The sequence below is a fragment of the Rhodophyticola sp. CCM32 genome (assembly GCF_004751985.1).
Classification (GTDB): Bacteria; Pseudomonadota; Alphaproteobacteria; order Rhodobacterales; family Rhodobacteraceae; genus Rhodophyticola.
Genome location: NZ_CP038492.1, coordinates 3298843 through 3354888, shown reverse-complemented (window position 1 = coordinate 3354888; position 56046 = coordinate 3298843). Strand labels below are relative to the sequence as shown.

56 protein-coding genes, 2 pseudogenes and 1 riboswitch (2 of these 59 cut by a window edge) are annotated in these 56046 nt (G+C 60.2%); of the genes and pseudogenes, 28 read left to right on the top strand and 30 right to left on the bottom strand.

Annotated features, from left to right (window positions below; genetic code table 11):
• A riboswitch (TPP riboswitch) is annotated at window positions 1-89 on the top strand; it begins 10 nt to the left of the window's first position.
• 40 nt (window positions 90-129) lie between these two features.
• Genes thiB through E2K80_RS16340 form a run of 3 tightly spaced genes read left to right on the top strand, consistent with a single transcriptional unit; the run spans window position 130 to window position 3333 of the window.
• Window positions 130-1116: a thiamine ABC transporter substrate binding subunit gene (thiB, locus tag E2K80_RS16350; protein WP_135375965.1), complete on the top strand. Its 987-nt coding sequence runs from the start codon at window positions 130-132 to the stop codon at window positions 1114-1116.
• Complete coding sequence (locus E2K80_RS16345; RefSeq protein WP_135375964.1) at window positions 1092-2654, top strand: thiamine/thiamine pyrophosphate ABC transporter permease ThiP; 1563 nt, start codon at window positions 1092-1094, stop codon at window positions 2652-2654. Before thiB ends, E2K80_RS16345 begins: the two co-directional genes overlap by 25 nt.
• On the top strand, window positions 2641-3333 hold the full coding sequence (locus E2K80_RS16340) for a thiamine ABC transporter ATP-binding protein (RefSeq protein ID WP_135375963.1): 693 nt from the start codon (window positions 2641-2643) through the stop codon (window positions 3331-3333). Before E2K80_RS16345 ends, E2K80_RS16340 begins: the two co-directional genes overlap by 14 nt.
• An 83-nt stretch (window positions 3334-3416) precedes the next feature.
• On the opposite strand, the gene E2K80_RS19835 is transcribed toward E2K80_RS16340, so the two are convergent.
• From E2K80_RS19835 to E2K80_RS16325, 4 genes are all read right to left on the bottom strand, one after another.
• On the bottom strand, window positions 3417-3551 hold the full coding sequence (locus tag E2K80_RS19835) for a hypothetical protein (RefSeq protein ID WP_274379280.1): 135 nt from the start codon (window positions 3549-3551) through the stop codon (window positions 3417-3419).
• 126 nt (window positions 3552-3677) lie between these two features.
• Window positions 3678-4076 carry a (deoxy)nucleoside triphosphate pyrophosphohydrolase gene (locus tag E2K80_RS16335; protein WP_135375962.1) on the bottom strand — a complete coding sequence of 133 codons (399 nt, stop codon included), beginning with the start codon at window positions 4074-4076 and terminating at the stop codon, window positions 3678-3680.
• The gene (gene argJ, locus E2K80_RS16330) at window positions 4073-5338 is read right to left on the bottom strand and encodes a bifunctional glutamate N-acetyltransferase/amino-acid acetyltransferase ArgJ (protein ID WP_135375961.1); all 1266 of its coding nucleotides are present in this window, start codon (window positions 5336-5338) and stop codon (window positions 4073-4075) included. Before argJ ends, E2K80_RS16335 begins: the two co-directional genes overlap by 4 nt.
• A gap of 9 nt (window positions 5339-5347) precedes the next feature.
• Window positions 5348-6181, bottom strand: coding sequence for a peptidylprolyl isomerase (locus E2K80_RS16325; protein ID WP_135375960.1), 834 nt, complete (start codon window positions 6179-6181; stop codon window positions 5348-5350).
• A 218-nt stretch (window positions 6182-6399) separates the two neighbouring features.
• Here E2K80_RS16325 and secA point away from each other — a divergent pair, with 218 nt between their 5' ends.
• From secA to E2K80_RS16310, 3 genes are all read left to right on the top strand, one after another.
• Window positions 6400-9111, top strand: a complete 2712-nt coding sequence (gene secA / locus E2K80_RS16320) for a preprotein translocase subunit SecA (protein WP_135375959.1) — start codon at window positions 6400-6402, stop codon at window positions 9109-9111.
• 186 nt (window positions 9112-9297) lie between these two features.
• Window positions 9298-10359 (top strand): hypothetical protein, encoded by a 1062-nt coding sequence (locus E2K80_RS16315; protein WP_135375958.1) that lies wholly within the window; start codon window positions 9298-9300, stop codon window positions 10357-10359.
• 100 nt (window positions 10360-10459) lie between these two features.
• Complete coding sequence (locus E2K80_RS16310) at window positions 10460-11944, top strand: phosphate ABC transporter substrate-binding/OmpA family protein (protein ID WP_338014553.1); 1485 nt, start codon at window positions 10460-10462, stop codon at window positions 11942-11944.
• Here E2K80_RS16310 and E2K80_RS16305 read toward each other — a convergent pair.
• On the bottom strand, window positions 11913-13247 hold the full coding sequence (locus E2K80_RS16305) for a PP2C family protein-serine/threonine phosphatase (protein WP_238475565.1): 1335 nt from the start codon (window positions 13245-13247) through the stop codon (window positions 11913-11915). The two genes, E2K80_RS16310 and E2K80_RS16305, sit on opposite strands and share 32 nt — an antisense overlap.
• 180 nt (window positions 13248-13427) lie before the next feature.
• Here E2K80_RS16305 and E2K80_RS16300 point away from each other — a divergent pair, with 180 nt between their 5' ends.
• Window positions 13428-13754 carry an Hpt domain-containing protein gene (locus tag E2K80_RS16300; protein ID WP_135375956.1) on the top strand — a complete coding sequence of 109 codons (327 nt, stop codon included), beginning with the start codon at window positions 13428-13430 and terminating at the stop codon, window positions 13752-13754.
• An 8-nt stretch (window positions 13755-13762) separates the two neighbouring features.
• Here E2K80_RS16300 and ilvA read toward each other — a convergent pair whose 3' ends face one another.
• Both ilvA and E2K80_RS16290 read right to left on the bottom strand, forming a co-directional pair.
• Window positions 13763-15010 carry a threonine ammonia-lyase IlvA gene (gene ilvA, locus E2K80_RS16295; protein WP_135375955.1) on the bottom strand — a complete coding sequence of 416 codons (1248 nt, stop codon included), beginning with the start codon at window positions 15008-15010 and terminating at the stop codon, window positions 13763-13765.
• Between the two features lie 49 nt (window positions 15011-15059).
• Window positions 15060-15812, bottom strand: coding sequence for a hypothetical protein (locus E2K80_RS16290; RefSeq protein WP_135375954.1), 753 nt, complete (start codon window positions 15810-15812; stop codon window positions 15060-15062).
• An 80-nt stretch (window positions 15813-15892) separates the two neighbouring features.
• On the opposite strand from E2K80_RS16290, the pseudogene E2K80_RS16285 reads away from it, so the two are divergent.
• Window positions 15893-17112 (top strand): annotated as a pseudogene (locus E2K80_RS16285) (argininosuccinate synthase).
• A 75-nt stretch (window positions 17113-17187) separates the two neighbouring features.
• The gene (locus E2K80_RS16280; protein WP_135375953.1) at window positions 17188-17472 is read left to right on the top strand and encodes an SCP2 sterol-binding domain-containing protein; all 285 of its coding nucleotides are present in this window, start codon (window positions 17188-17190) and stop codon (window positions 17470-17472) included.
• A 43-nt stretch (window positions 17473-17515) separates the two neighbouring features.
• On the opposite strand, the gene E2K80_RS16275 is transcribed toward E2K80_RS16280, so the two are convergent.
• The 5 genes from E2K80_RS16275 to ilvD form a co-directional block, all read right to left on the bottom strand.
• Window positions 17516-19549: an NADPH-dependent 2,4-dienoyl-CoA reductase gene (locus E2K80_RS16275; protein ID WP_135375952.1), complete on the bottom strand. Its 2034-nt coding sequence runs from the start codon at window positions 19547-19549 to the stop codon at window positions 17516-17518.
• 285 nt (window positions 19550-19834) lie between these two features.
• On the bottom strand, window positions 19835-20200 hold the full coding sequence (locus E2K80_RS16270; RefSeq protein WP_135375951.1) for a hypothetical protein: 366 nt from the start codon (window positions 20198-20200) through the stop codon (window positions 19835-19837).
• A 16-nt stretch (window positions 20201-20216) separates the two neighbouring features.
• On the bottom strand, window positions 20217-20990 hold the full coding sequence (locus E2K80_RS16265; RefSeq protein ID WP_135375950.1) for a DUF6478 family protein: 774 nt from the start codon (window positions 20988-20990) through the stop codon (window positions 20217-20219).
• Between the two features lie 137 nt (window positions 20991-21127).
• On the bottom strand, window positions 21128-21883 hold the full coding sequence (locus E2K80_RS16260) for a hypothetical protein (RefSeq protein ID WP_135375949.1): 756 nt from the start codon (window positions 21881-21883) through the stop codon (window positions 21128-21130).
• A complete protein-coding gene (gene ilvD / locus E2K80_RS16255; RefSeq protein ID WP_135375948.1) occupies window positions 21864-23597 on the bottom strand; it encodes a dihydroxy-acid dehydratase in 1734 nt (577 codons plus the stop codon). The genes E2K80_RS16260 and ilvD overlap by 20 nt, the downstream gene beginning before the upstream one ends.
• Before the next feature lie 135 nt (window positions 23598-23732).
• On the opposite strand from ilvD, the gene E2K80_RS16250 reads away from it, so the two are divergent.
• From E2K80_RS16250 to E2K80_RS16235, 4 genes are all read left to right on the top strand, one after another.
• Window positions 23733-24614 carry a CPBP family intramembrane glutamic endopeptidase gene (locus E2K80_RS16250; protein ID WP_135375947.1) on the top strand — a complete coding sequence of 294 codons (882 nt, stop codon included), beginning with the start codon at window positions 23733-23735 and terminating at the stop codon, window positions 24612-24614.
• A 77-nt stretch (window positions 24615-24691) separates the two neighbouring features.
• On the top strand, window positions 24692-25672 hold the full coding sequence (gene accD / locus E2K80_RS16245) for an acetyl-CoA carboxylase, carboxyltransferase subunit beta (RefSeq protein ID WP_135375946.1): 981 nt from the start codon (window positions 24692-24694) through the stop codon (window positions 25670-25672).
• Between the two features lie 32 nt (window positions 25673-25704).
• The gene (locus tag E2K80_RS16240) at window positions 25705-26943 is read left to right on the top strand and encodes a bifunctional folylpolyglutamate synthase/dihydrofolate synthase (RefSeq protein WP_168193266.1); all 1239 of its coding nucleotides are present in this window, start codon (window positions 25705-25707) and stop codon (window positions 26941-26943) included.
• 3 nt (window positions 26944-26946) lie between these two features.
• A complete protein-coding gene (locus E2K80_RS16235; RefSeq protein ID WP_210405402.1) occupies window positions 26947-27519 on the top strand; it encodes a hypothetical protein in 573 nt (190 codons plus the stop codon).
• Window positions 27520-27530: 11 nt separating this feature from the next.
• Here the strand turns inward: E2K80_RS16235 and zapE are convergent, their stop codons facing one another.
• On the bottom strand, window positions 27531-28604 hold the full coding sequence (gene zapE, locus E2K80_RS16230; protein WP_135375944.1) for a cell division protein ZapE: 1074 nt from the start codon (window positions 28602-28604) through the stop codon (window positions 27531-27533).
• A 156-nt stretch (window positions 28605-28760) separates the two neighbouring features.
• Here zapE and E2K80_RS16225 point away from each other — a divergent pair, with 156 nt between their 5' ends.
• Window positions 28761-30014, top strand: coding sequence for an MFS transporter (locus E2K80_RS16225; RefSeq protein ID WP_135375943.1), 1254 nt, complete (start codon window positions 28761-28763; stop codon window positions 30012-30014).
• A 274-nt stretch (window positions 30015-30288) separates the two neighbouring features.
• Here the strand turns inward: E2K80_RS16225 and E2K80_RS16220 are convergent, their stop codons facing one another.
• The 4 genes from E2K80_RS16220 to E2K80_RS16205 form a co-directional block, all read right to left on the bottom strand.
• Window positions 30289-31206 carry an ornithine cyclodeaminase family protein gene (locus E2K80_RS16220; protein ID WP_135375942.1) on the bottom strand — a complete coding sequence of 306 codons (918 nt, stop codon included), beginning with the start codon at window positions 31204-31206 and terminating at the stop codon, window positions 30289-30291.
• Complete coding sequence (locus tag E2K80_RS16215) at window positions 31203-31826, bottom strand: HAD family hydrolase (protein ID WP_135375941.1); 624 nt, start codon at window positions 31824-31826, stop codon at window positions 31203-31205. Before E2K80_RS16215 ends, E2K80_RS16220 begins: the two co-directional genes overlap by 4 nt.
• Window positions 31823-32662 carry an S-formylglutathione hydrolase gene (fghA, locus tag E2K80_RS16210; protein WP_135375940.1) on the bottom strand — a complete coding sequence of 280 codons (840 nt, stop codon included), beginning with the start codon at window positions 32660-32662 and terminating at the stop codon, window positions 31823-31825. Before fghA ends, E2K80_RS16215 begins: the two co-directional genes overlap by 4 nt.
• A 75-nt stretch (window positions 32663-32737) precedes the next feature.
• The gene (locus tag E2K80_RS16205; RefSeq protein WP_135375939.1) at window positions 32738-33685 is read right to left on the bottom strand and encodes an AEC family transporter; all 948 of its coding nucleotides are present in this window, start codon (window positions 33683-33685) and stop codon (window positions 32738-32740) included.
• Window positions 33686-33764: 79 nt separating this feature from the next.
• Between E2K80_RS16205 and E2K80_RS19205 the strand changes: the two genes are divergently transcribed.
• Both E2K80_RS19205 and E2K80_RS16195 read left to right on the top strand, forming a co-directional pair.
• Window positions 33765-34025 (top strand): hypothetical protein, encoded by a 261-nt coding sequence (locus E2K80_RS19205; protein WP_135375938.1) that lies wholly within the window; start codon window positions 33765-33767, stop codon window positions 34023-34025.
• Window positions 34026-34070: 45 nt separating this feature from the next.
• Complete coding sequence (locus E2K80_RS16195; RefSeq protein WP_135375937.1) at window positions 34071-34688, top strand: TetR/AcrR family transcriptional regulator; 618 nt, start codon at window positions 34071-34073, stop codon at window positions 34686-34688.
• Here E2K80_RS16195 and E2K80_RS16190 read toward each other — a convergent pair whose 3' ends face one another.
• The 3 genes from E2K80_RS16190 to E2K80_RS16180 all read right to left on the bottom strand — a co-directional run bounded on the left by E2K80_RS16190 (window position 34689) and on the right by E2K80_RS16180 (window position 37108).
• On the bottom strand, window positions 34689-35402 hold the full coding sequence (locus tag E2K80_RS16190; protein ID WP_135375936.1) for an NYN domain-containing protein: 714 nt from the start codon (window positions 35400-35402) through the stop codon (window positions 34689-34691).
• A 90-nt stretch (window positions 35403-35492) separates the two neighbouring features.
• Window positions 35493-35999 carry a GNAT family N-acetyltransferase gene (locus E2K80_RS16185; RefSeq protein WP_210405401.1) on the bottom strand — a complete coding sequence of 169 codons (507 nt, stop codon included), beginning with the start codon at window positions 35997-35999 and terminating at the stop codon, window positions 35493-35495.
• The gene (locus tag E2K80_RS16180; protein ID WP_135375935.1) at window positions 35996-37108 is read right to left on the bottom strand and encodes an S-(hydroxymethyl)glutathione dehydrogenase/class III alcohol dehydrogenase; all 1113 of its coding nucleotides are present in this window, start codon (window positions 37106-37108) and stop codon (window positions 35996-35998) included. The genes E2K80_RS16185 and E2K80_RS16180 overlap by 4 nt, the downstream gene beginning before the upstream one ends.
• A 94-nt stretch (window positions 37109-37202) precedes the next feature.
• On the opposite strand from E2K80_RS16180, the gene E2K80_RS16175 reads away from it, so the two are divergent.
• Entirely contained in the window at window positions 37203-37466 is a 264-nt protein-coding gene (locus tag E2K80_RS16175) for an I78 family peptidase inhibitor (RefSeq protein WP_168193223.1), read from the top strand.
• 299 nt (window positions 37467-37765) lie between these two features.
• Here the strand turns inward: E2K80_RS16175 and E2K80_RS19345 are convergent, their stop codons facing one another.
• The 3 genes from E2K80_RS19345 to E2K80_RS16165 all read right to left on the bottom strand — a co-directional run bounded on the left by E2K80_RS19345 (window position 37766) and on the right by E2K80_RS16165 (window position 39136).
• The gene (locus E2K80_RS19345) at window positions 37766-38317 is read right to left on the bottom strand and encodes an IS630 family transposase (RefSeq protein ID WP_238475735.1); all 552 of its coding nucleotides are present in this window, start codon (window positions 38315-38317) and stop codon (window positions 37766-37768) included.
• A gap of 40 nt (window positions 38318-38357) precedes the next feature.
• Window positions 38358-38702, bottom strand: coding sequence for a helix-turn-helix domain-containing protein (locus E2K80_RS19340; protein WP_210405400.1), 345 nt, complete (start codon window positions 38700-38702; stop codon window positions 38358-38360).
• A gap of 86 nt (window positions 38703-38788) precedes the next feature.
• Entirely contained in the window at window positions 38789-39136 is a 348-nt protein-coding gene (locus E2K80_RS16165) for a hypothetical protein (protein WP_145988599.1), read from the bottom strand.
• Between the two features lie 214 nt (window positions 39137-39350).
• On the opposite strand from E2K80_RS16165, the gene rimP reads away from it, so the two are divergent.
• The 4 genes and pseudogenes from rimP to infB all read left to right on the top strand — a co-directional run bounded on the left by rimP (window position 39351) and on the right by infB (window position 44706).
• Entirely contained in the window at window positions 39351-39926 is a 576-nt protein-coding gene (rimP, locus tag E2K80_RS16160) for a ribosome maturation factor RimP (protein WP_135375932.1), read from the top strand.
• 4 nt (window positions 39927-39930) lie between these two features.
• Window positions 39931-41568, top strand: a complete 1638-nt coding sequence (gene nusA, locus E2K80_RS16155; protein WP_135375931.1) for a transcription termination factor NusA — start codon at window positions 39931-39933, stop codon at window positions 41566-41568.
• Between the two features lie 24 nt (window positions 41569-41592).
• Window positions 41593-42223 (top strand): annotated as a pseudogene (locus E2K80_RS16150) (RNA-binding protein).
• Window positions 42220-44706 (top strand): translation initiation factor IF-2, encoded by a 2487-nt coding sequence (gene infB, locus E2K80_RS16145; RefSeq protein WP_135375930.1) that lies wholly within the window; start codon window positions 42220-42222, stop codon window positions 44704-44706. Before E2K80_RS16150 ends, infB begins: the two are co-directional and overlap by 4 nt.
• 492 nt (window positions 44707-45198) lie before the next feature.
• Here the strand turns inward: infB and E2K80_RS16140 are convergent, their stop codons facing one another.
• Window positions 45199-45651, bottom strand: coding sequence for a c-type cytochrome (locus tag E2K80_RS16140; protein WP_135375929.1), 453 nt, complete (start codon window positions 45649-45651; stop codon window positions 45199-45201).
• 317 nt (window positions 45652-45968) lie between these two features.
• Between E2K80_RS16140 and idi the strand changes: the two genes are divergently transcribed.
• The 5 genes from idi to E2K80_RS16115 all read left to right on the top strand — a co-directional run bounded on the left by idi (window position 45969) and on the right by E2K80_RS16115 (window position 50835).
• Window positions 45969-46499, top strand: coding sequence for an isopentenyl-diphosphate Delta-isomerase (gene idi, locus E2K80_RS16135; protein WP_135375928.1), 531 nt, complete (start codon window positions 45969-45971; stop codon window positions 46497-46499).
• A 246-nt stretch (window positions 46500-46745) separates the two neighbouring features.
• The gene (gene hslV, locus E2K80_RS16130) at window positions 46746-47303 is read left to right on the top strand and encodes an ATP-dependent protease subunit HslV (protein ID WP_135375927.1); all 558 of its coding nucleotides are present in this window, start codon (window positions 46746-46748) and stop codon (window positions 47301-47303) included.
• Window positions 47300-48382 (top strand): hypothetical protein, encoded by a 1083-nt coding sequence (locus E2K80_RS16125; RefSeq protein WP_135375926.1) that lies wholly within the window; start codon window positions 47300-47302, stop codon window positions 48380-48382. Before hslV ends, E2K80_RS16125 begins: the two co-directional genes overlap by 4 nt.
• Window positions 48379-49704, top strand: a complete 1326-nt coding sequence (gene hslU, locus E2K80_RS16120; protein WP_135375925.1) for an ATP-dependent protease ATPase subunit HslU — start codon at window positions 48379-48381, stop codon at window positions 49702-49704. Before E2K80_RS16125 ends, hslU begins: the two co-directional genes overlap by 4 nt.
• 36 nt (window positions 49705-49740) lie before the next feature.
• The gene (locus E2K80_RS16115; RefSeq protein ID WP_135375924.1) at window positions 49741-50835 is read left to right on the top strand and encodes an alpha/beta hydrolase; all 1095 of its coding nucleotides are present in this window, start codon (window positions 49741-49743) and stop codon (window positions 50833-50835) included.
• 5 nt (window positions 50836-50840) lie between these two features.
• Here the strand turns inward: E2K80_RS16115 and E2K80_RS16110 are convergent, their stop codons facing one another.
• The 3 genes from E2K80_RS16110 to E2K80_RS16100 are packed head-to-tail and all read right to left on the bottom strand — an operon-like array spanning window position 50841 to window position 53130.
• On the bottom strand, window positions 50841-51440 hold the full coding sequence (locus E2K80_RS16110; RefSeq protein WP_135375923.1) for a Smr/MutS family protein: 600 nt from the start codon (window positions 51438-51440) through the stop codon (window positions 50841-50843).
• 1 nt (window position 51441) lies between these two features.
• A complete protein-coding gene (mltA, locus tag E2K80_RS16105; RefSeq protein WP_135375922.1) occupies window positions 51442-52467 on the bottom strand; it encodes a murein transglycosylase A in 1026 nt (341 codons plus the stop codon).
• A gap of 3 nt (window positions 52468-52470) precedes the next feature.
• Entirely contained in the window at window positions 52471-53130 is a 660-nt protein-coding gene (locus E2K80_RS16100) for a Tim44/TimA family putative adaptor protein (protein WP_135375921.1), read from the bottom strand.
• A 130-nt stretch (window positions 53131-53260) separates the two neighbouring features.
• Here E2K80_RS16100 and E2K80_RS16095 point away from each other — a divergent pair, with 130 nt between their 5' ends.
• Window positions 53261-53734, top strand: coding sequence for an FxsA family protein (locus E2K80_RS16095; RefSeq protein WP_135375920.1), 474 nt, complete (start codon window positions 53261-53263; stop codon window positions 53732-53734).
• A 54-nt stretch (window positions 53735-53788) separates the two neighbouring features.
• Window positions 53789-54292: a protein-export chaperone SecB gene (gene secB, locus E2K80_RS16090; protein WP_135375919.1), complete on the top strand. Its 504-nt coding sequence runs from the start codon at window positions 53789-53791 to the stop codon at window positions 54290-54292.
• Here the strand turns inward: secB and dnaQ are convergent, their stop codons facing one another.
• The 3 genes in view from dnaQ to E2K80_RS16075 are tightly spaced (each overlapping or abutting the next) and all read right to left on the bottom strand, a layout consistent with a single transcriptional unit that may run on beyond the window.
• Entirely contained in the window at window positions 54293-54982 is a 690-nt protein-coding gene (gene dnaQ / locus E2K80_RS16085) for a DNA polymerase III subunit epsilon (RefSeq protein ID WP_135375918.1), read from the bottom strand.
• Window positions 54975-55568 (bottom strand): dephospho-CoA kinase, encoded by a 594-nt coding sequence (gene coaE, locus E2K80_RS16080; protein ID WP_135375917.1) that lies wholly within the window; start codon window positions 55566-55568, stop codon window positions 54975-54977. The genes dnaQ and coaE overlap by 8 nt, the downstream gene beginning before the upstream one ends.
• On the bottom strand, window positions 55565-56046 hold the 3' portion of the coding sequence (locus E2K80_RS16075; protein WP_135375916.1) for a shikimate dehydrogenase. It continues 352 nt past the right edge of the window; the window shows 482 of its 834 coding nt (coding positions 353-834); the start codon falls outside the window, past its right edge; it ends in the stop codon at window positions 55565-55567. The genes coaE and E2K80_RS16075 overlap by 4 nt, the downstream gene beginning before the upstream one ends.

Sequence of the window (56046 nt, the reverse complement as noted above, 5' to 3'; positions counted from 1 at the left end):
CGGGGTGGCCAATGGCCTGAGATGCATGATGCGAACCCGTAGAACCTGAACCGGTTAGGACCGGCGGAGGGAAGGCAAAAGACCACCCGGGTCTCACCCTTACTTCGCCCGTCGCAATGGAGGCGTGAGATGAGACACACCATCATGGCAACGGCGTTTTCCCTGATCGCAGCATCGGCTGCGGCAGAAACACCCGTTTTGTCGATTTACACCTATGACAGCTTTGTCGCCGATTGGGGCCCCGGCCCGCTGATCGAGGCGGCGTTCGAGGAAACCTGCGATTGCGACCTGCAATTCACCGGTGCCGGAGATGGCGCCGCACTTCTGGCACGTATCCGGCTGGAAGGCGCCCATTCTGATGCGGATGTGGTTCTTGGCCTCGACACCAATCTGATGGATGCGGCAGAGCAGACCGGCCTGTTTGCGCCCCACGGCATCACCGTGCCGGAACTTGACCTGCCTGTGGGTTGGGAGGATCAAGTTTTTCTGCCGTTTGACTGGGGGTATTTCGCCTTTGTCTACAACACGGACATGACCGATGTGCCGGGCAGTTTCACAGAGCTTGCGGCAAGTGACGCCCGGATCGTGATACAGGACCCGCGCTCTTCCACCCCCGGTCTTGGCCTGCTGATGTGGGTTTCTGCCGCCTATGGCGATGCCGCTGCCGGGATCTGGGAAGGCTTGGCCGACAATGTCGTGACAGTCACGCCCGGCTGGTCCACCGCCTATGACCTGTTTCTGGAAGGGGAGGCGGATATGGTCCTGTCCTACACCACCTCACCCGCCTATCACCTGATTGCCGAGGAGGATGACAGCAAGGCCGCCGCCGCCTTTGAAGAGGGTCATTATCTGCAGGTTGAAGTGGCCGGACTACTGGCAAACAGCGATCAGCCCGATCTGGCGCGTGATTTTCTGGCCTTCATGCTGACAGAGCCGTTTCAGGCGGTGATTCCCACCACGAACTGGATGTACCCGGCTGCCCTGCCCGCTGATCACCTGCCAGAGGGGTTTGAGACCCTGATGACACCTGACCGGGCCTTGTTGTTCGACCCGGCCACCGCCGCCGCAACCCGGGCTGAGGCATTGGACATATGGCTGACCGCGCTCAGCCAGTAACGCTGTTACACGCGCTCGGCGGGTTTGTCGCCGCCGGGGTCGCCCTGGCGATACTGGGGCCGCTTGTCGCCGTTGCTTTGAGGGCAGAGGCGGGCGCGCAGCTTGGCGCAGCCGACTGGTCCGCGATCCGCTTCACGCTGCTTCAGGCCCTGCTGTCGGCAGTGTTGAGCGTGGGCTTGGCCATCCCCGTTGCCCGCGCTCTGGCCCGGCGGGTGTTTCCGGGGCGACGCCTGCTGGTCACCCTGATGGGCGCGCCTTTCATTCTGCCGGTCATCGTGGCGGTGTTCGGATTGCTGGCGGTGTTCGGGCGCAATGGCTGGATCAGCCAGGCCCTGGGTCTGATCGGCCTGCCCCCGATCGAGATCTACGGCCTGCATGGCCTGGTTCTGGCCCATATCTTCTTCAACCTGCCGCTGGCGGTGCGCCTGTTCCTGCAAGGCTGGCTGGCGATCCCGGCAGAACGGGCCCGGCTGGCCGCATCCCTGGGGTTCACGCCGCGCGATATTGCCCGGCATTTCGAATGGCCGATGCTGCGCGCCACGGCACCGGGTGCGTTTCTGGTGATCTTTCTGATCTGCACCACCAGTTTTGCCGTGGCACTGACGCTTGGCGGCGGGCCGAATGCCACAACGGTGGAACTGGCGATCTATCAGGCATTCCGGTTTGACTTTGACCTGGGCCGGGCCGCGATGCTGGGGCTTGTGCAGGTTGCGATCTGTGCCGTCGCCGGGCTTCTGGTTCTGCGTGTTGCGGTGCCGCGCGTGATCGGCACCGGTCTGGACCGCCCGCCGATGCGGTGGGAGGCTTTTGCAACCCGCGGCCGGGCCAGTGATGCGCTGGCGATCACAGTGGCGGCCCTGTTCCTTCTGCTGCCGCTGGCGGCGCTTGTGGGCAAAGGGTTGATGGCTGTTACCGGGGTGCCCGTATCGGTCTGGGAGGCCGCGTTGCGATCCCTTGGTCTGGCAATATCCTCTGCCGCTTTGGCGGTTGCTTTGGCGTTTCCGATGGCCGCCCTGATGGCGCGGCGCGCCCGTACCGGGCTGGAGATGATCGGCGCCCTGAGCATTGCGGTCTCGCCGCTGGTGATCGGCACCGGCGCGTTTTTGATCCTGCAGCCTGTGGCCAACCCGGTCTCTCTGGCGCTGCCGATCACCGGTCTGGTCAATGCGATGATGAGCCTGCCGTTTCTGCTCCGCGCCCTGATACCAGCCCTGCAAGAGGCCGAAACCTCGCAAGGGCGGCTGGCGGATTCCCTTGGTCTCGGCGGGTTCAACCGGCTGCGCCATGCGATCCTGCCGCGTGTCCGCGGGCCGCTTGGCTTCGGGGCCGGGCTGGCCGCTGCACTGTCGATGGGCGATCTGGGTGTGATTGCGCTGTTTTCCTCCCCCGCGCAGGGGACGCTGCCGCTGGAGATGTACCGGCTGATGGGATCATACCGCACCGATGATGCGCAAGGGGCGGCCCTGCTGCTGCTGTGCCTCAGCTTGGCCCTGTTCTGGGCGTTTGATCGCGGGGGGCGTTTGCGTGCTGCATCTTGAAAAGACAATCACCCGGCTTGGCGGCTTCACGCTTAAGGCCGATCTGTCATTGGCGCGCGGGCGCCGGCTGGCGATCCTCGGGGCTTCGGGCAGCGGGAAATCGACCCTGCTGAATCTGATTGCCGGTTTTGTTCTGCCGGATGCAGGCAACATCATGATCGCCGGGAAAAACCGAAGCCGCGCGCGGGTGGCCGACCGACCGCTGAGCATTCTGTTTCAGGATGGCAATCTGTTCCCGCATCTCAATGTGTTCGACAATGTTGCCTTGGGGCTTGGCAGTGATCTGCGTCTGGATGCGGATCAGAAATCGCGCGTGGGCGAAAGCCTGGCACAGGTCGGGATGGGTGGCATGGAAAGGCGCATGCCTGCCGCGCTTTCAGGGGGGCAGCAATCGCGGGTGGCATTGGCGCGGATGCTGTTGAGAGACAGGCCGCTTGCCCTGATGGATGAACCGTTTTCCGCGCTGGACCCGGGGTTGCGGCGGGACATGCTGGCGCTGGTGGCGATGCTGTGTGACCAGACCGGGCTGACACTGGTGATGGTCACCCATGATCTGCGCGATGTGCAGGGCCTTTGTACGGATCTGTGTCTGATGGAAGGTGGCAAAATCCTGATGCAGGGGCCGACATCCACGCTTCTTTCCGACCCGCCGCCGCCGCTTCAGCCCTGGCTTACCTGATAGAAATCATATGCCGGGTAAATGCCCCATGCCGCACGCAGGCGTGCGACAGGGAATTCTACAGGTATGAAACCCTGAAATGGTCAGGCGGTGACGGGTTGCCCGGTAAACATCCGGTCGCCCACACGCACCACAACCTTGCCGTTTTCAAGCGCCCGAACGAAGGTGCCCTGTACCGAGACACATGTCCCCAATGTGATTGTCTTTAACACAGTCATTTCCCCAATTTGGCTGTTTACAAAAGAAGCTTATGGCAAAATTTTTAAAAAACAGCCCCAAATCGGGGGCGTTCCGGAAAAAACAGCCTAAATTATGTGCATGAAGCGAAAACCTGCCGATGCAGGTCAGAGCCAATCGCGCAATATCGGGATCAGGGGGATGTCTGCGGCGGGCATTGGGTAGTCACGCAACGCGTTCGGGCGGACCCATTTGAGCACCTGCTCCTCCCGCGGGGCCGGAATACCCTGCCATTTCCGGCAAACGAAAAGCGGCATCAGAAGATGAAACGCGTCATAGCTGTGGCTGGCGAAGGTCAGGGGGGCCAGGCAACTGGCCCAGGTGTCGATGCCCAGTTCTTCCTTCAATTCCCGGATCAGCGCGACCTCGGGCGTTTCCCCCGGTTCGACCTTGCCGCCGGGAAATTCCCACAGACCGGCCATGGATTTGCCTTCGGGGCGTTGCGCCAGCAGCACCCGGCCCTCCGGGTCGATCAGCGCAACGGCAGAGACAAGCACGGTCTTCACGACCGGTAATCCGCATTGATGGTGATATAGCCATGGGTCAGATCACAGGTCCAGACCGTGGCATGGCCGCTGCCAAGACCCAGATCAACCGCGATCAGCAATTCCTGGGCTTTCATATAGGCGGCCCCGGCTTGTTCATGATAGCCCGGCGCGACCCATCCGTTCTCAGCCACCGGAATATCCCCGAAGCGGATGCTTAAAAGGTCCCGATCCGCCTCTGCGCCGGATTTCCCGACCGCCATGACCACACGGCCCCAGTTCGGGTCTTCCCCCGCGATTGCGGTCTTGACCAGCGGAGAGTTCGCAATGGCGCGCGCAACCTTTTGCGCATCATCGGTGCTGTCGGCCCCGGTCACCTGCACCTCGACCAGTTTGGTTGCCCCTTCGCCGTCGCGGACGATTTGCAGGGCAAGGTCTTTCATTACCGCCTCAAGCGCGGCTGCAAATGCCCTGGCATCGGCACTGTCAGCGGATGTGATCCGCGCGTGGCCTGCCGCACCGGTTGCGACACACATCACCGTGTCCGAGGTGGAGGTATCGCTATCCACGGTGATCGCGTTGAAGCTGCGCCCGGTCAGATCCTGCAACATCGCCTGAAGCACCGGCTGATCAATTGCCGCATCGGTGAAGATATAGCCCAGCATCGTCGCCATATCCGGCGCGATCATGCCTGACCCTTTGGCAAACCCCGCAAGGCTGACCTGCGTGTCACCGATCTGCGCTGTGGCCGCCGCACCCTTGGCGAATGTGTCGGTGGTCATGATCGCCCGCGCCGCCGCCTCGGCACCGTCTGGCGACAGCGTGTCGTTCAGCGCCGCAATCGCATCGGTGATCTTTTCAGGCGGCAGCGGTTCTCCGATCACCCCGGTCGAGGCGGTGAAGACATGGGCCGGGGGCAGGCCCATGACCCCGGCGAGCCGGGCGCAGACCGTCTGCACCGTGGCCTCGCCCGCAGCCCCGGTAAAGGCGTTGGCATTGCCGGAATTGACCAGAATGGCAAACCCCGCCCCGCTGATGCCAAGGGCGGCCAGTTTCGCCTCGCAATCGCGGACCGGGGCGGACCGTGTGGCCGACCGGGTGAAAACCCCCGCAACCGAGGCGCCCGGCGCAATCTCGGCCAGCATCACATCGGTGCGGGCCTTGTATTTCACACCCGCAGCCACAGCCGCAAACCGCACACCGGCGATCTGGGGCAGGGGCGGAAAGCCATTTTTGGGGGCCAGCGGCGACACCGCTGGCGTTGAGTCTGTATCGCTGCTCATCGAACCTGCTTAATTGGTCAGCAGGTCCATATCGCGGATCAGGCTCATATCAAACCCTTCCAGATCGGACCGGTCGATCTCAGCCTCCGAGGTCAGCTCTGCCACGCGGGCATCAACCCGGGCGCGGCGCAGCTCCTGCGTGAGTTCGGCGCGCACATCGTCCAGCGCGGGCGCATCCTGCAACCGGCTTTCATTGAGCAGAATGACATGCCAGCCGAACTGCGTTTCAACAGGGGCCGAAATCTCCCCTTCTTCCAGCGTAAAAACAGCCTCTTCAAAACTGGGGACCATCATACCGGCGGTGAACCAGCCAAGCAGCCCGCCATTGGGGCCCGACGGACCGGTGGAATGCTGTTGCGCCAGTTCGGCGAAATCGGCACCGCCTTCAAGCTCTTCAACCAGGGCCTGCGCTTCCGCTTCGGTTTCGACCAGAATATGCGACGCGTTATATTCCTGCGCCGGTTCGGCAGACCCGTATACCCGGTCATATTCGGCCTGAAGCTCTTCCTCGCTCAACTCGGCCATGGCGACATCATCCATCATCGCCGCTGCCAGAAACGCGCGTTCCTCATTTTCCAGACCAAGGGTCATGCGCTCGGTCATGATTTCCTGCGCCTGACCTGCCAGAACCTCTTGCTGTACCAATTGTTCCAGCATGCCCTCAAACAGCGTCTGATCGGGCAGTTGGCGATATTGATCGGGCAAAAGCGCCTGCATCGCAATCAGATGGCCAAGGGTAATCTCGGTGCCGTTCACAGTGGCCAGAACAGTGTCTGCATCCTGGGCCTGTGCCGGAACAGCCAGAAGGGCCGCCATTGTGGCACCAGCAAGAAAACGTTTCATAATCAGAAGTCCTTTTTTTCGACCAACACGATAACACGCAGGTCGCGTTGACACATATCCGGCAGCCCCTTATGTCCCTGACGGGTTTGAATTCGGGCCTGCCGGTCTTGCAGCCGTATCTAGGCCGCTGCGATGGGCCAAACAAGTCGCATGCGACACATGAACTGATCAACCGGGGAATACCGCTGATGGCCCCGCAGGAAAAGGCGTTTGAAAGTATGCTCGGGTTTGGAACCATCGCGAAGAAGGTCTTTGGAACGCCAAACGATCGCAAAGTGAAATCGGCGCGGCCTGTGATCGAACAGATCAACGCCCTGGGGCCAGAATTTGAAAAACTGACCGACACGGAAATTGTTGCGAAAACCGCCGAATTGCGCAACCGCGCCCAGAATGGCGAGGCGCTGAACGATCTTCTGCCCGAAGCCTTTGCAAATTGTCGTGAAGCCGCGCACCGGGCCTTGGGCCTGCACGCCTTTGACACGCAGTTGATGGGCGGGCTTTTCCTGCATCAGGGCAATATCGCCGAGATGAAAACCGGCGAGGGAAAAACCCTTGTCGCCACCTTCCCCGCCTATCTGAACGCGCTGACCGGCAAGGGCGTGCATATCGTGACGGTCAATGATTACCTTGCCAAGCGCGACGCGGAATGGATGGGCAAGGTCTATACCGCGCTTGGCCTGTCCACCGGTGTGGTCTATCCGCGCCAGCCCGATGCCGAAAAACGCGACGCCTATGCCGCCGACATCACCTATGCGACCAATAATGAGCTTGGGTTCGACTATCTGCGCGACAACATGCGCGCCAATCTTGCCGATATGGCGCAGCGCGGTCACAATTTCGCGATTGTCGATGAGGTGGATTCGATCCTGATCGACGAGGCGCGCACGCCGCTGATCATCTCGGGCCCGTCCGAAGACCGGTCCGAGCTTTATGTGACAATCAACACCCTGATCCCCGAAATCGCCGATGATCATTATACATTCGACGAAAAGACCCGGGGCGTGACCTTCACCGATGAGGGCAATGATTTTCTGGAAGAACGCCTGCTGGCCGAGGGTATCCTGCCCGAGGGCCAAAGCCTTTATGACCCGGAAAGCACAACCATCGTGCATCATATCACCAATGCCCTGCGCGCCCATAAGGCGTTTCAGAAGGACAAGGATTATATCGTGCGCGGCGGCGAGGTGGTGCTGGTCGATGAATTCACCGGCCGGATGATGCCGGGCCGCCGCCTGTCCGATGGTCTGCATCAGGCGATCGAAGCCAAGGAAGGCGCGAAAATCCAGCCCGAAAACATCACCATGGCCTCGGTCACCTTCCAGAACTATTTCCGCCTTTACGGCACGCTGGCGGGCATGACCGGCACAGCGGCCACCGAGGCCGAGGAATTTGCCTCGATCTATGGGCTGGGTGTGGTTGAAGTGCCCACCAACCGCCCCATTGCCCGCGCAGATGAACATGATCAGGTCTATCGCACAGGCACAGAAAAATACGCCGCCATCGTTGACGAAATCCGCACCGCCCATGACAAGGGCCAGCCCGTGCTGGTCGGCACAACCTCGATCGAGAAATCCGAGATGTTGAGCAACCTGCTGAAAACGGCGGGTTTGCCCCATAACGTGCTGAACGCGCGCCAGCATGAGCAGGAGGCGCAGATCATCGCCGATGCGGGCAAGCTGGGCGCGATCACCATCGCCACCAACATGGCCGGGCGCGGCACCGACATCAAACTGGGCGGCAATGTCGAGTTCAAGGTGATGGAGGCGCTGGCCGCCAACCCGGATGCCAACCCCGATGACGTGCGCACCCGGATCGAGGCGGAACATGCCGCGGATGAAGAGGCGGTGAAAGCCGCGGGCGGCCTCTATGTTCTGGCCACGGAACGCCACGAATCCCGGCGCATCGACAACCAGTTGCGCGGCCGGTCCGGCCGTCAGGGCGACCCGGGGCGGTCCTCCTTCTTTCTCAGCCTCGAAGACGATCTGATGCGCATCTTCGGGTCCGACCGGCTGGACAAGATGCTGTCGACCCTGGGCATGAAAGAGGGGGAGGCGATTGTGCACCCCTGGGTCAACAAATCGCTGGAAAAGGCACAGGCAAAGGTTGAAGGCCGCAATTTTGACATTCGCAAGCAGCTGCTGAAATTCGACGATGTGATGAATGACCAGCGCAAGGCGATCTTTGAACAGCGCATGGAGATTATGGGCGCCGATGACATCAACGAGGTCACCCGCGATATGCGCCATCAGGTGATCGACGATCTGGTCCATATCCATATGCCGCCCAAATCCTATGCCGATCAATGGGATACAGATGGCCTGCAACAGGAGATACGCGAGAAACTGGGCGTCGATGCCGCAGTTGCGGACTGGGCCGCCGAGGAAGGCGTGGATGACGAGGATATCCGCGAACGTCTGGAACGCTCCGCCGATGAGTATATGGCGCAGAAAGCCGTGCAGTTCGGCCCCGATCAGATGCGCAATATCGAGAAACAGGTGCTGTTGCAGACCATTGACGGCAAATGGCGGGAACATCTGCTGACACTGGAACATCTGCGGTCGGTCGTGGGCTTTCGCGGCTATGCCCAGCGCGATCCGCTGAACGAATACAAGACCGAAAGCTTCCAGCTGTTCGAAAGCATGCTTGACAGCCTGCGCTCGGAAGTGACCGAGAAACTCTCGAAAATTCAGCCGCTGACCCCGGAACAGCAGGAACAGTTGATCAAGCAGTTGCAGGCCCAGCAGCAGGCGCAACAGCAGGCCGTGACCAAAGCGGCCGAAGCGGCAACAACCGGCGCCCCGGCAACCACACCGCTGGTGGAAGGGTTTGTCGAGGATGACCCCGGCACCTGGGGCAACCCGGGCCGGAACGACCCCTGCCCCTGCGGATCAGGCAAGAAGTTCAAACATTGCCACGGGCGACTGGCCTGAAACAGCCGGGTGGCCTGACGCCTGTCACCGGCTGCAAATCGGGCATATGGCGCCTGCGTTTATCAGGATACTCCGCGGCAATTGTGCCACAGTGGGCAGGCTGTCCACGGCATCCGGCCGATCTTACCCCAATATTGCCCCAATCCACCCCAAGGCTCCGCCGCTACATATGCGATGGAGAGCAATATGCCGAACCGCCAAATCATTCGACTGGCCGCTATGGGCCTGATGACCGTCGCAGGCGGATTTTTTGCCGTTCAGGCGGGGCTGGTTCCGGTCATCTCCGGCGATGAGCAAGCGACCCCTGCCCGACAGGCCGTTGCGATCTCTCAACCCTCCAGCCCTTCCGGGACATCGGATACCGCACCTGATATGATGCCCTTGCCTGCATCGGTGGCAGACGCGCCTGTCACCCCGACACATATACCGCCCCTGCCCGATACGCCCGACGCCGTGTTGATGCAGCCCGACCTGCCGCAACCCGGCAGCGCCCTGTCGGACCGGATGGCCAGCACATCTGATACCCCCCTGACCGCAACCGATACCCAAAACGTCAGCGCCTTCGGCCTGCCTTGCGGGCTGACCGTCACCGCCAGCGCGGAACCCGCCGCAATGGTCGCGCTTGATATCATGGACCCGTGTCAGCCTGCCGCCCGGATCGTGATCGAACATTCCGGCCTGACCCTGACCGAGGCCACGGATGCCATGGGCCTTCTGACCACCGATATTCCGGTCTTTGAAACCCCCGCTTTCTTCACCATCCGCATGGGCGAGGTGGCACAAACCGCGCGGGTCACCGTGCCGGATCTGGCAGAGTACGACCGTGTCGCTGTCGCCTGGGAAGACGCCCGCGATCTGGAATTGCATGCCCTGGAATTTGGCGCCGATTACGGGGAGCCCGGCCATATCTGGGCCGGAAATACCGGCAGTATCGCCCGCGCCGAAACCGGCACCGGCGGCTTTGTCACCCGGCTTGGAAACGATGGGGTGGAAGCGCCGATGATGGCCGAGATTTATACCTTTCCCCGCGACACGCTGACCCGTGAGGGCAGTGTCCGCATCTTGATCGAGGCGCCGGTTACCCACCGCAATTGCGGCTTGCCCACCATAGCCCGCACCATTGAAACCGACCCCGAAAACCCGGCCACAGTGACCGAACTGACCTTTACCCTGCCCGATTGCGATGCGGTGGGTGATTATCTGGTGTTGCAAAATCTTCTGCAGGACCTGAGACTCGCCGCGAACTGAATCCAACCCGGCACAGGCACCTATGCACATATTGCCAAGGGCGGCTGTCAGAGCTGCCCTTTTCGGTTTTCTGACCCTGTCTCCTGCCGCTGCGCAGGATGTGACCCTGCGGTCGCTTGATGGTGCGATTGAACTTGATGGCGCGCTGATCGGTTTTGACGGGGAGTTTTACCGGGTTGATACGATCTATGGGCCGCTGACCGTCTCGGCGCAGGGTGTGTCTTGTGTCGGGCCGGGATGCCCCGATCTGGAAAGCTTTGTGGCCGAGGCCCGGTTTGCCGGTGCGGCGGTGATCGCCGACCGGCTGATGCCTGCCCTGATCCAGGCTTTTGCCCGTGATCGCGGGATGGATGTTGCCCGCGCGCTGGGGGCGAACGGGCACTCCACCTTCACCCTGACCCGTCGGTCCGACGACACGGTTGCGGCGCGGTTCACCCTCATCCCCGGCACCACCGATCAGGCGTTCGAGGCGCTGCTGAACCGTGACGCAGACCTGGCGCTGGCTTTGCGCCAACCCTCGCCGGTGGAACGCGATGCGGCGGACCTGGCCGATCTGGGCAATCTGGGCCAGCCCCAACGCGCCCGCGTGCTGGGGTTGGACGGGCTGGTGGCGGTGGTCTCGCCCGAAAACCCCATTCGTGGCATCGCACTGCCCGATCTGGCCCGCGTCTTTGCGGGGGAGATTATCAACTGGGCCGATCTGGGCGGCGGTGACGCGCCCATTGCGCTGCATCTGATGCAGGCAGGCTCGGGTCTGGCGCAGGGCTTTGCCAACCGGGTTCTGCTTCCCGCAGGTCTGGACCCTGGTCCCGATATCATACGCCATATGGACCCGCATGATCTGGCCAGCGCTGTTGCCCGCGATCCCTATGCGATCGGCATCACCTCCTTTTCTGCCATCGACAATGCCCGCGCGCTTGCCCTTGGCGGGATCTGCGGGTTCAGCCAGACCGCCACGCCCGCCAGCCTGAAGGCCGAAGATTACCCGCTGACCGCGCCGCTTCTTGTCTACACGCCGGCCCGGCGCCTGCCACAACTGGTGCGCGAATTCCTGTCGTTCTTCGAAAGCCGGGCCGCAGAACGGACGATCCGCCGTGCGGGGTTTGTAACCCAGTCGATCCTGCCGATACCTGCGGCCAGCCAGGGCAATCGGCTGGCCAATGCCATCGCCGTGACAGGCGACGAAATCACCCTGCCCGAGCTGCAACGGCTCGCGGCGCGGATCAGCGACAGCCAGCGCCTGTCACCCAGTTTCCGCTTTGCTGCCGGAACCGCCGATCTGGATACGCAATCGCGCAGCTCCGTCTCGCGGCTTGCCCGTGCGATAGAGCAAGGGCAGTTCGACGGGCGGCAGCTGGTCTTTGTGGGGTTTTCAGATGGCGCAGGTGATGCCGCCACCAATCTGCGTCTGGCCCGTGGCCGTGCCGAAACCGTGCGCAGCGCCATTATCGAGGCCGCCAGCGCCGCCGATCTTAACCGCCTGCAACTGCGCGTTGACGCGTTTGGGGAGGCGATGCCCATGGCCTGTGACGACACCGACTGGGGCCGCGCGGTCAACCGCCGTGTCGAGGTCTGGCTGGAATAGCGGCACCTGTCCCGGACCCGGTATATTCCAGCATCACGGCCGAGATATCATCCGGCAGGTCCGGGCCGTTGGCATGGCCTTTCAACTCACTTACCAGCTTCTCCAAAAACTCTGCTCCGCTCATCCCCTCGCCACGGCTGAGCATCTGCAACAGCCCTTTCTCTTCCAGCATCGTCCCATCGGGGCCGGGGCATTCGGTCACGCCATCCGAATACATCAACAGCCGGTCACCGGGCGTCAGCTGCACCTCGATCGTTTCATATGCCGCATCCGCCAACAGGCCGACCGGCATGCCACCCTGCCCCAGAAAATCAATACGCCCATCGGCATGTTGCAGGGCCGGGTGCGGATGGCCCGCCTGTACCATCGACATCTTGCCGGTCTGCAAATCCAGCATCACCAGGCAAAGCGTGAAATAATGATCCGTCTGCACCTCTTCCAGCATCAGGCGGTTCAACCGCTCTGCCACCAGATGCGGGGCCAGGGGGCAATACCGGCCATCTTCCTGCCAGGCCATGGTGATATTCTGTTCCGCAGAGGCGGCTGTTAACCAGGCGGCCAATCGCGCCGTAATCAGTGCCGAGGTTATACCATGGCCCGCGACATCCAGCGAAAACAGTGCAATCTGATGCTGAGAGACCGGAACATACCCCACCAGATCACCCCCCACATGACCGCTGGACCGCAGAAGAAACGACGCGGTCGCCGTTTCAAACTCCCGCACGGTCTCATTCAGCAGAGAGGCTTGCAGTTTCTTCGCCTCCAGCAGATCGCGATCCAGCGCATCGTACAAGGCGCTGATCTCTGACAGGGTGGCGGTGACGATATCATTCTTGTCCACCAGTTCCCGTTGCATGGCGACGATCCGTTCACCTGCATGAATGCGCGCGCGCAGCTCATGACCGTTCACCGGCTTGGTCAGGAAATCATCTGCACCAGCCTCCAGACCGGTGGCAATCGCGGTCTTGTCACGCCTGGAGGTGAGCAGCAGGATATAGGCATAGCTTTCGCGTGCCATGGCCCGGACCCGGCGACAAAATTCCGGGCCATCCATATCCGGCATCACCCAATCGCTGACCACCATCGCAATTGTCGGGTCGGACAACAGATCAAGCGCGGTGTTCGGGTCTTCGCAGGGCAGAACCTCATGGCCCCACCGCGTCAGCAGATCACATAACAACCGTCGCTGCGCGCGGCTGTCATCCAGCACAATGACGCGTTCCCGGTTTCGCGCCGGTTTCACATCGCAGGGCGACAGGACGGTTCTGGCCCGGGTATCGGGGGGAATATATCTGTCTGACACTTCAGGTCTGATCCTCGTTTCCACGGTCCTTGCACGAAGGGTTTAACGAGGGGTGAAAGGAAAAATCCGAGCAATTCGGGCACGGGCGCAGACACCTGCGGTTAACCTCGGGCCTTTACCCTTGATCCATGGCCATCCCTGACCCTGGCCAGACATTTCGGCGCATGGCAGAGGATTATCATGATCGACTTGAACAGGCTGGCCGATCTCCGTTCAGAAATCGGCGAGGAAGGCTTTACTGAGGTGGCAGACCTGTTTGTTGAAGAGATGCGCGGCGCGATGGATCATCTGATCCGCAACCCCTTGGCGGTTACTCAGGATGATCTGCATTTCCTGCGCGGCAGCGCGGCAAATCTTGGTCTGACCGGGTTCGTCACCTGTTGCGCCACAGCCGAACAGAGGATTTGTGCGAGCAAACCGGTCGATATTCCCGCGCTGGTCAAAACATATGAGGCCTCTCTGGCGGCGATTGCCAGTATTCTGTCCGACAGGCCCGAAACCATCTGAACATCCGGTCAGATCAGGAAGCCGGCCAGAATTTCATCATTGGTGACATCCCGGAAATCGAAACCGCGCGCCAGAACCCGTTCAAACAGACCCTCGAATGTGTCCGCATGGGTGGTTTCAATACCGATCAGGACCGACCCGAAATTGCGGGAGCTTTTTTTCAGATACTCAAACCGGGTGATGTTGTCCTCGGGGCCCAGAAGATCCAGAAAATCTTTCAGCGCGCCGGGCCGTTGCGGCAGACGCAGGATGAAATATTTCTTCAATCCCTGCCAGTTCATCGCCCGTTCCTTGACCTCGGGCAGACGTTCAAAATCGAAATTGCCGCCCGAGGTGACGCAGACCACGGTTTTACCGCGCAACACATCACTTAAGCTTTCCAGCACATCTATCGCCAGGGCACCGGCAGGTTCCAGCACGATCCCCTCGACATTCAGCATCTCGCCGATGGTCACGCAAATCCGGTTTTCCGGGGCCAGCAACACATGCGCAGGGTCGGTATGGCGCAACACGTCAAAGGGCTGCTCTCCGATCCGGGCCACCGCCGCGCCATCCACGAAAGTATCGGTGATAGGAACACTTGTCGGTTCTCCCGCCGCCAGCGCGGCGGTCAGGCTGGGGCCGCCCTCTGGCTCAACCAGTGTCAGGGCTGTGCCTGCCCCGACCGCATCAAAATAGCGGATCACGCCAGAGGACAATCCGCCGCCGCCCACCGGCAGGATCATGTGATCAGGGGCGCTGCCCATTTCATCAAGAACCTCCAGCGCGACCGAGGCCTGACCCTCGATCACATGGGCATCGTCAAAAGGCGACAGGAAATGCGCGCCATGTTCAAGGCAATAGGTCTGGGCGGCGGCCAGTGTTTCATCAAAGAAGTCCCCAACCAGCGTAATCGTAACAGCCCCGCCCCCAAAAGCGCGGGTCTTGTCGATCTTCTGTTTCGGTGTGGTCACCGGCATGAACACCACGCCCTCAACCCCGAAATGCTGGCACACAAAGGCCACGCCCTGGGCATGGTTGCCAGCGCTGGCACAGACGAACCGCCGCTGATCAGGCATCGCCGCCAGGGCCTTGCCCATGGCGTTGAACGCCCCCCTGATCTTGTAGGATCTGACCGGTGTCAGGTCCTCGCGTTTCAGCCAGATATCGGCGCCGAACCGGTCGGACAGATGTACATTGCGCTGCAAGGGCGTAGGGGGAAACAGGGCGCGCATGGCCTTTGCGGCGCTGCGGGCGTTCTTGGCAAAATCAGTCATGCCTTCGCCCTGCCCCGAAACGCCGCGACTGTCCAGCGCCGAAGCCCGGTCAGTTCAGCGCGCGGCCCTCAATCAGGTTGCCGTAAAGTGTTGTCATCAGCGCAAGGTTCACCAGAAGTTGCAGCCAGGACACCAGCGTTCCGATCAGCGCGGGCACAAACCCCACGCCCAGAAGCAGCACAATCAGTTGCGACACGATCGCCCCGACAATCGCCACCACAATGATGGGCAGCAATATCTGCCCCGAAACCGGCCTTGTGGCAGCCCAGCTTTCACGGATACGCAGTTTCGCACCAACCGCCGCAGCCGGCAGGATCAACCCGACCCGTGTCGAGATCCACATCAAGGCGGTGATCATCCCGATCCCCATGAACACAAGCAGCCCGCGGATCGGAAGCAAACTGCCGATAATGCCGATCCCAAAGCCAAGAACAACACCCGCCGCAATGACCACCAGCGACACAACAAGCGCGCTGACAAAATAGGCCCAGATCTGCGACCCCCGCCATTGGGGAACAATCCCGCCGCCATATTCCTCAAGCAGGACAAACCGGTGCCATCCGACGGCCGCCCAACACCAGGCGACAACACTGCCGATCAGCCCCAGAAACGCGAAGGACCAGTTTATTTCCAGGGCGTTGTTCTGCATGGATATTGCACCCTGGATAAACAGAGCTTCATTTGTCAGAAGCAGAAATATCGCCGGCACCAGAACCAGAAACAAAGTCAGTCGTGCCGCCTGCCCCAGATTTCCAAACACCTGTTGCACCACATGACGCAGTAATTGATATCCGTAATCCATAACTTGCCTCCGCTTGGCTTGCCCCATCTCTGAAAACCCGTTATCCGCCCAGCGGTCAACACAAACCTGACGGAGCCACCATGTCCGCCCCCAAGAAAGTCGTCCTTGCCTATTCCGGCGGCCTCGATACCTCGATCATTCTGAAATGGCTGCAAACCGAATATGGCTGCGAGGTAGTGACCTTCACCGCCGATCTGGGTCAGGGGAAGAATTGGAACCAGCCCGCAAAAAGGCCGAGATGATGGGCGCATCGGCAATCTATATCGAGGATCTGCGCGAGGAATTCACCCGCGATTTCGTCTTTCCCATGTTCCGCGCCAATGCGCTTTATGAGGGGTTGTACCTGCTTGGCACCTCCATCGCGCGGCCCCTGATCTCAAAACGTCTGGTCGAGATTGCAGCCGTCGAAGGCGCCGATGCTGTCGCCCATGGCGCAACCGGCAAGGGCAATGATCAGGTGCGGTTCGAACTGGCCGCCTATGCGCTGAACCCCGATGTCAAGGTGATCGCCCCCTGGCGCGAATGGGATCTGTCCAGCCGCACGAAGCTCATCGACTTTGCCGAGAAAAACCAGATTCCCATCGCCAGGGACAAACGCGGCGAGGCGCCGTTCAGCGTGGATGCGAACCTTCTGCACACCTCCTCCGAAGGCAAGGTTCTGGAAGACCCGGCCAGTGAGGCCCCCGATTATGTCTATCAGCGCACAACCCATCCCGAAGACGCCCCCGACACACCCGAATACATCGAAATCGGCTTTGAAAAGGGCGATGCGGTCTCGATCAATGGCGAGGCGATGTCGCCCGCCACCATCCTCACCCGGCTGAACGAGACGGGTGGCAAACATGGTATTGGCCGTCTTGATCTGGTGGAGGGCCGCTTTGTCGGCATGAAATCCCGCGGCATCTATGAAACCCCCGGCGGCACCATCCTGCTTGAGGCCCATCGCGGCATCGAATCCATCACGCTGGACCGGGGGGCTGCGCATCTGAAGGATGAGTTGATGCCGCGCTATGCAGAGCTGATCTATAACGGGTTCTGGTTCTCGCCCGAACGCGAGATGCTGCAGGCGGCAATCGATCATTCCCAGGCCCATGTCACCGGCACCGTGCGGCTGAAACTTTACAAGGGTCTGGCCCGCACCATTGGCCGCTGGTCTGATCACAGCCTCTATTCCGAGGCCCATGTGACCTTCGAGGATGATGCCGGCGCCTATGACCAGAAAGACGCCGCTGGTTTCATCCAGCTGAACGCCCTGCGCCTGAAACTGATCGCAGCGCGGGATCAGCGCCTAAAGGGCTAGTTTCACTTTGAAAAAGTTGCCATAGTTTAATCGATAACCTGACCCACAGACCAATTTTCATTTAAGGGAACGCACATGGCGCTGGAACAGATGGCTGCAGAGATTCAGACAAGCCTTGAGGGCAAAAGCTTTGACGGGTCGTTGAAGTTCGATTGCGGCACCGACGGGGTGATTGTTCTGAGCGACGGTCAGGTCACGACCGAGGATCAGGACACCGACTGCACCATCGCGATCTCAACGGAAAACCTGACAAAACTGCTGGATGGCTCGCTTAACCCGGCAACCGGCGCGATGATGGGCAAGCTGAAAATCTCAGGCGATATGGGCGTGGCGATGAAGATGGGCCAGCTTCTGGGGTAAGCATTTTGCGAAACCCGGCAGGCAAGGGCCAGGCACCTGCCCGTTAAAGCACTGCCGCCAGACGCGCACCCTGATCAATCGCGCGTTTGGCATCCAGCTCTGCGGCCACATCCGCGCCACCGATCACATGCACCGCCACGCCCCGGGCCTCCAGCAGATCGGCCAGCGACCTTTCAGGCACCTGCCCCGCGCACAACACCACCGTATCCGCTTCAATCAGGGCCGGAGCTTCGCGCGCCTCGCCAAAGCTTACATGCAGCCCAGCCGCATCAATGCGCTCATAATTCACGCCGGTCACCATCTCGACATTCTTCATCTTCAACGCAGCGCGATGAATCCAGCCGGTGGTCTTGCCCAATCGCTTGCCCGGCTTCTCCGCCTTGCGCTGTAACAAGGTGACCGCGCGCGCAGCAGGTTCCGGTTGCGGACCCCCGGGCGCCAGACCGCCCCGGTCTGTTTCCGGGTCGCTGACCCCCCATTCCTTCCGCCAAAGCGCAGGCATCTCCGTCGGGCTTTCCCCGTCATGCACCAGAAATTCCGCCACATCGAACCCGATGCCGCCCGCGCCGATAATCGCAACGCGGGGACCGACATCTGCCTTGCCCGCCAGCACATCCACATAGCTCAACACATTGGGCCCGTCCTGCCCCGGAATACCCGGGTCGCGCGGCAGGACACCGGTGGCCACCACCACCTCATCAAAACCCGACAGATCCTCAACCGAAACTGTCTGCCCCAGCCGCAGATCGACATCACGCTTTGCAATAGCAGTCTCGAACCAGCGGGTCAGACCCTTGAATTCTTCTTTCCCGGGAATTTCTTTGGCCATGTTCAGCTGCCCGCCGACCCGATCCGCCTTATCGAACAAAATCACCTGATGGCCCCGCTCCGCAGCGACCATCGCAGTTGACAGCCCGGCGGCCCCGGCGCCGACCACCGCGATCCGCTTGGTCGCCTTCACCGGTTCATAGCGCAGCACCGTTTCATGGCAGGCACGCGGGTTCACCAGACAAGTGGTCAGCTTGCCGCTGAACGTGTGATCAAGACAGGCCTGATTGCAGGCGATGCAGGGGGCAATCTCATCCGCCCGGCCCGCTGCGGCCTTGGCCACGAAATCCGCATCCGCCAGAAAAGGCCGCGCCATCGAGATCATATCGGCGCAACCCCCGGCCAGCACATCCTCGGCCACATCGGGCATGTTGATCCGGTTCGAGGTGATAAGCGGAATGCCGACCCTGCCCATCAGCTTCCGGGTCACCCAGGCAAACCCCCGACGCGGCACCGAGGTTGCAATTGTCGGTATCCGCGCTTCATGCCAGCCGATCCCGGTATTGAGTATCGTCGCACCCGCCGCCTCCACCGCCTGCGCCAGTTGCACCACCTCGTCGAAACTTGAGCCTTCGGGGATCAGGTCGATCATGCTCAACCGGTAGATCAGGATAAACTCCGGCCCCACGGCCGCCCGCACCCGGCGCACCACCTCCACCGGCAGGCGCATCCGGTTCTCATAAGAACCGCCCCAGCGGTCATCGCGCTTATTGGTATGGGTCACCAGAAACTGGTTCAGGAAATATCCTTCCGACCCCATGATCTCGACACCATCATACCCGGCCGCCTGCGCCCGGGCGGCGGCGGTCACGATATCGGCGATCTGCTTTTCGATGCCCGCCTCATCCAGCGCTTTCGGCGGAAAGGGCGAGATCGGGGATTTCACCGCTGACGGCGCCACACAATCCGGGCTGTAGGCATAACGCCCCGCATGCAGGATCTGCATCGCGATCCGGCCACCGGCCTGATGCACCGCATCGGTCACCACCCGGTGATTGGCAATATCCTGATCCGAATACAGCCCCGCCGCGCCGGGAAACACACCGCCCTCAGGGTTCGGGGCCATCCCGCCGGTGACAATCAGCGCCACGCCACCGCGCGCCCGCTCGGCATAAAACTCCGCCACCCGCGGCCAGTCCTTCGTCTCTTCCAGACCGGTATGCATCGAGCCCATAAGCACCCGGTTCTTCAGGGTACAAAACCCCAGATCCAGCGGGGCCAGCAAATGCGGATATCGCGCCTGTGCCATCAGAAAATCCTCCCGGACACCAGCTAACGGACAGGCCCGGCCCCTGTCACGCCCAACGCGGCGTCACATAAAGCGTTTTGCGGTTTCATTGACACAGCATGTATCGGAATTCACGTTTGAAATCAGCTCTTTGCTGACCCCGAGGCCGCGCATTCTGACACAATGTCACCGGAAAACGCCATATCCTTCTTCTTGTCAAAAATACGCCCGCCGGAGGCATCGCGACGCCGAAGGCGGCGCAATCAAAAACACAGGCGCCGCAGGCGCTCGATATGGGTGAGGGGGTCAATCCTCGCCGGTTTCGGTGCAATGGCGACGAAAGGCGCGCTTCAGCAGGTCAAGCTCATCCCGCAGCAGCGCAATCTCGGCCCGTATATCCTCGTCCAGCACAGATCCGGCCAGAACCGTGATCCGGTCCAGAACCTCCCCATCCGCCGCGCTGCGCAGGCTGATCACCTGTACCCCATCGCTCAACACCCATCCGGGCAGGTCAAACCCGACCTGAAACCGATTTTTCCCGTCCCCGGCGCCCAGTTCAACGGTGCCGATCACATGATCCAGATGGACCACCTCGATCACCGGCGGCATATCGGTCGCGGTCAGTATCCCCTCATAACGCCCGCCATGCAGCCGGGTTCGTGTCAATGTCACCATCTGCCCCGACCTTTCACAACTCTGCCCTGGGCGCACGGCTGACCGTCATGTCCCGTATCGTCACCTGATTCATCTGTGGTCCCTCGAAAATCAGATCCAGCCACATCTTTTCCAGCCGGTTTTCATTGATCTTGGTATAGGCCAGATCAAACTCTGCCACGGCACTATCACCTTTGACATCGAATTGCCGCACCACCTGTTCACAATTGGGCCCGTGCTGAATGTTCAGCCGGGCATAAATCTCCAGCGGGCTTTCCACCGCCATCTGCAAACTGACTTTCAGGAAATGCCCTCGGGTAAGACCGTTGACCGCCTCTGCGGGCAGGTCCTGAACCACCGACAGGAAAGAACCGTCAAAACGGTACACATCCAGAACAATCCCGAACGGCGCTGAAACCCCGGGCCGGGCATTGCGGATCTGGCGATAGGACAGTTCTGATTTTTCCGCGTCATGAAACAGCTTCACACCGCCACCCAGATCCGCGGGCGACGGCACCGAAACCGCGCCCGAAGGCACAATCGGTGTCACCCAGGGCCCGGGCCGGTAGGCCCAGTCACATTGATGCGGCCGGTCAATTCCGTCCGCGCCCGTGCCAGACGCCAGCAGGGCCGCAGTTGTGGCCTGCCGCGCGCGATCAAGCTGATGGCGCATCACGGCCAACTGGCTTTGGGCCGCCTTCAGCTCTGCCGCCGGCATGGTTTTCGCGTGATCCGAAACCTCGGTCCAGCGCCGCAGAGCCCTTGCCAGGCTGCGCCGTTCCAGAAAACCGAACCCTTGTCCCAGCATGCTGTTGCCCCCTCACCCGGCCCGATCCGATTTTTTATCACCGGATCGCCGATCCTACCTATCGCAGTTTACGTTTGTTTTGCATCGAAAGACTTCGGTTTTCGATGCATTCCGAATTCATACAAATAGAAAATACATCAGCCAAGTATCCGCCGAAACAGCCCCACATTCCAGAGCGCGCCGGAAGGTTGCGGTCGGGGTGTTGTGACCGGCATCGGCGGCGGCAGCGGGGCTATGGGGTCCGCAACAAATGTACCGTCACCGCTATTGGCTGCCGTAATCGCACTGGCAAAATTGCGCAGGGTTGTCAGGCTTGCCTCTTCGCTCATCTCCTGACCATCGGGGGCCAGAACGCTTAAGGTTGCGATCCGCGCATCCACATCCATATAGGCCCGCCAGTAATCCGCGCCGACACCTTCAACAGAGCCTTCACTGCTGTCACGCGCATGCAGAAAATAGATGTCACCCTGATGAAAACTGTCCAGAATCGTCACCGTGGCCGGATCCTGGCTTCGGCTCAGCAACCCCAGCCCTTCGTCCGAGCGGAAGAACGCATCCAGTTCCGGGATCGAGTCGCGCAGGCTGCCACCGTCGGATGGCTCTGAAATCGAGGCGGTCAGCACCGCGGGCATAATCGGCTGCGGTGCACGGCGCGAATTGGAAATCGCCGCGCAATTGCCCATCAGAACAAATGCCGTGACCCCGCTGTCACGGGTGGCGGTCGGATCGACACAAAACCCGTCCGGCCCGGTGACCACCACCCTATCACTGGTCACCGCCACCTGGCCGGGGGCCGGGCTGGTCGTTTCCCCGATATAGGGCCCCAGACCGCCACAGCCCGATAGCGCCAAAGCTCCGGCCAGCAGATAGGGTTTAGATGTCCATATAGACATGTTTCTCCTCATTGCCGCCGGGATGGGTGACCGCGCCGAACCGGGCAGAGCCGACCAGTTGCGCGTATTTCCACAGCGCACCGGTGGCATAAATCGTCTCGCGCGGGCCGGTCCATTCAGCCTTCCGCGCGGCAAGCTCCTCCTCGCTCAGCGCCACGCTGATCTCCCCCTTGATCGCGTCAATGGTGATGATGTCCCCGTCTTTCAGCATGCCGATCGGGCCGCCATGGGCCGCTTCGGGGCCCACATGCCCCACGCAGAACCCGCGCGTCGCACCGGAAAACCGGCCATCGGTGATCAGGGCCACTTTCTTGCCCATGCCCTGGCCCGAGATTGCGCTGGTCGTGGCCAGCATCTCGCGCATGCCGGGCCCGCCTGCCGGACCTTCATTGCGGATCACCAGAACCTCGCCTTCTTTGTAATCGCGCTTCTGCACCGCTTCAAACGCGTCTTCCTCGCATTCGAACACCCGCGCCGGGCCTTCGAAAATCTGCAATTGCGACGGGATGCCCGCCACTTTCACAATCGCCCCATCGGGCGCCAGATTGCCCTTGAGGCCCACAACACCGCCGGTGGCGGTCAGCGGCGCATCAACCGGGTAGATCACCTTGCCATCCGCCTCCCGGGTGATCAGGTCAAGCTCCTCGCCCATGGTTTTGCCGGTCGCGGTCATGCAATTCTCGTGGATCAGACCGGCCTTGCGCAATTCCTTCATCACCACCGGCACGCCGCCCACCTCATAAAGGTCTTTGGCCACATATTGCCCGCCGGGTTTCAGATCGACGAAATAGGGCGTGTCCTTGAAGATGTCGCAGACATCGAACAGATCGAACTCAAGCCCCGCCTCATGGGCGATCGCGGGCAGATGCAGCCCCGCATTGGTCGACCCCCCGGTGCAGGCCACAACCCGCGCTGCGTTCTCAAGGCTTTTCAGGGTCACGATATCCCGGGCGCGGATGTTCTGTTCGACCAGTTTCATCACCGCCTGGCCCGAGGCGACGCCATATTGATCCCGGCTTTCATACGGGGCGGGCGCGCCGGAACTGTTCGGCAGGGCCAGACCGATAGCCTCGCTGACGCAGGCCATGGTGTTCGCGGTGAACTGCCCGCCACAGGCCCCTGCCGAGGGGCAGGCGACCCGCTCCAACGTGCGCAGGGCATCATCGCTGAGATTGCCTGCCTGATGCTGACCCACAGCCTCGAACACATCCTGCACGGTCACATCCTTGCCATCCAGCCGACCGGGCAGAATGGACCCGCCATAGATGAAAACCGATGGCGTGTTCAGCCGCACCATGGCCATCATCATGCCGGGCAGGGATTTGTCGCAGCCCGCCAGACCCACAAGCGCATCATAACAATGCCCGCGCATAGTCAGCTCGACCGTGTCGGCAATCGCATCCCGCGACGCCAGCGAAGAGCGCATGCCCTCATGGCCCATGGCAATCCCGTCGGTCACCGTGATCGTGGTGAACTCCCGCGGGGTGCCATTGCCGTGTTTCACACCCAGCTTCACCGCCTGCGCCTGCCGGTTCAGCGCGATATTGCAGGGTGCGGCCTCGTTCCAGCAGGTGGCAACCCCCACAAACGGTTGATGAATTTCCTCATCACTCAACCCCATCGCATAGAAATACGACCGGTGCGGTGCCCGCGCGGGCCCTTCGGTCACATGGCGGCTTGGCAGCTTCGATTTATCCGTCTTGCCTTTCAGCATGGGTGAGGCCTCCCTTCGATCAATGCGTGGCTTGCCCTCGGAATAGACGCGCAGACAGGGCCGCACAAGCGTGATTGCCCCATAGGGCCCGACCGGGTTATGATTGCATAAAACAAACCGAGGCAGAGTAACACGATGCAGTATCCGGAAATGGATGGCTTTGTTGCGCCCGCCCGCGCATTTCCCCAGCTATGGCGACTGCTGGTCGGGCTGGTTGTGGCGGCTGCGGTCTATATCATCTGGTTTCTTCTGGTTCTGGCGACCCTGGCGCTGACCAGCGGGCTGGACGGGGCGCAGGCCTGGTTGGTGCGCATGGGGCAGGCGACAAGCCCCACCGGTGCGCTTCTGGTTCTGGCCACTTTCCCCGGCATGGCGCTTGGCCCAATCGTGGCGGCCTGGTTTCTTCACCATCGCCCGTTTGGCAGCCTTCTTGGCCCGTATTCCAAGCTTCTCAGGCAATTCCTGATCGCAGCGATGATCGCCATCGTGGTTTTTGGCCTGTCCACTCTGATCCCGACCGATATCGAGATCGAGGCCAACCTGATGCCAACGCTGTGGCTGTCATTTCTGCCTCTGGCCCTTGTCGGTGTCCTGATCCAGACCGGGGCCGAGGAGGTTTTGTTCCGTGGCTATCTGCAACAGCAACTGGCCGCGCGTTTCACCTCCCCGCTGATCTGGATGCTGCTGCCCTCCGCCCTTTTTGCCATCGCCCATTTCGACCCTGTTACACTGGGCGATAATGCCTGGCTGGTTGTGGCGGCCACGGGCCTTTTCGGGCTGTTCGCGGCGGATCTGACCGCCAGAACCGGCAGTATCGGCGCCGCCTGGGGGTTTCATTTCGCCAATAATCTTTTTGCCATGCTGCTGGTGGCGCTTGATGGCCCGCTTTCGGGGCTGGCGCTTTACACCACCACCATCGGCCCGGAGGCGGCGGAAATCCTGCGCCCGCTGATCCTGCGCGACATGGGTCTCACCGCCATCACATGGCTGATGATCCGCTTTGTGCTGACCCGCTGAGCGACGCCACCAATGTTTGCAATTCCCGTCCGCCCGGCATATCTGGGCCAGAGCAATCGGCAAGAACCGGACCGCCCATGAACTGGATCACCAATTACGTCCGCCCCCGGATCAACTCGATCTTCTCCCGTCGCGAGATGCCCGAGAATCTGTGGACCAAATGCGATGCATGCGGGACGATGCTGTTCCATCGGGAACTGGCCGAAAACCTGAATGTCTGCACCACTTGCAATCACCATATGGCGATCACGCCGCGTGACCGGTTTCTGGCCCTGTTCGACAATGGTGTTTTCACCGAGATTTCGGTGAAGGAACCGCTGTCTGACCCGCTCCAGTTCCGGGATCAGAAACGCTATACCGACCGGATGAAGGCCTCTCAGAAATCGACCGGAGAGGCCGAGGCGATGCTGGTGGCCGAAGGCGAGGTCGGGCGCACCAGACTTGTCGCAGCGGCGCAGGATTTCTCGTTCATGGGCGGGTCGATGGGCATGTATGTGGGCAATGCGATCATTGCCGCCGCTGATCGTGCCGTGAAACGCAAATTGCCGCTTGTCCTGTTTTCCGCCGCAGGCGGCGCGCGGATGCAGGAGGGTATTCTCAGCCTGATGCAGATGCCCCGCACCACCGTTGCGGTTGAGATGCTGCGCGAGGCCGGGTTGCCCTATATCGTGGTCCTGACGCATCCGACCACCGGCGGGGTCACGGCCTCTTACGCGATGCTTGGGGATGTTCATATCGCCGAGCCAAATGCGTTGATCTGTTTTGCGGGCCCGCGTGTCATCGAACAGACGATTCGTGAAACCCTGCCCGAAGGGTTCCAGAGATCGGAATATCTGCTGGATCACGGCATGCTTGACCGGGTGACCCATCGCAAACAGATGCGCGATGAACTGATCACCATCATCCGGATGCTGACCGGTCAAGGCCCGGCCGTGCGCGGTGACCTGCCCGCCCCTGATACGGTGGCCACCAAAGCCGCACCACCGCCGCCGCCCAAACCCGCGCCCGCGCCCGCGCCGGAAAACCCGGTGGCGGAAGAGGCCCCGAAAACATCGTGAGCGGCGGAAATTCCGACATCCTGCTTAAGCGGATGATGTCGCTTCATCCCAAGATCATCGACCTGACCCTTGACCGGATGCAGCACATCCTGGCCGCGCTTGACCATCCCGAACGTCGCCTGCCGCCGGTGATCCATATTGCCGGCACGAATGGCAAAGGCTCCACCCAGGCGATGATCCGCGCCGGGCTGGAAGGGGCCGGGCTAAGCGTTCATGCCTATACCTCGCCCCATCTGACCCGGTTCCATGAACGCGTTCGCGTGGCGGGTGATCTGATCGGTGAACAGAGCCTGTCACGCATATTAGACATATGTCTGAAGGCCAATGGCGCGGACACGATCACCTATTTCGAGATCACCACCGCCGCCGCCCTCTACGCCTTTGCCGAAACGCCCGCGGATTATACATTGCTTGAGGTCGGCCTTGGCGGCCGGTTTGACGCAACCAATGTGGTCGATACGCCCGCGCTGACGGTGATCACCCCGGTTGCGCTGGATCATCAGCATTTCCTTGGCGATACGCTGCCCGAGATTGCCATGGAAAAAGCGGGGATTCTGAAACGCGGCGTGCCCTGCATTGTCGGCCCGCAGGAAGACGCAGCCCTTGAGGTGATTGAGGCACGGGCCGCCAGGCTTGGGGCACCTCTGTTTGCCTGTGGCCAGCACTGGCATGTGTGGGAAGAACACGGGCGCATGGTGTATCAGGATGAAACCGGCCTTCTTGATCTGCCCCTGCCGCGCCTGATCGGGGCGCATCAGGTTCGCAATGCCGGGGCGGCGCTGGCCGCTTTGCGCCATCTTGGGCATGGCGAAGCCGCCTGTGAGGCCGCAGTTGAAAACGTCCAATGGCCCGCACGGATGCAGCGCCTGCGTCACGGCCCGCTGATCGACATGGCGCCGGGGGCCGAGCTTTGGCTGGATGGCGGGCACAACCCCCATGCGGCGCATGCCATTGCGGAAACCCTGTCACATCTGCCCGCCCGGCCCACCCATCTGATCTGCGGGATGATGAACACCAAGGATGTGGCGGGTTTCTTGGCGCTTCTGGCGGACCATGCGCAAAGCCTGCATGGTGTCACCATCGCGGGCCAGACCGCCACATTGCCCGCCGCAGATACGGTTGCGGCCGCACAATCCGTCGGCCTTCCGGCGGAAGAGGCCCACGATGTCGCCGGGGCATTGACCACGATCCTTGCCAAAGACCCCCATGCGCGGGTTCTGATCTGCGGCTCGCTTTATCTGGCCGGCCTGGTCCTTCAGGAAAACGGCTAACCCATGTCCCATATGCTGATCTCAACCCTTGTTGTTCTGGCACTCGCCACACCCGTACAGGCCGCCAAGTTTCAATTCTGCTGGATCGGTGGCGCGGGCTATACCATGCGCGGCACGATCAGGTTTCCCGATGCGCTGCTGAATACCGGCCTGATCACCGAACGCGATGTCACCTATTTTGCGATCTATGGCTTCCATGACGGGATACCCATCGGGTCATGGAGCCTTGCCGACCGTCTGCCGGCCACCACATGGACCCTGTCATTCGACACCGATACGCTTGCCTTCCCCATGGGTGGTATCCGGTCAGAAAACAGCTATCAGGCGTGGAATGCCAATGGGCGTGCGAATGATTGCGGGGCGGGCGGATTTGGCTTCAATGGCGGTGATTATGCGCAGGATGTCTGCATCGACAACACCTATATCAACATGTCATCCATCGACCCCAACACGCCCCTTCAGGCCCATCCTGAAGGATTGGATATACCTTGTGAGGCCACCATGTCTTTGAGTTGGGGCAGAGGCGGCTCAGATACTGTTTCGGCAGTCCCGCCGGGCGGGGTTTCCAGAATGTGAGGTCAATCGCCTCAATCCCCCCAGTCCACGCCCTGCATTTCGCGCAACCGGCTGGCCGTCCGCTCAAACTCGAAACTGCCTGACCCGTCGAGATAAAGCTGTTCCGGCTCTGCATCCGCAGAGATGATCAGCCGCACATGCCCCTCATAAAGCGCGTCGATCAGGGTGACGAAACGCTTCGCCTCGTTGAATTTCGAGCTGTCCAGCTTGGGGACATCCTCAAGTATCAGCAGTTTGACCGCACCCACCAGCGCCAGATAATCCGCCGGGCCCAGGGGTTTTCCGCACAGGTCCCAAAACCCGACCCGGGCCATGCCCGACCAATAGCCGGGCAGATGCACCTTGCGGCCCTTCACCTCTAGCACCAGTTCTTCCTGTTTGCCCTGGGTCAGATCCTGCCAAAGCAGATCAATGGCCTTCCGCGCCCTGGCGTTTGCAGGGGTGAAATAGGTCTTCTCCCCCGCCAGACGATCCTGCCGGTAATCGGTCATCGCATCCAGTTCATCCACCTCAAGATTTTTCTCCAGCAGGTCGATGAATGGCAGGAATAACGGACGGTTCAGCCCATCCTTGTAAAGATCCGATGGCGGCCGGTTCGAGGTTGTGATCACGACAACACCGGCCTCGAACAGCTTTTCAAACAACCGCCCGACAATCATCGCATCGGCAATATCGGTGATCTGCATCTCGTCAAAGCACAGCAGGCGCAGATCGTTTGAGATTGCCTCGGCCACCGGTTTGATCGCATCATCCACCCCGGTTTTCCGCACCTCATGCAATGCGCTTTGAATCTCCTGCATGAAGGCATGGAAATGCACCCGGCGCTTTTCGGCAATCGCCACATGGGCGAAAAACATGTCCATCAACATGGATTTGCCGCGCCCGACCCCGCCCCAGAGATACAGACCCATGGGCCCCTGATCCGCCGGTTTGCGGAACCGGCTGAACAAAGAGGCCTTTTTCGGCGCTTCCAGCCGCTCGCGCAATGGCTCCATCCTGTGCAGCACTTCGCGCTGCTTCGGATCAGGGCGCAACAGCCCTTCGGCAATCCGCGTGTCATATATGGCCGTCAGGTGCTGCCCCATAGGGCAGGGCTTAGCCCGAACCGGCCCGGCGCGACCAGTGAAAACAAGAGGATGCGCAGATTCGTCACAGATACTGAACGCCTGCATCAGGACACCTGATTTGACCTGTTCACGCCTATCCGCAATCCTCGGCAAACCTGATAGGGAGCATTTCAGATGCACAGCCGTGCCCCTTTGTTCACACCGGTCCTGATCGGTGGCTGCGCGATCATTCTGATCTGCTTTGCCATCCGGTCCACATTTGGCGTGTTCCAGATTCCGATCGCGGGGGAGTTCGGCTGGCTCAGGGCCGAGTTTTCCCTTGCCATCGCCATCCAGAATCTGGCCTGGGGTGTCGGACAGCCGGTTTTCGGCGCGATTGCCGAGAAATTCGGAGACCGCAAAGCCATCATTCTGGGCGCGGTTCTTTACGCCGCCGGGCTGGTGTTTTCGGCTTATGCGACCACGCCGGGGCAGCATCAGCTTCTTGAAATCCTTGTGGGGTTCGGCATTGCGGGCACCGGGTTCGGGGTGATCCTGGCGCTTGTGGGGCGCGCGGCGTCAGATGAACACCGCTCCATGGCTTTGGGCATTGTCACCGCCGCCGGTTCCGCCGGACAGATCGTCGGCCCGCCCCTGGCCGAAGGGCTGATGGCGTTTATGCCCTGGCAAACCGTGTTTCTGGTTTTCGCGGGCATGATCCTTGCCGCGCTTTTCGCCTTGCCGATGCTGCGCGCCCCGAAACCCGCCAGAAAGACGGAGCTTGAGGAAAGCATGGGCGAGATTCTGGGCAACACGTTTCGCGACCCGTCTTTCACACTGATCTTTGTGGGCTTCTTTTCCTGCGGGTATCAGCTTGGCTTTATCACCGCCCATTTCCCCGCCTTCGTGACCGAGTTGTGCGGGCCAATCACGCCCGGGTCGATGCTGCATACTATCGGCATCACAAGCACATCGGCGCTTGGCGCTGTCTCGATCTCGCTGATCGGTGTGGCGAATATCGCCGGTACGATCTATGCCGGATATCTGGGCAAACGCTTTCCGAAGAAATATCTGCTGGCCGGGATCTATGTGGGCAGAACACTGGCCGCTGCGGTGTTTATCCTGGTCCCGATAACGCCGCTCAGCGTCATTGTCTTTTCGGTTGTCATGGGCTCTCTCTGGCTGGCGACCGTCCCGCTGACCTCAGGGCTGGTCGGCTATATCTACGGGTTGCGCTATATGGGCACCGTGTACGGGATCGTGTTTTTCAGCCATCAGCTTGGCAGTTTTCTGGGCGTATGGCTGGGCGGCTGGCTATACGATATCTATGGCGATTACACCGCTGTCTGGTGGGTCGGCGTGGCCGTGGGCGCGTTGTCTGCGGCGGTACATCTGCCGGTGAAAGAAAGCCCGCTGAAAGATCGCATGACATGTGAAATCACCGTTTAGAGTATCGTACTACAGCATGCTGCCTTAAACCTGAGACATCGCGCATCACAAATGTCCCGGGAACGCGAAGCGTGGCAGGGTATTTGTGATTCAAGTTTCAGGCAGGGTGCTTTAAATTTCTGCAACTTATATGCATAGCGCGGAGGACAGCGCCCGCCCCATGGGGTCGGCTCAGACGCTGCCCGGCGGTGCCGCCGGGCGGGAAGATGCTGCGGGTTGGTTCAGGATTTCATACCGAAGCTATAATACAGGTTGCGGTTTGGCGCCTGCCAGATCACGCGCCGCCAGCCTGTTGCAGAATATAGGCACTGGTCATCAGGTCCAGATGCGCACCGCCGCCATTTTTGAACAGCGTGATTTCATCCTCGCTTTGGCGGGCAAATGCACCACTGCCAAGATCGTAGAAATCCGCGATCACGTCACTGGGGGAGATTACACCGCGCGCAATCGGGTCTTTCAACTCCCCGATATGGGCGATGGTGGTCTCGCGGCTGTCGACAAACAGGCGCGCGCGGGTCAGGGCCGTATCATCCGCTTCGCGCATATCCGGGCGATAGGCGCCAATCAGGTCCAGATGCTGGCCGGGGCGCAGCCAGTCACCCCTGATAATCGGCTCAGGCGTCATCGTCGCCGTGGTGATGATATCGGTTCCGGCCACCGCATCGGCCAGATCGGGAGCGATTTCGGTGCCGGGGCAATCCGTGGCGAAGCGGGCCGCGCCCTCGGGGCTGCGGTTCCATATGGTAAAGGCGGCATCCGGGAAATAGGCGCTGTAGGCCGCATGCAGCGACCGGCCAACCGTACCCGCGCCCACAATCAGAATCCGCCGGCTGTCAGGCCGGGCCAGCAGGCTGGCGGCAAAGGCACTGTCGCCTGCGGTTTTCCATTTGGTGACCAGATGAAAATCAAGAATCGCGGCCAGAGTGCCATGGTCATCGTCAAACAAAGACACACTGCCGCCGATCACGGGCCGCCCCTCTGCCGTATTGCCGGGAAAGATCGTGGCGGTTTTCACCAGCAGGCCCAGCCCGTCAATCCAGGCCGCGCGGGACAGAACCGTATCTTCCCCGCGATAGAGGAAACTGTCGGTAATCTCCGCCCGGGGCAGGTGATGGCCGTCGGCAATCGCCCGGCCCAGCCCGCGCCAGTCAAGGGCACGATCCGCATCAGCACCGATGAATTGCGGGGTCATGCGGCAGCCTCCTCCGGGGTTAGCAGATCATGACCTATCAGCGTATCGGCCAAACCCTGCGGTACTGTGAACAGATGGATTTGCCACCCCCTTGCCCCGGCGGCAGCGATGTTATCGGCGCGGTCATCGGCAAACAGCAGGTGCCCGGGCGCGATCCCTGACTGATCCTCGACCATCTGATAGACTTGCGCATTGGGTTTGATCATCCGCATCCGGCCCGAGACATATTCCTGATCGAATTCATTGAGGAAATCGAACTGGGTCTGCGCATAGGCATAGCTTTCAGCCCCGAAATTCGTCAGGGTGAAAACCGGAATACCCCGGGCCCGCAACGCGCGCAGCAGCTTCACCGAATGCGGGATCACCGGCTGTGCCAGATCGATCCAGCGGTCATGCCACATGCGGATTTCGGCGCGGAACTGCGGGTAGGCATCGGCGGTTTCATAAATCACGTCGCGAAAGCCCTCCCCCAGGTCAAGCCGTTCATTCATGCCATACAGATCCACCGCATCGAACAGGGCGCGGCGGCGGGTCTCGCCAATCTCGGCATCATAAAACCGCTCTGGCTGCCATTCGAGCAGCACATTGCCGATGTCGAAAATCACCGCTTCGATCGTCATTCCACAACCCCGTACATGGCCTCTGCATGGAAGGCGACGTGATCTTCCATGAAGCTGGAGATGAAGAAATAGCTGTGGTCATATCCGGGCTGCAATCTCACCGTGGCGGGCTGACGCCGGGTGGCGATAGCGGCGGCCAGCGCCTCGGTTTTCAGCAAATCGCCAAACGGGTCTGCCGTGCCCGTGTCAATCAGAACGGGGCCGGCAAACCCTTGTTCCCGCATCAGAAAGCTTGCATCATGTGGTTCCCACAGGGCGGTGTTATCTCCAAGATAGGCTTTGAATTGCTTTTGGCCCCAATCGCTTTCCATCGGGTTGCAGATCGGCGCAAAAGCCGAGACCGAGGCAAAGCGGCCCGGAAAGCGCATCGCGATGGTCAACGCGCCATGACCCCCCATGGAATGGCCGGTGATGCCCTGCCGCGCCTCATCAAGCGCGAAACGTTTGAACAGGGCGCGGGGCAGTTCATCGCTGATATAATCCCACATCTGAAAATGTTCGGCCCAGGGGTCTTGCGTGGCGTTGACATAGAACCCCGCCCCCTGCCCCAGATCGAAAGCATCCTCATCGGCCACAGCAGCGCCCCGGGGCGAGGTATCGGGAAAGACCAGCGCAATACCCTGATCAGCCGCCCAGGCCTGTGCACCCGCCTTTGTCATTGCATTTTCGTGGGTGCAGGTCAGGCCAGACAGGAACCACAACAACGGAACCGGCCCATCCGCAGCCTCGGCCGGCAGAAACAGGCCAAATGTCATTTCCGTCCCCGTGGCGCGCGACGTATGGGTATAGACGCCCTGCGTCCCCCCGAAACAGCGGTTTTCCGAAACAGTGTCCATAGGCGCCTTTCTCCGTTTTCACGGCTCTGAAGTCTGACCCTAGGGGTAGCGTGACCACGCGATAGCGTCCAGCGGTTAGCCCGCTGAAATCCCCGCCAATCCGGTCAGCCATGCAATCACCACAGACACGGTGACAATGCTGATCGCGGTGGAAATCAGGATCGAGGCCGAAACCCGGTGCGGTGCGACCCCGTAATGCTGCGCCAGGATATAGACATTGCCCGCCACCGGCAGCGATGCCGCCGCAATCATCACCGCCGCATCGAAAAGCGCCACGGGGAACAGCACCAGCGCGGCAAATGCCACAGCCGCAGGGTGCAGAACCAGCTTGCAGAAGGTCAGCCAGCTGGCGATGGTCATCCGTTCGGCGGATTTTCCGGCCAGTGAGGCACCGATCGCGAACAGCGCACCGGGCGTTGCTGCCGCGCCAAGTATCGCCAGAAATTCATTCACCGGGCCCGGCACCGCCCATCCTGTGGCGGACCACAGCAGGCCAAGCGTCATCGAGACGATCATCGGGTTTTTCAAAAGGCCCAGACCCACGGTTTTCAAGATGCCAAGCGACATCCGGCCATCCCTGCTGCCGGTGATCAGAATTACGATCAGGCTGGAAAACACCACAAGATCAAGGGCCAGAACCAGCAGGATCGGCCCCGCCGCGCCCGGCCCCAGCAGCACCACCAGCATCGGCACGCCCAGAAACCCGGTATTTCCGATCACGGCGCATTGTGCCTCGACCGCCGCTTCCTCAATCCCGCGCCTTCGGAACAAGGCGACGGCAGTGGCAATCAGATAGACGGTAAAACAGCCCCACAGATAGGCCGCCACAAACCACCAATCGAAAATCTCGGCCAGGGACAGGTTGGCCGCAAACCGGAACAACATCGCGGACAAGGCAAAGTAAAACACGAATTTGGTCAGGTAAGCCGTGGCCTCGGGCGTGAAAAACCCGGTGCGACCGGCCTGGAAACCCAGCCCGATCAGCGCAAAGAATGGCAAGGTTTTCAGAAAGATTTCGACCATATCAGCGGGCTAGTCGATTGGCTTACATCTGTCCAGCATCCGTCTTTCACAAGAATATGTGAGCTTTACGTGTGGCGCCTTGAAAACCGGACTGAACGGTTTAGTTCCTGTATTGAGCAGCAACAATATGCCGATGTTCTCCCAGACGAAACGGCTCAAACCTGCTGTTCAGTGCCAGTTTCTTTCGGTGTTCCCGGCGAATGAAACACCCGCTCAGGCTTCACTCGCCGGGGCGGAGGCGCAAGTGATCGTGCGTGTTGCCGGTCAGGGGCGAAGGTGTCTGAACGGGTGCCTTCGCCCTTTTTCCATTGGCCTGGCGACAACAGGCCCCCTTGATTGAGTTAAACAGAACAGTCTACACTTCCTTCTGGTGGACGGAGCTAACATGAACGCAGAAACCCAGATAAAGAAGGGTCGCAAATACGATCAGGTGATTGAAGGCGCACGCGCGGTCTTCATGCGGGAAGGCTTTGAAGGGGCCAGCGTGGATGTGATCGCCCGCGATGCCGGTGTCTCCAAAGCCACGCTTTACAGCTATTTCCCCGACAAGCAGCAGCTGTTCCTCGCCGTGTTGCAGGTTCAGTGCGACACCCAGAAACAGTCTTCGATGGATATCGAGACCCGGCAGCTTCCCGTGGCCGAAGCCCTGCATCATATCGCGACCAGCATGCTGTCTTTCATCCTGTCAGAGGATGGTCTGGCAATCTTTCGGGTCTGCGTGGGCGAGGCCAAGCGGTTCCCGGAACTGGGCCGCGCCTTTTACGAAACCGGCCCCTGCGCCGCGATGGCGCAAATGTCCGACTTTATGCAAAGCGACAAGGCGCGTGAGATGCTGGATATCGACGATCCGGCCCAGGCCGCAGATACGTTCATGCAGCTTTGCAGGACCGATCTGTTGTTGCAGCGCCTGATGGGTGTCTGCCCAGAGCCGACCGCCGCGCAGATCAACGAGGTTGCAATCGAGGCCGTGAAGACATTCATGGCCCGCTATGCGCGGCCCTGATCAATCCAGTCGGCGGACCAGCAATTGATTGCCATTGCCGCGTTTGACCTCCAGGATTTTCAGGCTTTCAACAAGATTGCTCAACTTGCGTTTGCCATAGGTGCGGGTGTCGAAATCGGGGTTTGCGGCGGTGATGTATTGACCGATCACACCAAGTGAATACCAGTCATCTTCCTGGTCGATGCTCTCCATCGCTTGCAAAATCAGATCGCGGGCTTCGCTCATCGCTTTGCTTTTGGGCTGCCCGGTATCGGGCGTTGCCGTTTTCTCCGGTTCACCCAGCAGGTTCTCGACAAAGATGAACCGCTTGCAGGCCTTGCGGAACGCATCGGGCGTTTTCTGTGCACCGATCCCGTAAACATCCAGACCCTGTTCGCGAATGCGGCTGGCGAGCCGGGTAAAATCGCTGTCAGAACTGACCAGCACAAAACCATCAAACCGGGCTGAATGCATCAGGTCCATCGCGTCGATCACCAGCGCAATGTCGCTTGCGTTTTTGCCAACGGTGTTGGCGGGCTGGTGATGCGGTACAATCCCGAATTCCGCCTGCACGGCTGACCAGCCCTTCATATGACTGGAGGAGAAATCTCCGTAGATGCGCCGCACGCTGGCCTCTCCAAACCCGGCGATCTCGTCGAAAATCGCCTTTGTATGTTTGTAAGACGTGTTGTCGGCGTCAATCAGAACGGCAAGCAGGGGGGTATCAGTGGCCATGGGCGTATATCTCGGGGTTATCTCAGGCCTTCTTGTGCGCCGATGCGCGCGCAGGCACAAGGCAAAGGCGTATAGCGCGGCTGCAAGACCTCATATCGACGACCCTGCACCAAGCGTTTTGAACATGACAAGCGCATCCACATAACCCCGGGCCGGGTGGTGGAAGGCCCCGGGCAGGCGCCCGATTATGTCAAACCCGGCCTGCTCCCAGATCGCGATGGCGCGGGTATTGGTCGACACCACGAAATTATACTGCATCGCGCGATAGCCAAGCCGCGGCGCCAGATCAAGGGAATGGGCCAGCATGGCGCGGGCAATGCCCTTGCCACGGGACTGCGTCGCCGTGACATAGCCGCAATTGCACACATGCGCCCCGCCGCCACCCTGATTGGGGCAGATGAAATAAGTGCCCAGCGGGCCGGTTTCATCCTCGGCAATGAAGGTCTGATGGGTCGGGCCGCACCAATAGGCAATCGCATCGGTTTCTGACACATCAGGGTCGATCGTATAGGTATCGCCCGCCCTGAAAACAGGCTCTAATATGCGCCATAGAGCCTGTTTATCTGTGTCCTTGCAGGGCCGGATGATCAGCGTCAATAGACCACCACGGATCGGATCGATTCACCTGCATGCATCAGGTCGAAGCCCTTGTTGATCTCATCCAGTGTCAATCTGTGGGTGATCATCGGGTCAATCTCGATCTTGCCATCCATATACCAATCGACAATGCCGGGCACATCCGTCCGCCCGCGCGCGCCACCGAAAGCCGTGCCGCGCCAGCTGCGCCCGGTGACCAGCTGGAAGGGCCGGGTGCTGATCTCGGCCCCGGCGGGCGCCACGCCGATGATGATCGATTCGCCCCATCCCTTATGGCAGGCTTCCAGCGCTGTCCGCATGACCTGCACATTGCCGGTTGCATCGAATGTGTAATCGGCGCCACCGCCGGTCAGTTCCACCAGATGGCCAACCAGATCCCCGCTCACCTCGGCCGGGTTCACAAAATCGGTCATGCCGAATTTGGTGGCCATCGGCACTTTCGACGCATTGATATCAACGCCCACAATCTGATCCGCACCTGCAAGACGCAGCCCCTGGATCACGTTCAGGCCGATCCCGCCCAGCCCGAACACAATCGCGCGGCTGCCGATCTCGACCTTGGCGGTGTAGATCACCGCGCCGATCCCCGTGGTCACGCCACAACCGATATAGCAGATCTTGTCGAACGGCGCGTCCTTGCGGACCCTGGCCAGCGAGACCTCGGGCAGAACCGTGTGGTTCGAGAAGGTGGAACAGCCCATGTAATGCAGGATCGGCGTGCCATCCAGCATGCTGAACCGCGATGTGCCATCGGGCATCACGCCCTGGCCTTGTGTCGCACGCACCGACTGGCAGAGATTGGTTTTCGGATGCAGGCAATATTCGCATTCCCGGCATTCGGCGGTGTAAAGCGGGATGACATGATCGCCGGGTTCAAGCGATGTGACACCGGCGCCGACCTCCAACACCACGCCTGCGCCTTCATGGCCCAGAATCGCAGGGAACAGACCTTCAGGATCCGCACCCGAGAGGGTAAATTCATCCGTATGGCAAATACCCGTGGCCTTGATCTCGACCAGAACCTCACCCGCTTTCGGGCCATCAAGGTTCACCTCCATAATCTCCAGCGGTTTTCCAGCCTCGATCGCGACAGCGGCACGGGTGCGCATGCGTATTCCTCCCCTTGGGTCTTGCATTGCGCGGAGCCTCTGCCAATCTGTGATACAATTCAATGGAGTTATGCAGATGCGAGCTACTCTTTTCATGATCCCCCTGATCGCGCTTGCCGCCTGTCAGGACGATGGTGGCGATGGGGACAGCCCCGATCTGGCCACGAATGACGCCTGTGGCGCATCCGGCTGGCACAGCCTGATCGGAGAACACCTTGATATCCTGGCCGTCACGATCTTCCGGGCCCCAATGCGGGTGATCGGGCCGAATGATGCGGTGACGATGGATTACAACCCGCAGCGGCTGAACGTGATTTATGGGGATGACGACATCATCACCCGGGTTGAGTGCGGGTGAGCAGTTAGCGCTGCTGACTTTTGCGAGTCCTTTCAATAAGTTACATAAGCCTTTGGATTCCTTTACTTAATAACATATACATGCTATATATACTTTACCCAAGGGATACGGTGAAATATCTGCTGACCGTGACACCGAAGCAATTCGGGCGTTGATTGGGGGTGCTTAGCAGGCCCCTCCTTGGGCTGGCCTCCCACCTGTTGGGGGGCCTTACCATTTAAGGGGCAAATCTGGTGCCCTTTGCTTTAGCCTCCTCACCGTCCGAGGACGCAGCCAATGAGCGCTAGAGCGTTTTGCGTTTAATCGGTTTCATATCCTGCGGCTTTGAAGAAGTTGAAGCATTCCTCTTCGGTGAAGAGATTGCAGACGTGTCCGACAGCGCTCCAAAGGTCTTCGTAGGTACGGGCGACAGCCTTTCGGATCAGCGTCTTGAGCTTTGACAATGCCATCTCAATCGGGTTCAGGTCCGGCGAGTATGGCGGCAAGAACAAGAACCACGCGCCGACATCACGCATCATCTCAGCGGCCCGTGCGCTTTTATGACTGGACAGGTTGTCCAGGATGATCACGTCCCCTTTGCTCAGGGTCGGAGCGAGTTGGGTTTCGACATAGGTCTCGAAAGTGACGCGGTTCATGGTGCCATCAATGACCCAAGGCGCGTCCAGCCGGTTATGGCGCAATGCCGCGACAAATGTTTGGGTGCGCCAGTGACCGAATGGAGCATGATCGACCAGCCTCTGACCGCGCGGAGCCCAGCCCGTCGTCTTGGCCATGTTGGTTTTCAACCATGTCTCATCCAAAAAGCCAATGCGCTCAACCATATGCGCCATGAAGGGCTGGCGATGCGTGATCCAGATATGCCTCTGGCGGGCAACTTTGGCCCGTTTCTGTTCAAACGCTTGGATGTCTTTTTTTCTGTGTCAGGCCAAGCCGATGGAAAAGCCGCCAGACCGAGCTGGGATCGACGGACACGCCACGCTCTGCCAGCAAACGCGCCGCCATCTCATCAAGCGTGATCTCGCCCTTGGTTGCCACTTGCGCGCGCACCCAATCTTCGTGCGGTGTCAGTTTGCCGATGCCCGGATTGCCCTGACGTTTCGGCGCAAGCGATCCAGCCTCGCGCTTCAGTTTTACCATGTCATTGACGAACTTAACCGAAACGTCGAACCGCGCCGCCGCCGAATGATATGTGTTGCCTGCTTCAACATGCGCAACAACGCGCTGTCGAAGTTCCATTGGATGAGGTTTGCCCATAGCCACCGCCTTTGTTTGTTTCCAAACAAAGAATCACGCTTCAGGCAAAATGGGAATCCCGAATCCGATCAGGCGCAAAACGCTCTAATTAGGAACAGCCGTTCGGAGTTTCGGGCATTTTTGATCGTCAGCTTTAAAGACGATGGTTTGTCTCGATGAAGGTCGGCAATCAGATGCAACCTGTTCGGGCGTGTATCTCTAATGATGTTCGTTGTGGCCAGGGCCCATTCGAGATTTTCGTAATCAGTGAGTTTGATCTCGGGGTGTTTGACAAGCTGCTTAACCAGTGTTTCCTTGCTGAGCCAAACCCAATCTGACCGAGCCTCAAGAGTATTTCTGACAACACTGCTCACTCTTCCGACACGAAGTGGACTGGGTACTTCGTCCAGAAGCATTCGCACGATTTCAGGATTCATGGTCTGCTCTTATTGTTCGTTGCCAACACTTTACTTCGTAAGAAATGATCCGATCAACTGTGATCGCTGCGCCCTCATGTTCCAAGGGGATTGCACCCCCCTCCGATTCCCCCTATATCCGCTTCAACAGCGGCGTGTCGGCCTCCACCCCCGATGCTCCACCGGAGAGAAATCACACGGGCCGCGCGCCCGTTTTTTTGTGCCTGGACGCACCATGTCTGACCTTGTCGCCAAAACATCCATCGACCGCCGGATGGCGGAAATTCTGACCCCTGTCATCGAAGACATGGGGTTTGAACTGGTGCGCATCCGGCTGATGGGCGGCAAAACCAACACGTTGCAGATTATGGCCGAACGTCCCGAAGGCGGGATCGAGGTGGATGACTGCGCCCGGATCTCCACCGCGATCAGCGCCACGCTGGATGTGGAAGACCCGCTGGAGGATGCCTATACGCTGGAAGTGTCCAGCCCCGGCATCGACCGGCCCCTGACCCGGTTGAAGGATTTCGACACCTGGGAAGGCTATGACGCCAAGATCGAGACAACCGAGATGATTGACGGCCGCCGCCGCTTCAAGGGTGTGCTGGCAGGCATTGAAGGCGATGAGGTGCTGATCAATCTGGATGAGGGCACCATTGGTCTCAATTTCGACTGGCTGAGCGATGCAAAGCTGGTTCTGACCGATGAGCTGATCACCGAGATGCTGCGCCAGCGCAAGGCGGCGGGCATCATCGACGAAACCAAATTTGACGAGATAGAAACCGAAGAAGCCCAAAAGGCGGAGGACTAGACCGATGGCAATTACATCAGCAAACCAGCTGGAGCTTCTGCAAACCGCCGAGGCCGTGGCGCGCGAAAAGATGATCGACCCGGAACTGGTGGTCGAAGCGATGGAAGAAAGCCTCGCCCGGGCCGCCAAAAGCCGCTACGGGTCCGAGCTTGATATTCGCGTGTCGATCGACCGGAAAACCGGCAAGGCGACCTTCACCCGGGTCCGCACGGTTGTGGCCGATGACGAGATCGAGAATGAAAAGGCCGAGCTGACCGTCGAACAGGCGAAACCCTATAAGGAAGATGCCGAGATCGGCGATATGCTGATTGATGAGGTGCCGCCGGTGGAAATGGGCCGGATTGCCGCGCAATCGGCCAAGCAGGTGATCCTGCAGAAAGTGCGTGAGGCCGAACGCGACCGCCAGTTCGAGGAGTTTCAGGACCGCGCGGGCACCATCATCAACGGTGTGGTCAAACGCGAGGAATACGGCAATGTCATCGTCGATATCGGCCGGGGCGAAGGCGTGTTGCGCCGGAACGAGAAAATCGGCCGCGAAAGCTATCGCCCGAATGACCGGATTCGCTGCTATATCAAGGATGTGCGCCGCGAGACCCGGGGGCCGCAGATATTCCTCAGCCGCACCGCGCCGGAATTCATGGCCGAGCTGTTCAAGATGGAAGTGCCCGAGATTTACGACAATATCATCGAGATCAAGGCCGTCGCCCGCGACCCGGGCAGCCGTGCAAAAATTGCGGTGATTTCCTATGACAATTCGATTGATCCCGTGGGCGCCTGCGTGGGGATGCGGGGCTCTCGTGTGCAGGCGGTGGTCAATGAGCTTCAGGGCGAGAAAATCGACATCATCCCGTGGAACGAGGATGCGCCGACCTTCCTGGTGAACGCGCTTCAGCCCGCCGAGGTCACCAAGGTGGTTCTGGACGAAGATGCCGAACGGATCGAGGTGGTGGTGCCCGACGAACAACTGTCGCTGGCGATTGGCCGCCGGGGTCAGAATGTGCGCCTGGCCAGTCAGCTGACCGGTCTGGATATCGACATTCTGACCGAGGAAGAGGAAAGCGCCCGCCGTCAGGCCGAGTTTACCGAGCGCACCAAAGTGTTCATGGACACGCTTGATCTGGACGAGTTCTTTGCCCAGCTTCTGGTTTCCGAAGGTTTCACCTCGCTGGAAGAGGTCGCCTATGTGGAACAGGATGAACTGCTGGTCATCGACGGCGTGGATGAAGCCACCGCAGGTGAGCTTCAGGCCCGCGCCCGCGATTATCTGGACGAACAGAACAAGAAGGCGCTGGAAGCGGCGAAAGAGATGGGTGTTGAACAAAGCCTCATTGATTTTGAGGGGCTGACACCCCAGATGCTGGTGGCCCTTGGCGAAGATGGTGTGAAAACGCTTGACGATTTCGCCACCTGCGCCGATTGGGAGCTTGCGGGCGGCTGGACCACCGTTGACGGGGAACGTGTCAAGGATGATGGCGTTCTGGAAAGCTTCGATGTCAGCCTTGAGGAAGCACAGAACATGGTTATGACCGCGCGCCTGCAACTGGGCTGGGTAACGATTGAGGAACTGGAAGAACGTGCCGCCGCCGAAGCCGAGGCCGCGCGCGCCGAAGCCGAAGGCGAAACCGAGGAGGCCGGGGCCTGATCGCAGGCCTCGGAGAGACGCGGAATGACCCGCGGCGGCCGGACCAAAACCCGCGATGAAGCCGAAAGGCGCTGCATCGCCACCGGAGAGACCCAGCCGAAAACCGGGTTGATCCGCTTTGTTGTCGGCCCCGAGGGGCAGGTTGTGCCGGATATTCTGGAACGCCTGCCGGGGCGGGGTATCTGGGTCAGTGCTGATCGGGACGCGCTGAACCTGGCGATCAAGAAGACGCTTTTTTTCGCGCGGGGCGAAAATGCAGGTGACGGTGCCGGAGGATCTGCTGGCGCAGATAGACACGGTTTTATGTCGTCGCCTGACCGATCTGGTCGCGCTGAGCCGCAAGGGCGGATATGCGATTGCCGGGTTCGAAAAAGTGAAAAGCTGGCTGGCCGAAGGGCGCGCCAAGGTTCTGCTTCAGGCCTCTGACGGCTCGGAGCGGGGGAAATCGAAACTTTGGACGCCCGAAGGGGGCCGGTTTTTCGGCTGTCTGACCGCCCGGGAATTGGGTTTGGCATTCGGACGCCAAAGTGTGATACATGGCGCGCTTGCCGCTGGTGGACTCACTGAACGTGTTGTAGAGGAGGCCGCAAAGCTGCAAGGCCTGCGTAAGGCAGACGGTGGGACACCCGCCAAAAAGGATAGACGAGACGCATGAGCGATCAGGACGGAAAGAAACCCCTTGGCTTGTCGGGCGGCGCCCGAAGCGGACGTGTGAATCAAAGCTTTTCACGCGGACGGACCAAAAGTGTTGTTGTGGAAACCAAGCGCAAGCGGGTGATGGTTCCCAAGGCGGGCACGGCTGCTGCGGCCCAGGCCGAAGGCAACACGCGCCCCACAGGCGTGTCTGACAGCGAGATGGAGCGCCGTCTGAAAGCGTTGCAGGCCGCAAAGGTCCGCGAAGTTGAAGATGCCGAACGCCGGGAGCTGGAAGAAAAGTCCCGCGAGGAAGAACGGGCGCGCAAACGGGCCGAGATCGACGCCAGGGAGCGCGAAGAGAAAGAGCGCGAGGAAGCGCTGAAAGCCAAGGCCGAAGAAGACAACCGTCGCAAAGAGGAAGAGGCCGCGCGCCGCAACGCGCCTGCGGCCAGCGAAGCGGCAGCGGCTGTTGCGCCGTCTGAACCCACGGCTGCAGCCCCGCGTGGGGCAGGCAAACCGTCTTCGGCGCCGGCGCGACGCGACAATGACCGCGACGACAAACGTGACCGCAATGCCAAAGGTGACCGTGGCAATGATGGCCGCAGGGCCGGCAAGCTGACCGTCAACCAGGCGTTGACAGGTGGCGAAGGCGGGCGTCATCGTTCGATGGCGGCGATGAAGCGGAAACAGGAACGCCAGCGCCAGAAGGCTATGGGCGCAAATGTCGAGCGTGAAAAGGTCATGCGCGATGTGCAGGTTCCGGAAACCATTATCGTCTCCGAACTGGCCAACCGCATGTCTGAACGGGTTGCCGATGTGGTCAAGGCGTTGATGCAGAACGGTTTGATGGTCACCCAGAATCAGCCGATTGATGCGGATACCGCGGAACTGATCGTTGAGGAATTCGGCCATAAGGTTGTGCGCGTTTCCGATGCGGATGTGGAAGACGTCATTGACCAGGTCGAGGACAAGGCGGAAGACCTTGAACCCCGCGCACCCGTGATCACCATCATGGGTCATGTGGATCACGGCAAAACCTCGCTTCTGGATGCGATCCGCAATGCCAAGGTTGTGTCCGGCGAAGCCGGTGGCATCACCCAGCATATCGGCGCCTATCAGGTGAAAACCGAAAGCGGGCAACTGCTCAGCTTCCTTGATACGCCGGGCCACGCGGCCTTTACCTCGATGCGGGCCCGCGGCGCGCAGGTGACCGATATCGTCGTGCTTGTTGTTGCCGCCGATGATGCGGTGATGCCGCAGACGATTGAGGCGATCAACCACGCCAAGGCGGCCGAAGTGCCGATGATCGTGGCGATCAACAAGATCGACAAACCCGAAGCGGATGCCAACAAGGTGCGCACCGATCTGCTGCAACATGAGGTGATCGTGGAGCAGATGTCGGGTGAGGTGCAGGATGTGGAAGTGTCCGCCATTTCCGGTCAGGGCCTGGATGAGCTGCTGGAGGCCATCGCCCTGCAATCGGAATTGCTGGAACTGAAGGCCAACCCTGCCCGTGCGGCCTCGGGCGCCGTGATCGAGGCACAGCTGGATGTGGGCCGTGGCCCCGTTGCAACCGTTCTGGTGCAGAACGGCACCCTGAAACAGGGCGATATCTTTGTCGTGGGTGAACAATGGGGCAAGGTTCGCGCCCTGATCAACGACAATGGCGACCGGGTTTCAGAGGCCGGGCCGTCCGTGCCGGTTGAGGTTCTGGGCCTGAACGGCACGCCCGAGGCGGGCGATGTTCTGAACGTGGTCGATACCGAGGCACAGGCCCGCGAGATTGCGGAATACCGTGAAAACGCCGCCAAGGAAAAACGCGCTGCCGCCGGGGCCGCCACCACGCTTGATCAGCTTCTGGCGAAGGCCAAGGAAGATGAAAACGTGGCGGAACTGCCGATTCTGGTGAAGGCCGATGTGCAGGGCTCTGCCGAGGCGATCATCCAGGCGATGGAGAAGATCGGCAATGACGAGGTGCGTGTGCGCGTGCTGCATTCAGGCGTCGGCGCAATCACCGAATCCGATGTGGGCCTGGCCGAAGCCTCGGGCGCGCCGGTCATCGGCTTCAATGTGCGTGCCAATGCGCCCGCCCGCAACAGCGCCAACCAGAAGGGCGTGGAAATCCGCTATTACTCGGTGATCTACGATCTTGTGGATGATGTGAAATCTGCCGCCTCCGGCCTGCTTTCTGCCGAGGTTCGGGAGAATTTCATCGGTTATGCGCAGATCAAAGAGGTGTTCCGCGTCACCGGCGTGGGCAATGTGGCCGGGTGTCTGGTGACCGAAGGCGTCGCCCGCCGGTCTGCCGGTGTGCGCCTGCTGCGGGATAATGTGGTGATCCATGAAGGCACGTTGAAAACCCTGAAACGCTTCAAGGACGAGGTGAAGGAAGTCACCTCGGGCCAGGAATGCGGCATGGCGTTCGAGAATTACGACGACATCCGCGCCGATGATGTGATCGAGATTTTCGAGCGGGAAGAGGTGGAGCGGTCGCTGGCCTGACCACCGGAAGTTTGGAAACAGATGCGAAAAGGGCGCCCGTTGCGGCGCCCTTTTTCATGTTATACAGCATGCTGCCTTAAACCTGAGACATCGCGCATCACAAATGTCCCGGGAACGCGAAGCGTGGCAGGGTATTTGTGATTCAAGTTTAAGGCAGGGTGCTTTAGCGTTTCGACTTTACATTGAAGCAGTACAATGGCTTTCGCGTTTGAGCCAAAGGCGAAAGGCGTTTTATTCTGCACCACCGCTCATCAAAATTCACGTTCGAGATCAGTAGCTTGCTGACCCGGAGGCAGGGAATTTTGATTCAGATCAAAATCCTGAAACCCATCCACATAGAGCGTAGGGCAGCGCCCGAACCGAGGGGCGGGAAGCGGAGCGCCCGCCCCGTGGGGGCGGTTCGGGCGCTGCCCGGCGATGCCGCCGGGCGGGAGAATGATATGGAGAAATTCCTAATTTCAGTCCGAGGCTATAACCCGAGCAATTGCAGGTTTATTCCGCCGCCTCGGGCCCGAGCGACATAATATAGGCATAAAGATTGGCCGCATCCTCGGGTGATCGGACGCGGAAACTCATCGAACCGCGGGCGCCGCTATCGTCAAGATATTCCCGCAGAAACCCGGTCGGGTCCTGCACATAGGTGACAAAGCCTTCCTCATCCCAGACAAGCCCGGCCTCGCCCGCCGCAGTCATCGACGCGGAATAGCGGAATTCCTCATATGTGCCTGCGGTGCGACCGGCAATTCCGAAAAGATTGGGGCCGGTGCGGGCATTGCGTCCGGCAAGGGTTTCGCCCGCGTCATTCACGACCACATGGCATGCGATGCATTGACGAAACGCGGCCTCGCCCGCAGCGGCATCGCCTGTGGGGGTGGCCATATCTGCGCAAGCCATGGGCGCGGCCAGAAATGCTGTTGCTGCTGCAAGACTTGTCATACGGCTCATAGGTATACTCCTTTCAAGAAATCATTCCTGCCTGTGCCGAACCCGAACCGAAACAGAGACATGTGTTTTTTCATGCCTCATACGAATCGGTAGATTTGGCAATTGTCGCCACGATATCGGGTGCTTATCGCAAGAATCACTCGGACAAATCAGCGCTGTTTTTTTACAACCGTAAGGGGTAGCGCCCGGCGGTTTCAGACTGCTCCATATTCATGATTTCCCCTAAACAGTCCGGCCAGGCCGCAGGCGCTTGCACATATCGGACGCAGCCCTAGACTTCTGGCCCATCCAGCAGAGGTAATTGCGGCAGTATCGGCATGACAGACATGATTCCCACCTGGGTTGAAAATGTTCTGACCCCTGTGGAAAAACTGGAGGCGCATCAACGCGGTCTGCGCCATCGCGCGGTTTCGGTGTTTCTGATGCGCGGGAATAAAACCCTGTTGCAGCGCCGGGCGCTTGGAAAATACCACACCCCGGGGCTTTGGGCGAACACCTGCTGCACCCATCCTTTCTGGGGGGAAAGTGCTTTGAACTGCGCGCAGCGCCGCCTGGGGGATGAGCTTGGGCTTCCGCCCGTTCCGCTGACATATCGCGATCAGGTGGAATATCGCGCCGATGTGGGGGGTGGGCTGATCGAGCATGAGGTTGTGGATATCTTTGTGGGTGCTCTCCCGGAAGATGTGTCGCCCAACCCGAATCCGGCGGAAGTGATGGATACGATCTGGCAGAGTCTGGAGGATCTGACGCAGGAGGTGGCAACTGCACCCGCCAGTTTCACACCCTGGCTGCAAATCTATCTGCGCGATCACGGGGCCAGTATTTTTGGCGATCTGCGCTCGGTCTGAATTTACGGCGCTGGTGCTGATATCGTGAAACATCGCGCAAAACCGCTCTGCAATATATCTGGATGAAAGCCGAGGGCAGAGCCCGAACCGAGGGGAGGGCGAGAAGCGCCCGCCCCGTGGGGGCGGTTCGGGCGCCGCCCGGCGGTGCCCCCGGGCGGTAGGGATCATAAGGAGTTTCAGTTCAGCACCCTGGCGCTTGTTCTGGCCTCTCTGCCCATCCATATAGGGCGGAACGAAGGAGACAGCATGAGCAATTCGGATTTCCCCGGCTGGCACGGGACAACAATCATCGGTGTGCGCAAAGGCGATGAGGTTGTGGTGGCAGGCGACGGGCAGGTCAGCCTGGGCCAGACCGTCATCAAAGGCTCGGCCCGCAAGGTGCGGCGGCTCAGCCCCGGCGGCTATGATGTGGTCTGTGGCTTTGCCGGATCGACAGCAGATGCCTTCACCCTGCTGGAACGGCTGGAAAGCAAGCTGGAGGCGACACCGGGGCAGTTGCAGCGCGCCAGCGTGGAACTGGCCAAGGACTGGCGCACCGATAAATATCTGCAAAAACTTGAGGCGATGCTGATCGTCACCGACGGGGCCGAGCTTTACATCATCACCGGCGCCGGGGACGTGCTGGAACCCGAACACGGGATCGCGGCCATCGGGTCAGGCGGGAACTATGCCCTGGCCGCCGCGCGCGGATTGTCGGCAACCGATCTGGGCGCCGAGGATATCGCGCGCCAGGCCATGGCGATTGCGGCGGATATCTGTGTCTATACCAACGGCAACCTGACTGTAGAAAGCATCAAAGCATGAGTGATATCAACCGTGATGACATCCGCGCCGCTGTCGGCGCGGGGATGATTACCGAAGCGCAGGCCGCTTCACTGATCGCCCTGGGCGATGCCCGGCGCGGCACCCGGGAGCATATGTCAGGTCTGGATGAACCGTTCGAGCTGTTCCGCGGTTTCAATGAAATCTTCATCGTGGTCGGGCTTGGCATTCTCTTTTCCGGCTGGGCGGGTCTGACGGGTGTCAGCTATTTCAGCGCGCAGAACGGTTATGTTCTGTCGATCATCTATGCGTTGATCGGCATGGGGGCGGTGGCCCTGCTGGCCCGCTATTTCACCCTGACCCGGCGTATGGTGGCGCCCTCGATCGCGCTGGCGATCTTCTTTGCCATGAGTGCGGGGCAACTGGGCATCTCGCTTGGCTGGATGCTCAAGACTGATTTCCCGCAAAGCCTGGCCCTGTCGGCGGGCCTGTCCACCCTGTTGCTGGTTGGCTATTACATCATGTTCCGGGTTCCGTTCACGATGGCGCTGATCGCGCTTGGCGTGTTTGGCACCGCGTTCGGGCTGGTCAGTCTGGGGGGCAATGTGCCGACCAATCCCAGTGATATATTTCTGCTGACCGCCCAGGGACCCTTCGCGATTCTGACCATCCTTCTGGGGCTGCTTGGCCTGATTGTCGCCTTGCGCTTTGATATGAGCGACCCGCACCGGATCAGCCGGCGCGCGGCCAGCGGGTTCTGGCTCCATGTCATTGTAGCACCTACGATTGTGAACACCGTCGCCCTGTCGCTTTTCGATGTGGGCACGGTCACGGCACAGCTTTTGCTGGTGCTGTTTGTGGCGTGCATGGCGATTTTCGCCGTGGTGATCGACCGCCGGTCCTTTCTGGTCTCGGGCGTTGGCTATATCGTCGCATTGTCGATCACGGTGATGGAGGGCAATGCCTTTCTGGTGATCCTGCTTCTGGGTCTTGGCCTTGTCCTGCTTGGTGCGAAATGGGAGGTCTTGCGCCGAAACCTGATGGATGCTTTCCCCGATTTCCCCGGCAAGACCCGCTTGCCCCCCTGGACCCTGCTGACCGCTGAGGAGCCCCAATCTTGACCGACCTGACCCCGCGCGAGATCGTCTCGGAGCTTGACCGTTTCATCATCGGCCAGAAAGACGCCAAGCGCGCCGTGGCCGTGGCACTCCGCAATCGCTGGCGGCGCAAACAACTGCGGGATGACCTGCGCGATGAGGTGTATCCGAAGAATATCCTGATGATCGGCCCCACCGGCGTCGGCAAGACCGAGATCAGCCGTCGGCTGGCAAAACTGGCCCGCGCCCCGTTCATCAAGGTGGAAGCGACGAAATTCACCGAGGTCGGATATGTCGGCCGCGATGTGGAACAGATCATCCGCGATCTGGTGGATGCGGCACAGGTGATGATCCGTGAGACGATGCGCGACGAGGTGAAGGCCAAGGCCCATGATGCGGCAGAGGACCGGGTGATCGAGGCTTTGGCCGGAACCGATGCGCGCGAACAGACCCGGGAGATGTTCCGCAAGAAGCTGCGCAGTGGCGAGCTGGACAATACGGTGATCGAGCTGGAAGTCTCTGACACCTCGAACCCGATGCAGATGTTTGAAATTCCCGGGCAGCCGGGCAGCATGGGCAGCATGGGCAGCATGCCGGGGGGCATGAATCTGGGGGATCTGTTCGGCAAGGCCCTTGGCGGGCGCAAGACCCGCAAAAAGCTGAGCGTGGCGGCAAGCTATGATCTGCTGATTGAGGAAGAGGCCGATAAACTGCTGGATCAGGAGGTGATCACCCGCGAGGCCCTGACAGCGGTTGAACAGAACGGCATTGTCTTCATCGACGAGATCGACAAGGTCTCGGCCCGGTCCGATGCGCGCGGCGCGGATGTGTCCCGGGAAGGTGTGCAGCGTGACCTGCTGCCCCTGATCGAGGGCACCACCGTATCCACGAAACATGGGCCGGTAAAAACCGACCATATCCTGTTTATTGCTTCGGGCGCATTTCATATCGCCAAACCGTCGGATCTGTTGCCGGAACTTCAGGGCCGCTTGCCGATCCGGGTCGAGCTGCGCGCCCTGACCGAGGAAGATTTCGTGCGCATTCTGACGGAAACCGACAATGCGCTGACCCTGCAATATACCGCGCTGATGGCCACCGAAGAGGTCACTGTCAGCTTCACCGAAGACGGGATCGCCGCCCTTGCGCGGATCGCCGCCGAGGTCAATCAGGATGTGGAAAACATCGGCGCACGGCGGCTTTACACCGTTATCGAGCGGGTATTTGAGGAATTGAGCTTTACCGCGCCCGACCGATCCGGCGAGGCGATTGTGGTCGATGCGGGCTTTGTCGAGAAAAACCTTGGCGAATTGATGAAATCCGCTGATCTCAGCCGCTACGTGTTGTAGAAACAGCGGCAGAATTCATTTGCCCGGTGCGATTTTATGGCACGTCTTTTTATCTTCCTGGCGGTTCTGAGCCTTGGGGCCTGCGCCCCGCGCGCGCAGCTTGTGCTGGTGCCCGACCCATCGCGGGATGCCGTGATCGAAACCGTTCTGGTGGCCACCACCCGCGCCTTTGCAGAGGGGCAGTTCACCAGCGAGAGGTCGGAAGGTCTGCATTATGCCCGGTTTGACGTCGCCATCCCGCCAGAGCGGGAAAGTGGAGAGGTTTCCTGGCCCCGTCACGGCACCGATCTGCAAGCCGATTTTGTGGTCAGCCAGGCCGATACGCTGACATCTCCCGGGGATTTCCGCGCAGCCCTGCGCCGGGAAATCGCGGCGCGCCCGCGCGGAGAACGGGAAGTCATGGTGTTCATTCACGGGTTCAACAGCACCTTCGCCGATGGGCTCTACCGCACGGCGCAAATTCGCCATGACCTCGATATTCCGGTGATCCCGGTGCATTATTCCTGGCCCAGTGCCGGGCATCCTCTGGGTTATATCTATGATCGCGACAGTGCGCTGCTGGCCCGGGACGGTCTGGAAGAGCTGTTAAACGAAATCATCGCCGCAGGGGCGGAAGATGTGGGTCTGATGGCCCATTCCCTGGGTGCCGAGGTCGTGATGGAAAGCCTGCGGCAATTGCGCATCGGCGGCCAGCAACGGGTCTTTGACCGGTTGAGCGGCGTGTTGCTTCTGTCCCCGGATATCGACGTACAGATTTTCCGCAGTCAGGCCGCCCGGATCGGTGAATTGCCGCAACCGTTCTTTATTTTCACCTCGCAACGCGATGCCGCGTTGCGATTGTCGGCGCGGGTCCGGGGGCAGCAGAACCGCTTGGGCAATATCGAATCCATTGAAGATGTTGCAGATCTGGATGTCACGATCATTGATGTCAGTGAATTTTCCGGCGGGCGCGGGGATGGTTTGAACCATGCAACACCGGTCAGCTCACCGGCGATGATACAGATCCTGACATCGGCACAACGGATCAGCGCCTCGCTCAGCGAAAGCGATGCGGTGCGCGCCGGGCTGCTGCCGGGGGTTGTTCTGACGGTGCGCAATGCCACACAGATTATTCTGACGCCTGATATCTGAAAGCTTCAGCGGGCGCGTTTGAGATAGACGTAATAGGCGCCTTCGCCGCCATGGCGCAGATGGGCCGGGCGGATATCCAGAACCAGCGCACCAAGCGGCGGGGCGGCCAGCCATGCGGGCACCTGATGGCGCAAAACCCCCCGCCGGATCGGGATCGGCCCCGGTTCTTCCCGGTCCTTGCCTTTCCCGGTGATGATCAGCACCAGCCGTTTGCGATTGGCGAATGCGGTCTGGATAAACTGAACAAGGCGCGGATGCGCCTCGGCCAGGGTCAGACCGTGCAGGTCGATCCGTGCCTCGGGTTTCAGCTTGCCCCGTATCATCTGGCGGTGGGTGCCATGATCCATCCGGATCGGCGCCTGTGTCAGCCGTTCGGTCAGGGCCGGGCTAAGCTGTGGTGAAGGGCTGTGCCCATTCACCCGCTCCCCGATCTGGAAATCTTTCACAGCCGCGCGGGGAGCCTGCTTTTTCGGCGGCTCCGCCTCGGCATCGCCGTCTGGCACAGGTTTGGTTTTGGGCGGGCGCAGGGGTTTGACCGTTTGCGCCACACGCGACCAGACTGAGCGGTCATCAGCGCTGAGCCCTTTGCCCTTGCGACCGGTCATCTCAGGCGTCCGGCACCAGACGATGGGCAATTTCGATCGGCAGCAACACAATCATCCGGCCCGGATCGCGGATGCGCCCGGCCTGTTGCCCGGCCGCATCGCCTGAGCCATAGAAAATATCGGCACGCTGCGCCCCCCGGATGGCGCTGCCGGTGTCCTGGGCAATCATCAGCCGCTGGATCGGCTGTTCCCCGCCCTTTTCAATCCAGACCGGCGCACCAAGGGGGGTAAATTCAGGGTCAACCGCGATGGTCCGGTGTGATGTGATGGATCGGTTCATCGCCCCCAGCGGCCCGTCATTCGGGTCCCTGATCTGAACCTCCCGGAAAAAGACATATGACGGGTTGTGGCGCAGCAGTTCTTCACCCGCAATCGGGTTTCGGGCAACCCAGGCGCGGATCACCTGTGCCGACACCTGATGGGGCTGATAAATGCCACGGCGGACCATTTCCTGCCCGACAGAACGATACTCATGCCCGTTCCGGCCACCATAGCCGACCCTCAGATATCCGCCTTCGGCCAGGTGAATCCGGCCAGATCCCTGAATTTGCAGAAAGAAAACATCAACCGGGTCATCAACCCAGGCGATTTCAAGGCCGCGCCCTTCCAGCAGACCTTGTGTTTCGATCTCGGCACGGCTGTGCCAGAGCCCATCAACCTCGGGCGGCAAACGGTAAAGCGGATAGCGGAACCGCGCGCTGCGATAGCGGGAGCCATCAAGCTCGGGTTCGAAATATCCGGTGAACAGGGCCGGGCGATCCCCGCCGATCAGCACGGGGCGAAAAAACAGCTCAAAAAAAGCCCGGCCATCGGTTTGCGATTGTGCCAGGGCACAAAGGGATTGCCATTCGCTGTCGCCCATATCGGGGCAGGTGTTCACGAACACCTCAAGCGCGGCATCATGATTATCTTCACCCCAGCCGCGCAGGTCCGAGAAATCCAGAATCCGCACAGGTTGATCAGCCATGGCAGGAGAGGCAAAGGCCAGGGTCGCTGCCAGAAACCGGGCTGTCAGACCACCGCCCATGGTTCATCCGCCGGTGGCCACCAGAACCCAGTTCGGGTTGGAACTGCCCATATCGCGGCCAAAGGTCCAGATATCCCGCTGGCGTTTGATCTCGGTCGGGTCGCCTTCAACAACCTCTCCGTCGGAGTTGCGCACAACAGATGTCAGTTCAGCCACAAAGCGCACGCTGATCTCTGCGGTGCTGGTGCCGCGGTCAAAACTCGCGCCCTGCAATGTCAATTCACGGATACCGACGAAACTGGCATCAATCGACAATCCCTGCTCCTCACGCTGAGCGATCACGGTTTCGAAGGTTTCAAGCACGTCTTCGGCCAGAAACGGGCGCAGCTGTTCCACATCGCCTTTTTCAAACGCCATCAGAATCATCTCATATGCGCCGCGCGCGCCACCCAGAAACTCGCTTACGGAAAAGCCGTGTTCTGCAAGTTTCATCGCCGCCAGCGCCTTGGCCGCATCGCTGCCATCTTCCACGTGATCGGTGATATCGCGATCCGGGCCGCCCTCGATCACCTCGAAATCACGGCGCGTATCGGCCCGGCGTTCCGGCTGGATCACCGGTGGTTTTTCAAACCCGTCACGGGTGCCCAGCACATTGCGCAAACGCAGGATCAGAAAAATCGCTATCCCGGCAAGAACAAGCAATGAGATAAAGGGCGAATTCATCAAGGTATCCTCAATTGGAACTGTCGGGCCTTTTTTGGCGGCTCTGTGGGTCATATGTAGGTGAGGGGGGCGCCCAAGTCCATTGCGGCAAAGGCGACACTCCCCATTGTGAGCATGAATAGGAAAGAACATGTGGCTCTTTGTGCTGTTTCTGATGGTTCCGCTGATCGAAATCGCGCTGTTCATTCAGATCGGCGGGCTGATCGGGCTGTGGCCAACGCTTGGGGTGGTGATAGCCACCGCGTTTCTGGGCACCTGGCTGGTGCGGTCACAAGGCCGGCTTGCGCTGGAAAACCTGCGCCAGAGTTTTGGCGCGCTGAAAGACCCGACTGAACCGCTGGCCCATGGGGCGATGATCCTGTTTTCCGGTGCGCTGCTGCTGACCCCGGGGTTCTTTACCGATGCCATCGGATTTGCGCTGATGGTGCCGGGCATCCGCAGTCTGGTTTTTCACCAGTTGCAGAAACGCGTGACACTTGCGTCGGTTGTATCAGGGCAGGCGCAGTGGTCAGGGCATGACGGGCCGCAGGAAACCGTGATTGAAGGTGAGTTTGAAGTTGATGAAACCCCGCGCGACGGGCCATCGGCCTGGCGGCGGGATTGAGGCTTCTGTTTCGGGCTGATACAGCACCGCAAGGTAGTTTAATCGGAGAGTCCAATGGCCGAAGAAAACGGCGCAGCCGCCCCAACCCCGAACGGGCAGGCCGTGCCCCCACGTATGCAGATTCTGGGCCAGTTCATTCGTGACCTGTCTTTTGAAAACATTGCCGCACAGAAATCAGTTCAGACCCAGACACAGCCGGATATTCAGGTTCAGGTTGCGCTGGATGCCCGCAAGCGCGAGCAGGACAATCAATTTGATGTGATTGTGAAACTGAAGATCGATTCCAAAACCAAGGATGACGATCCGCAGCCGATTTTTCTGATCGAGCTCGATTATGTCGGAATCTTTCAGGTTGAAAACGTCCCGCAGGAACAGTTGCATCCGTTTTTGATGATTGAATGCCCCCGGATGCTGTTCCCGTTCCTGCGGCGGATCGTGTCTGACATCACCCGCGATGGCGGCTTTCCGCCGCTCAATCTGGAAAACATGGATTTCCTGTCGATCTATCGCAATGAGCTGTCCCGCCGGGCAGAGGCCAAGAAAACCGCCGACGCCTGATCAGCGGAACCGCGACCAGATTGCGGTTTCGCCCAGTTCTTCAACAAACTCCGCATGTGCCGCCGCCTCTTCTTCTGAAAGGCGGCTGGCAAGCGGTGTTGGCCGGGCATAGCTACGCCAGGATTTATCGGATGCGCTGCTGGATTGTGCCGGTTGCGTACCAAGCGCGAAATCCGGCTGACGGCCGCCGATCAGTTCCAGATAAACCTCGGCCAGAATTTCGGAATCAAGCAATGCTCCGTGTTTTTCACGGGCGCTGTTATCCACACCGAACCTGCGGCAAAGCGCATCCAGCGAGGCGGGTGAGCCGGGAAATTTGCGCCGGGCAATGGCCAGCGTATCAAGCGCCTGCGCATCGGGAAGGGTGGGTTTTTTCGCCCAAGAAAGCTCTGCATTCAGGAATTTCATGTCGAAAGATGCATTATGGATGACCAGCGTGCCATCGGCCACGAAATCAAGAAAATCCTGGGCAATCGCCGCGAAAAGCGGCTTGTCGCGCAGGAAATCATCCCCCAGCCCATGCACTTCAAACGCCTCTTGCGGCATGGCGCGTTCAGGGTTGATATATTGGTGATAGGTGCGGCCCGTGGGCATGTGTTGCCACAGTTCAACCGCCCCGATTTCCACAATCCGGTGACCTTCTGACGGCTCAAACCCGGTCGTTTCCGTGTCGAGGACGATTTCACGCATCTTGGGCTCCTGTGATTTGCCTGATCAGAGTTTCAACCTCCTGCCGGGTTTGTTCAAGGCTTCTGGTCTCGATAACACAATCCGCGCGGGCCCGTTTTTCCGCATCGGGCATCTGGCGTGACAGGATCAATTGAAAGGTTTCCTCATCCATACCGGGGCGTGCGAAAACCCGGGCGCGTTGATCTTCGGCTGTGGTGGTGACCACCAGAACACCGTCCAACCATTTATCTGCCCCGGTTTCATACAGAAGCGGAATATCCATCAGGATCAGGGGTTTATCCCTGTGCCGTTTCAAAAATTCCTGACGATCCGCCGCCACAAGCGGATGAATAACCGCCTCGATCCGGCCAAGCGCCTTCGGATCTTTGCTGATCCATGTTTTCAGCGCCGCACGATCAACAGCGCCATCGGACACAGCTTTGGGACAGAGCGCCTCTATCGGAGCCACCGCAGCGCCACCCATAGCATAAAGCCTGTGTACCGTTTCATCCGCATCCCAGACCGGCACATCCGCATCGCGGAAAAACCCGGCAGTGGTGGATTTGCCCATCCCGATGGAGCCGGTCAGACCCAATAAATAGGTCATGCAGACAAGACCGCCTGCCGCAGATCACCGTCAACATCCGGCTTGCGGCCAAACCAGCGTTCAAATCCCGGCGCGGCCTGATGCAGCAACATGCCCAACCCGTCTACCGTGGGGCAGCCAAGTTCTGCTGCCTGCTGCAACAGGCCTGTCTGCAAAGGTGTGTAGACGATATCGGTGACCAATGTTGTCGGCCTCAGATCCGACAGGTCAATCTGAAGCGGCTGGCCCCCTTCCATCCCCAAAGATGTGGTATTCACCAGACAGGAGATATCGGGCAACAGATCGGGGATATGCGCCCAGTCCATCACTTTCACCCGGGCGCCGAGTTTTTCCCGCAGGGTTTCGCCACGGACACGGGTGCGGTTCACAAGAAAAACCTGTGGCGCGCCATCCCCCAGAAGGGCAGAAACCACTGCGCGCGACGCACCGCCGGCCCCCAATACAAGGGCCGGGCCAGCATCTGCGCGCCAATCCGGGG

What these genes read in the sequence shown, in the direction of transcription:
- thiB (WP_135375965.1), top strand. Translation starts at nt 130, where the DNA reads ATGAGACACACCATCATGGCAACGGCGTTTTCCCTGATCGCAGCATCG.
- E2K80_RS16345 (WP_135375964.1), top strand. Translation starts at nt 1,092, where the DNA reads ATGGCTGACCGCGCTCAGCCAGTAACGCTGTTACACGCGCTCGGCGGG.
- E2K80_RS19835 (WP_274379280.1), bottom strand. Translation starts at nt 3,551, where the DNA reads ATGACTGTGTTAAAGACAATCACATTGGGGACATGTGTCTCGGTACAG.
- argJ (WP_135375961.1), bottom strand. Translation starts at nt 5,338, where the DNA reads ATGAGCAGCGATACAGACTCAACGCCAGCGGTGTCGCCGCTGGCCCCC.
- E2K80_RS16325 (WP_135375960.1), bottom strand. Translation starts at nt 6,181, where the DNA reads ATGAAACGTTTTCTTGCTGGTGCCACAATGGCGGCCCTTCTGGCTGTT.
- secA (WP_135375959.1), top strand. Translation starts at nt 6,400, where the DNA reads ATGCTCGGGTTTGGAACCATCGCGAAGAAGGTCTTTGGAACGCCAAAC.
- E2K80_RS16315 (WP_135375958.1), top strand. Translation starts at nt 9,298, where the DNA reads ATGCCGAACCGCCAAATCATTCGACTGGCCGCTATGGGCCTGATGACC.
- E2K80_RS16300 (WP_135375956.1), top strand. Translation starts at nt 13,428, where the DNA reads ATGATCGACTTGAACAGGCTGGCCGATCTCCGTTCAGAAATCGGCGAG.
- ilvA (WP_135375955.1), bottom strand. Translation starts at nt 15,010, where the DNA reads ATGACTGATTTTGCCAAGAACGCCCGCAGCGCCGCAAAGGCCATGCGC.
- E2K80_RS16290 (WP_135375954.1), bottom strand. Translation starts at nt 15,812, where the DNA reads ATGGATTACGGATATCAATTACTGCGTCATGTGGTGCAACAGGTGTTT.
- E2K80_RS16280 (WP_135375953.1), top strand. Translation starts at nt 17,188, where the DNA reads ATGGCGCTGGAACAGATGGCTGCAGAGATTCAGACAAGCCTTGAGGGC.
- E2K80_RS16275 (WP_135375952.1), bottom strand. Translation starts at nt 19,549, where the DNA reads ATGGCACAGGCGCGATATCCGCATTTGCTGGCCCCGCTGGATCTGGGG.
- E2K80_RS16265 (WP_135375950.1), bottom strand. Translation starts at nt 20,990, where the DNA reads ATGCTGGGACAAGGGTTCGGTTTTCTGGAACGGCGCAGCCTGGCAAGG.
- E2K80_RS16260 (WP_135375949.1), bottom strand. Translation starts at nt 21,883, where the DNA reads ATGTCTATATGGACATCTAAACCCTATCTGCTGGCCGGAGCTTTGGCG.
- ilvD (WP_135375948.1), bottom strand. Translation starts at nt 23,597, where the DNA reads ATGCTGAAAGGCAAGACGGATAAATCGAAGCTGCCAAGCCGCCATGTG.
- E2K80_RS16250 (WP_135375947.1), top strand. Translation starts at nt 23,733, where the DNA reads ATGCAGTATCCGGAAATGGATGGCTTTGTTGCGCCCGCCCGCGCATTT.
- accD (WP_135375946.1), top strand. Translation starts at nt 24,692, where the DNA reads ATGAACTGGATCACCAATTACGTCCGCCCCCGGATCAACTCGATCTTC.
- E2K80_RS16240 (WP_168193266.1), top strand. Translation starts at nt 25,705, where the DNA reads ATGATGTCGCTTCATCCCAAGATCATCGACCTGACCCTTGACCGGATG.
- E2K80_RS16235 (WP_210405402.1), top strand. Translation starts at nt 26,947, where the DNA reads ATGTCCCATATGCTGATCTCAACCCTTGTTGTTCTGGCACTCGCCACA.
- zapE (WP_135375944.1), bottom strand. Translation starts at nt 28,604, where the DNA reads ATGGGGCAGCACCTGACGGCCATATATGACACGCGGATTGCCGAAGGG.
- E2K80_RS16225 (WP_135375943.1), top strand. Translation starts at nt 28,761, where the DNA reads ATGCACAGCCGTGCCCCTTTGTTCACACCGGTCCTGATCGGTGGCTGC.
- E2K80_RS16220 (WP_135375942.1), bottom strand. Translation starts at nt 31,206, where the DNA reads ATGACCCCGCAATTCATCGGTGCTGATGCGGATCGTGCCCTTGACTGG.
- E2K80_RS16215 (WP_135375941.1), bottom strand. Translation starts at nt 31,826, where the DNA reads ATGACGATCGAAGCGGTGATTTTCGACATCGGCAATGTGCTGCTCGAA.
- fghA (WP_135375940.1), bottom strand. Translation starts at nt 32,662, where the DNA reads ATGGACACTGTTTCGGAAAACCGCTGTTTCGGGGGGACGCAGGGCGTC.
- E2K80_RS16205 (WP_135375939.1), bottom strand. Translation starts at nt 33,685, where the DNA reads ATGGTCGAAATCTTTCTGAAAACCTTGCCATTCTTTGCGCTGATCGGG.
- E2K80_RS16195 (WP_135375937.1), top strand. Translation starts at nt 34,071, where the DNA reads ATGAACGCAGAAACCCAGATAAAGAAGGGTCGCAAATACGATCAGGTG.
- E2K80_RS16190 (WP_135375936.1), bottom strand. Translation starts at nt 35,402, where the DNA reads ATGGCCACTGATACCCCCCTGCTTGCCGTTCTGATTGACGCCGACAAC.
- E2K80_RS16180 (WP_135375935.1), bottom strand. Translation starts at nt 37,108, where the DNA reads ATGCGCACCCGTGCCGCTGTCGCGATCGAGGCTGGAAAACCGCTGGAG.
- E2K80_RS16175 (WP_168193223.1), top strand. Translation starts at nt 37,203, where the DNA reads ATGATCCCCCTGATCGCGCTTGCCGCCTGTCAGGACGATGGTGGCGAT.
- E2K80_RS19340 (WP_210405400.1), bottom strand. Translation starts at nt 38,702, where the DNA reads ATGGAACTTCGACAGCGCGTTGTTGCGCATGTTGAAGCAGGCAACACA.
- E2K80_RS16165 (WP_145988599.1), bottom strand. Translation starts at nt 39,136, where the DNA reads ATGAATCCTGAAATCGTGCGAATGCTTCTGGACGAAGTACCCAGTCCA.
- rimP (WP_135375932.1), top strand. Translation starts at nt 39,351, where the DNA reads ATGTCTGACCTTGTCGCCAAAACATCCATCGACCGCCGGATGGCGGAA.
- nusA (WP_135375931.1), top strand. Translation starts at nt 39,931, where the DNA reads ATGGCAATTACATCAGCAAACCAGCTGGAGCTTCTGCAAACCGCCGAG.
- infB (WP_135375930.1), top strand. Translation starts at nt 42,220, where the DNA reads ATGAGCGATCAGGACGGAAAGAAACCCCTTGGCTTGTCGGGCGGCGCC.
- E2K80_RS16140 (WP_135375929.1), bottom strand. Translation starts at nt 45,651, where the DNA reads ATGAGCCGTATGACAAGTCTTGCAGCAGCAACAGCATTTCTGGCCGCG.
- idi (WP_135375928.1), top strand. Translation starts at nt 45,969, where the DNA reads ATGACAGACATGATTCCCACCTGGGTTGAAAATGTTCTGACCCCTGTG.
- hslV (WP_135375927.1), top strand. Translation starts at nt 46,746, where the DNA reads ATGAGCAATTCGGATTTCCCCGGCTGGCACGGGACAACAATCATCGGT.
- E2K80_RS16125 (WP_135375926.1), top strand. Translation starts at nt 47,300, where the DNA reads ATGAGTGATATCAACCGTGATGACATCCGCGCCGCTGTCGGCGCGGGG.
- E2K80_RS16115 (WP_135375924.1), top strand. Translation starts at nt 49,741, where the DNA reads ATGGCACGTCTTTTTATCTTCCTGGCGGTTCTGAGCCTTGGGGCCTGC.
- E2K80_RS16110 (WP_135375923.1), bottom strand. Translation starts at nt 51,440, where the DNA reads ATGACCGGTCGCAAGGGCAAAGGGCTCAGCGCTGATGACCGCTCAGTC.
- mltA (WP_135375922.1), bottom strand. Translation starts at nt 52,467, where the DNA reads ATGGGCGGTGGTCTGACAGCCCGGTTTCTGGCAGCGACCCTGGCCTTT.
- E2K80_RS16100 (WP_135375921.1), bottom strand. Translation starts at nt 53,130, where the DNA reads ATGAATTCGCCCTTTATCTCATTGCTTGTTCTTGCCGGGATAGCGATT.
- E2K80_RS16095 (WP_135375920.1), top strand. Translation starts at nt 53,261, where the DNA reads ATGTGGCTCTTTGTGCTGTTTCTGATGGTTCCGCTGATCGAAATCGCG.
- secB (WP_135375919.1), top strand. Translation starts at nt 53,789, where the DNA reads ATGGCCGAAGAAAACGGCGCAGCCGCCCCAACCCCGAACGGGCAGGCC.
- dnaQ (WP_135375918.1), bottom strand. Translation starts at nt 54,982, where the DNA reads ATGCGTGAAATCGTCCTCGACACGGAAACGACCGGGTTTGAGCCGTCA.
- coaE (WP_135375917.1), bottom strand. Translation starts at nt 55,568, where the DNA reads ATGACCTATTTATTGGGTCTGACCGGCTCCATCGGGATGGGCAAATCC.